At 63.1% G+C, this 56,566-nt stretch carries 50 protein-coding genes and 4 pseudogenes (1 of these 54 cut by a window edge); 32 read left to right on the forward strand and 22 right to left on the reverse strand.

Annotation, left to right across the window (positions count from 1 at the left end; translation table 11 throughout):
- Positions 1-26: 26 nt before the first annotated feature.
- The 5 genes from otnI to ltnD all read right to left on the reverse strand — a co-directional run bounded on the left by otnI (position 27) and on the right by ltnD (position 5,286).
- A complete protein-coding gene (gene otnI / locus LIY36_RS13920; RefSeq protein WP_226455991.1) occupies positions 27-800 on the reverse strand; it encodes a 2-oxo-tetronate isomerase in 774 nt (257 codons plus the stop codon).
- 15 nt (positions 801-815) lie between these two features.
- Positions 816-2,276 (reverse strand): GntT/GntP/DsdX family permease, encoded by a 1,461-nt coding sequence (locus LIY36_RS13925; protein ID WP_226455992.1) that lies wholly within the window; start codon positions 2,274-2,276, stop codon positions 816-818.
- A 91-nt stretch (positions 2,277-2,367) separates the two neighbouring features.
- The gene (gene otnC / locus LIY36_RS13930; RefSeq protein ID WP_226455993.1) at positions 2,368-3,012 is read right to left on the reverse strand and encodes a 3-oxo-tetronate 4-phosphate decarboxylase; all 645 of its coding nucleotides are present in this window, start codon (positions 3,010-3,012) and stop codon (positions 2,368-2,370) included.
- Positions 3,009-4,301, reverse strand: coding sequence for a 3-oxo-tetronate kinase (otnK, locus tag LIY36_RS13935; protein ID WP_192300890.1), 1,293 nt, complete (start codon positions 4,299-4,301; stop codon positions 3,009-3,011). The genes otnC and otnK overlap by 4 nt, the downstream gene beginning before the upstream one ends.
- Before the next feature lie 10 nt (positions 4,302-4,311).
- Positions 4,312-5,286: an L-threonate dehydrogenase gene (gene ltnD, locus LIY36_RS13940; protein ID WP_225595722.1), complete on the reverse strand. Its 975-nt coding sequence runs from the start codon at positions 5,284-5,286 to the stop codon at positions 4,312-4,314.
- A gap of 196 nt (positions 5,287-5,482) precedes the next feature.
- On the opposite strand from ltnD, the gene LIY36_RS13945 reads away from it, so the two are divergent.
- Positions 5,483-7,891 carry a glucose/quinate/shikimate family membrane-bound PQQ-dependent dehydrogenase gene (locus tag LIY36_RS13945; RefSeq protein WP_226455994.1) on the forward strand — a complete coding sequence of 803 codons (2,409 nt, stop codon included), beginning with the start codon at positions 5,483-5,485 and terminating at the stop codon, positions 7,889-7,891.
- A 56-nt stretch (positions 7,892-7,947) separates the two neighbouring features.
- Positions 7,948-9,213, forward strand: a complete 1,266-nt coding sequence (locus LIY36_RS13950; RefSeq protein ID WP_226455995.1) for a carbohydrate porin — start codon at positions 7,948-7,950, stop codon at positions 9,211-9,213.
- On the opposite strand, the gene LIY36_RS13955 is transcribed toward LIY36_RS13950, so the two are convergent.
- Both LIY36_RS13955 and LIY36_RS13960 read right to left on the reverse strand, forming a co-directional pair.
- A complete protein-coding gene (locus LIY36_RS13955) occupies positions 9,210-9,908 on the reverse strand; it encodes a lysophospholipid acyltransferase family protein (protein ID WP_192300886.1) in 699 nt (232 codons plus the stop codon). The genes LIY36_RS13950 and LIY36_RS13955 overlap by 4 nt on opposite strands.
- Positions 9,909-9,920: 12 nt before the next feature.
- Positions 9,921-10,505 carry an acyl-homoserine-lactone synthase gene (locus LIY36_RS13960; protein WP_226455996.1) on the reverse strand — a complete coding sequence of 195 codons (585 nt, stop codon included), beginning with the start codon at positions 10,503-10,505 and terminating at the stop codon, positions 9,921-9,923.
- Between the two features lie 175 nt (positions 10,506-10,680).
- Here LIY36_RS13960 and LIY36_RS13965 point away from each other — a divergent pair, with 175 nt between their 5' ends.
- Positions 10,681-11,394, forward strand: a complete 714-nt coding sequence (locus LIY36_RS13965) for an autoinducer binding domain-containing protein (protein WP_192300885.1) — start codon at positions 10,681-10,683, stop codon at positions 11,392-11,394.
- On the opposite strand, the gene LIY36_RS13970 is transcribed toward LIY36_RS13965, so the two are convergent.
- Positions 11,391-12,560: a XylR family transcriptional regulator gene (locus LIY36_RS13970; RefSeq protein WP_226455997.1), complete on the reverse strand. Its 1,170-nt coding sequence runs from the start codon at positions 12,558-12,560 to the stop codon at positions 11,391-11,393. The two genes, LIY36_RS13965 and LIY36_RS13970, sit on opposite strands and share 4 nt — an antisense overlap.
- A gap of 139 nt (positions 12,561-12,699) precedes the next feature.
- On the opposite strand from LIY36_RS13970, the gene xylA reads away from it, so the two are divergent.
- The 4 genes from xylA (at position 12,700) to LIY36_RS13990 (ending at position 17,888) form a co-directional block, all read left to right on the forward strand.
- Positions 12,700-14,016, forward strand: coding sequence for a xylose isomerase (gene xylA, locus LIY36_RS13975; protein ID WP_226455998.1), 1,317 nt, complete (start codon positions 12,700-12,702; stop codon positions 14,014-14,016).
- Positions 14,017-14,205: 189 nt separating this feature from the next.
- Positions 14,206-15,198: a D-xylose ABC transporter substrate-binding protein gene (gene xylF, locus LIY36_RS13980; RefSeq protein WP_192300882.1), complete on the forward strand. Its 993-nt coding sequence runs from the start codon at positions 14,206-14,208 to the stop codon at positions 15,196-15,198.
- A 5-nt stretch (positions 15,199-15,203) separates the two neighbouring features.
- Positions 15,204-16,751, forward strand: a complete 1,548-nt coding sequence (xylG, locus tag LIY36_RS13985) for a D-xylose ABC transporter ATP-binding protein (RefSeq protein ID WP_226455999.1) — start codon at positions 15,204-15,206, stop codon at positions 16,749-16,751.
- The gene (locus tag LIY36_RS13990) at positions 16,752-17,888 is read left to right on the forward strand and encodes a sugar ABC transporter permease (RefSeq protein WP_226456000.1); all 1,137 of its coding nucleotides are present in this window, start codon (positions 16,752-16,754) and stop codon (positions 17,886-17,888) included.
- Positions 17,889-17,893: 5 nt separating this feature from the next.
- On the opposite strand, the gene soxR is transcribed toward LIY36_RS13990, so the two are convergent.
- A complete protein-coding gene (soxR, locus tag LIY36_RS13995; RefSeq protein ID WP_226456001.1) occupies positions 17,894-18,346 on the reverse strand; it encodes a redox-sensitive transcriptional activator SoxR in 453 nt (150 codons plus the stop codon).
- A gap of 88 nt (positions 18,347-18,434) precedes the next feature.
- Here soxR and LIY36_RS14000 point away from each other — a divergent pair, with 88 nt between their 5' ends.
- Together LIY36_RS14000 and LIY36_RS14005 are read left to right on the forward strand one after the other, a co-directional pair.
- On the forward strand, positions 18,435-19,850 hold the full coding sequence (locus LIY36_RS14000) for an MFS transporter (RefSeq protein ID WP_226456002.1): 1,416 nt from the start codon (positions 18,435-18,437) through the stop codon (positions 19,848-19,850).
- Between the two features lie 468 nt (positions 19,851-20,318).
- On the forward strand, positions 20,319-20,615 hold the full coding sequence (locus LIY36_RS14005) for a DUF6124 family protein (protein WP_226456003.1): 297 nt from the start codon (positions 20,319-20,321) through the stop codon (positions 20,613-20,615).
- 130 nt (positions 20,616-20,745) lie between these two features.
- Here LIY36_RS14005 and LIY36_RS14010 read toward each other — a convergent pair whose 3' ends face one another.
- The 3 genes from LIY36_RS14010 to LIY36_RS14020 all read right to left on the reverse strand — a co-directional run bounded on the left by LIY36_RS14010 (position 20,746) and on the right by LIY36_RS14020 (position 23,577).
- Positions 20,746-21,078 (reverse strand): hypothetical protein, encoded by a 333-nt coding sequence (locus LIY36_RS14010; RefSeq protein ID WP_226456004.1) that lies wholly within the window; start codon positions 21,076-21,078, stop codon positions 20,746-20,748.
- Between the two features lie 101 nt (positions 21,079-21,179).
- Positions 21,180-21,845, reverse strand: coding sequence for a hypothetical protein (locus LIY36_RS14015; RefSeq protein WP_226456005.1), 666 nt, complete (start codon positions 21,843-21,845; stop codon positions 21,180-21,182).
- A gap of 232 nt (positions 21,846-22,077) precedes the next feature.
- On the reverse strand, positions 22,078-23,577 hold the full coding sequence (locus LIY36_RS14020) for a CoA-acylating methylmalonate-semialdehyde dehydrogenase (protein WP_226456006.1): 1,500 nt from the start codon (positions 23,575-23,577) through the stop codon (positions 22,078-22,080).
- A gap of 122 nt (positions 23,578-23,699) precedes the next feature.
- Between LIY36_RS14020 and LIY36_RS14025 the strand changes: the two genes are divergently transcribed.
- The 4 genes from LIY36_RS14025 to LIY36_RS14040 all read left to right on the forward strand — a co-directional run bounded on the left by LIY36_RS14025 (position 23,700) and on the right by LIY36_RS14040 (position 27,410).
- Positions 23,700-24,638 (forward strand): LysR family transcriptional regulator, encoded by a 939-nt coding sequence (locus tag LIY36_RS14025; RefSeq protein WP_226456007.1) that lies wholly within the window; start codon positions 23,700-23,702, stop codon positions 24,636-24,638.
- A gap of 68 nt (positions 24,639-24,706) precedes the next feature.
- Positions 24,707-25,651: an ornithine cyclodeaminase family protein gene (locus LIY36_RS14030; protein ID WP_226456008.1), complete on the forward strand. Its 945-nt coding sequence runs from the start codon at positions 24,707-24,709 to the stop codon at positions 25,649-25,651.
- A complete protein-coding gene (locus LIY36_RS14035; RefSeq protein WP_226456009.1) occupies positions 25,648-26,781 on the forward strand; it encodes an NAD(P)/FAD-dependent oxidoreductase in 1,134 nt (377 codons plus the stop codon). Before LIY36_RS14030 ends, LIY36_RS14035 begins: the two co-directional genes overlap by 4 nt.
- Entirely contained in the window at positions 26,781-27,410 is a 630-nt protein-coding gene (locus LIY36_RS14040) for a helix-turn-helix transcriptional regulator (protein ID WP_192300874.1), read from the forward strand. Before LIY36_RS14035 ends, LIY36_RS14040 begins: the two co-directional genes overlap by 1 nt.
- A 170-nt stretch (positions 27,411-27,580) precedes the next feature.
- Here LIY36_RS14040 and LIY36_RS14045 read toward each other — a convergent pair whose 3' ends face one another.
- Entirely contained in the window at positions 27,581-28,357 is a 777-nt protein-coding gene (locus tag LIY36_RS14045) for an ABC transporter substrate-binding protein (protein ID WP_226456010.1), read from the reverse strand.
- 104 nt (positions 28,358-28,461) lie between these two features.
- Positions 28,462-29,484, reverse strand: coding sequence for a LacI family DNA-binding transcriptional regulator (locus tag LIY36_RS14050; protein WP_226456011.1), 1,023 nt, complete (start codon positions 29,482-29,484; stop codon positions 28,462-28,464).
- Between the two features lie 188 nt (positions 29,485-29,672).
- Here LIY36_RS14050 and LIY36_RS14055 point away from each other — a divergent pair, with 188 nt between their 5' ends.
- From LIY36_RS14055 to LIY36_RS14060, 3 genes and pseudogenes are all read left to right on the forward strand, one after another.
- Complete coding sequence (locus LIY36_RS14055) at positions 29,673-30,632, forward strand: sugar phosphate isomerase/epimerase family protein (protein ID WP_226456012.1); 960 nt, start codon at positions 29,673-29,675, stop codon at positions 30,630-30,632.
- A gap of 26 nt (positions 30,633-30,658) precedes the next feature.
- A pseudogene (locus LIY36_RS27825) lies at positions 30,659-30,781 on the forward strand (LLM class flavin-dependent oxidoreductase); the annotation flags it as partial.
- A pseudogene (locus tag LIY36_RS14060) lies at positions 30,773-30,886 on the forward strand (LLM class flavin-dependent oxidoreductase); the annotation flags it as partial. The pseudogenes LIY36_RS27825 and LIY36_RS14060, both read left to right, overlap by 9 nt.
- A 44-nt stretch (positions 30,887-30,930) precedes the next feature.
- Here the strand turns inward: LIY36_RS14060 and LIY36_RS14065 are convergent.
- From LIY36_RS14065 to LIY36_RS14075, 3 genes and pseudogenes are all read right to left on the reverse strand, one after another.
- A complete protein-coding gene (locus tag LIY36_RS14065; RefSeq protein ID WP_226456013.1) occupies positions 30,931-31,572 on the reverse strand; it encodes a hypothetical protein in 642 nt (213 codons plus the stop codon).
- Positions 31,560-32,288: a hypothetical protein gene (locus LIY36_RS14070; protein ID WP_226456014.1), complete on the reverse strand. Its 729-nt coding sequence runs from the start codon at positions 32,286-32,288 to the stop codon at positions 31,560-31,562. The genes LIY36_RS14065 and LIY36_RS14070 overlap by 13 nt, the downstream gene beginning before the upstream one ends.
- 108 nt (positions 32,289-32,396) lie before the next feature.
- A pseudogene (locus tag LIY36_RS14075) lies at positions 32,397-32,717 on the reverse strand (energy transducer TonB); the annotation flags it as partial.
- Between the two features lie 179 nt (positions 32,718-32,896).
- Between LIY36_RS14075 and LIY36_RS14080 the strand changes: the two are divergent.
- The 7 genes from LIY36_RS14080 (at position 32,897) to hpaI (ending at position 38,909) form a co-directional block, all read left to right on the forward strand.
- Complete coding sequence (locus tag LIY36_RS14080) at positions 32,897-33,553, forward strand: fumarylacetoacetate hydrolase family protein (protein WP_226456015.1); 657 nt, start codon at positions 32,897-32,899, stop codon at positions 33,551-33,553.
- A 10-nt stretch (positions 33,554-33,563) separates the two neighbouring features.
- Positions 33,564-34,328, forward strand: a complete 765-nt coding sequence (locus LIY36_RS14085) for a fumarylacetoacetate hydrolase family protein (RefSeq protein ID WP_192300420.1) — start codon at positions 33,564-33,566, stop codon at positions 34,326-34,328.
- Between the two features lie 22 nt (positions 34,329-34,350).
- Complete coding sequence (gene hpaE / locus LIY36_RS14090) at positions 34,351-35,811, forward strand: 5-carboxymethyl-2-hydroxymuconate semialdehyde dehydrogenase (protein ID WP_226456016.1); 1,461 nt, start codon at positions 34,351-34,353, stop codon at positions 35,809-35,811.
- 118 nt (positions 35,812-35,929) lie between these two features.
- Entirely contained in the window at positions 35,930-36,853 is a 924-nt protein-coding gene (hpaD, locus tag LIY36_RS14095) for a 3,4-dihydroxyphenylacetate 2,3-dioxygenase (protein WP_226456017.1), read from the forward strand.
- Positions 36,854-36,867: 14 nt separating this feature from the next.
- On the forward strand, positions 36,868-37,272 hold the full coding sequence (locus LIY36_RS14100) for a 5-carboxymethyl-2-hydroxymuconate Delta-isomerase (protein ID WP_226456018.1): 405 nt from the start codon (positions 36,868-36,870) through the stop codon (positions 37,270-37,272).
- 25 nt (positions 37,273-37,297) lie between these two features.
- A complete protein-coding gene (gene hpaH / locus LIY36_RS14105) occupies positions 37,298-38,101 on the forward strand; it encodes a 2-oxo-hept-4-ene-1,7-dioate hydratase (protein ID WP_226456019.1) in 804 nt (267 codons plus the stop codon).
- A gap of 10 nt (positions 38,102-38,111) precedes the next feature.
- Positions 38,112-38,909, forward strand: a complete 798-nt coding sequence (gene hpaI / locus LIY36_RS14110) for a 4-hydroxy-2-oxoheptanedioate aldolase (RefSeq protein WP_226456020.1) — start codon at positions 38,112-38,114, stop codon at positions 38,907-38,909.
- Between the two features lie 369 nt (positions 38,910-39,278).
- Here the strand turns inward: hpaI and LIY36_RS14115 are convergent.
- From LIY36_RS14115 to LIY36_RS14135, 5 genes and pseudogenes are all read right to left on the reverse strand, one after another.
- Positions 39,279-39,776 (reverse strand): annotated as a pseudogene (locus tag LIY36_RS14115) (flavin reductase family protein); the annotation flags it as partial.
- 59 nt (positions 39,777-39,835) lie between these two features.
- A complete protein-coding gene (locus LIY36_RS14120) occupies positions 39,836-41,005 on the reverse strand; it encodes a p-hydroxyphenylacetate 3-hydroxylase oxygenase component (RefSeq protein ID WP_226456021.1) in 1,170 nt (389 codons plus the stop codon).
- Between the two features lie 118 nt (positions 41,006-41,123).
- Positions 41,124-42,197 (reverse strand): GlxA family transcriptional regulator, encoded by a 1,074-nt coding sequence (locus tag LIY36_RS14125; protein WP_226456022.1) that lies wholly within the window; start codon positions 42,195-42,197, stop codon positions 41,124-41,126.
- The gene (gene gabP / locus LIY36_RS14130) at positions 42,194-43,603 is read right to left on the reverse strand and encodes a GABA permease (protein WP_192300411.1); all 1,410 of its coding nucleotides are present in this window, start codon (positions 43,601-43,603) and stop codon (positions 42,194-42,196) included. The genes LIY36_RS14125 and gabP overlap by 4 nt, the downstream gene beginning before the upstream one ends.
- Before the next feature lie 164 nt (positions 43,604-43,767).
- A complete protein-coding gene (locus tag LIY36_RS14135) occupies positions 43,768-45,933 on the reverse strand; it encodes a TonB-dependent receptor (protein WP_192300410.1) in 2,166 nt (721 codons plus the stop codon).
- 107 nt (positions 45,934-46,040) lie between these two features.
- On the opposite strand from LIY36_RS14135, the gene LIY36_RS14140 reads away from it, so the two are divergent.
- The 9 genes from LIY36_RS14140 to LIY36_RS14180 all read left to right on the forward strand — a co-directional run.
- Positions 46,041-47,213 carry an MFS transporter gene (locus LIY36_RS14140; protein ID WP_226456023.1) on the forward strand — a complete coding sequence of 391 codons (1,173 nt, stop codon included), beginning with the start codon at positions 46,041-46,043 and terminating at the stop codon, positions 47,211-47,213.
- Between the two features lie 36 nt (positions 47,214-47,249).
- A complete protein-coding gene (locus tag LIY36_RS14145) occupies positions 47,250-47,765 on the forward strand; it encodes a sigma-70 family RNA polymerase sigma factor (protein WP_192300408.1) in 516 nt (171 codons plus the stop codon).
- 4 nt (positions 47,766-47,769) lie between these two features.
- The gene (locus LIY36_RS14150; RefSeq protein WP_226456024.1) at positions 47,770-48,738 is read left to right on the forward strand and encodes a FecR domain-containing protein; all 969 of its coding nucleotides are present in this window, start codon (positions 47,770-47,772) and stop codon (positions 48,736-48,738) included.
- A gap of 377 nt (positions 48,739-49,115) precedes the next feature.
- A complete protein-coding gene (locus tag LIY36_RS14155) occupies positions 49,116-51,470 on the forward strand; it encodes a TonB-dependent receptor (protein ID WP_226456025.1) in 2,355 nt (784 codons plus the stop codon).
- 20 nt (positions 51,471-51,490) lie between these two features.
- Positions 51,491-52,624, forward strand: a complete 1,134-nt coding sequence (locus LIY36_RS14160) for an ABC transporter substrate-binding protein (RefSeq protein WP_226456180.1) — start codon at positions 51,491-51,493, stop codon at positions 52,622-52,624.
- Positions 52,621-53,649 (forward strand): FecCD family ABC transporter permease, encoded by a 1,029-nt coding sequence (locus LIY36_RS14165; protein WP_226456026.1) that lies wholly within the window; start codon positions 52,621-52,623, stop codon positions 53,647-53,649. Before LIY36_RS14160 ends, LIY36_RS14165 begins: the two co-directional genes overlap by 4 nt.
- Positions 53,643-54,398, forward strand: coding sequence for an ABC transporter ATP-binding protein (locus LIY36_RS14170; RefSeq protein WP_226456027.1), 756 nt, complete (start codon positions 53,643-53,645; stop codon positions 54,396-54,398). The genes LIY36_RS14165 and LIY36_RS14170 overlap by 7 nt, the downstream gene beginning before the upstream one ends.
- A gap of 154 nt (positions 54,399-54,552) precedes the next feature.
- Complete coding sequence (locus LIY36_RS14175; RefSeq protein WP_226456028.1) at positions 54,553-55,008, forward strand: (2Fe-2S)-binding protein; 456 nt, start codon at positions 54,553-54,555, stop codon at positions 55,006-55,008.
- Positions 55,008-56,566, forward strand: the 5' portion of a protein-coding gene (locus LIY36_RS14180) for a xanthine dehydrogenase family protein molybdopterin-binding subunit (protein ID WP_226456029.1). 658 nt of this gene lie beyond the right edge of the window; only the first 1,559 of its 2,217 coding nucleotides appear in the window; its start codon is at positions 55,008-55,010; the stop codon falls past the right edge of the window. Before LIY36_RS14175 ends, LIY36_RS14180 begins: the two co-directional genes overlap by 1 nt.

Raw genomic sequence — 56,566 nt, forward strand, 5'->3', positions numbered from 1 at the left:
AAGCACGTTTGCCGAACGCGGGTCCGTTACAGATCACGCAACCATTGCAGGCCCGTCGAGGTGTCGCCCCTTGGCCGGTACTCGCAGCCAACCCAGCCGGTGTAGCCCAACTGGTCCATCAGGCCGAACAGGTAGCCGTAGTTCAACTCGCCCGAGTCCGGCTCATGGCGGTCCGGTACGCCGGCGATCTGGATATGGCCGATGCCGTTGAAATCACGACGCAGCTTGGTCGCCACATCCCCCTCGACAATCTGGCAGTGGTAGCAGTCGAACTGCACTTTGAGGTTGCTCGCCCCCACTTCACGGCAGATGGCCTGGGCCTGGTCCTGGCGGTTGAGGAAGAACCCCGGCATGTCGCGGGTGTTGATCGGCTCCAGCAACACCGTCACCCCGACCCGGGCCGCTGCGGCGCTGGCGTAGGCGAGGTTTTCCAGGTACACGGCGTGGTGGCGCTGGCGCAGGCTTTCCGACGGCAACAGGCCGGCCATCACGTGGATACGGTCGTTGCCGAGCACGGCGGCGTATTCCAGCGCGCGGTCGAAGCCCAGGCGAAACTCGGCCTCACGCCCCGGCAGCGTGGCGATGCCGCGCTCCCCCGCCGCCCAGTCACCCGGCGGTGCATTGAACAGGGCCTGGACCAAACCGTTGTCGCTCAGGCGCTGCTTGAGCTCGGCCGCGCTGTAGTCGTAGGGAAACAGGTATTCCACCGCATCAAACCCATCGGCTTTCGCCGCGGCGAACCGCTGGAGAAAGTCGTGTTGCGGATACAGCATGCTCAGGTTGGCAGCAAAGCGAGGCATGGGAACTCCTGGAAGTCAGACAAAAGGCCAGATCATTAGGGTAATCAAGAACCCCAAGGTGCCGAGCAAAGTGGTGATCACCGTCCACGTGCGCAGACCGTCCGCCACGTTGAGCCCGGCGAGCTTGGTGAAAATCCAGTAGCCGGCGTCGTTGATATGCGACATCGCCAGCCCGCCACCGCCCATGGCCAGGCACAGCAGCGCCAGGTGGTTGGGCGTGAGGTTGAGGGTGACGATCAACGGGCTGATGATCCCGGCCGTGGTCACCAGCGCCACGGTCGTGGAACCCTGCACCGCACGCAGCAGCATGGTCAACAAAAAGCCCAGGGCCAGCACCGGCAAGCCGGTGGTACGCAGCATGTCGGAGACTACCGCGCCGATGCCGGTGTCCACCAGCACCTTGCCGAACACACCACCGGCACCGGCAATGAGGATCACCATGGCCACGCCCGGCAACGCCGAACCAATCACATCCGATACCTGGCTGCGGCTCCAGCCACGGCGCGAGCCCAGTAGCCAGGCGCACAGCAAGGTGTCGATCAGCAGCGCGACCAGCGGCGCGCCGAGCACCGTCATCACTCCACGCAAGGTCGACTCGACCGGCAACAGCGAAGTCGCCAGGGTACCCAACAGGATCAACACAATCGGCAGCAGGATCAGGCTGACAATCAAGCCAAAACCCGGTGCAGGCGCCGCCGGCAGCTTGGCGGCGATGGCGCTGGTGGATTCTTCCAGGCCCATGTGGGACTCGGCCACGGCCGCTTGTTGTACGGCCTGCTGGCCGCCATTGTTCCAGGCCTGCAAGTCGGCGTTGGTCACGTGCGGGCCGTAGACTTCGGCGCGGATGTCGTCGGTCATCGGGTAGAAGCGGCGGGTCATGCGCCCCGCCACGCGATAACCGATGTAGCACAGCAATGCGGTCATCGGCAGGCCGAACATCAGCACCCGCCCCAGGTCCGCCCCCAGTTGGCTGGCGGCCGCCACGGCACCCGGATGGGGTGGCAGGAACGCATGCACGGTCAGCAACGCCGCACACATCGGCAGCGCAAAAATCAGCAGCGGTTTGCGGGCGCGGCGAGCCACGCCATAGGCCAGCGGCATCAGGATGATCACCCCGACTTCAAAGAACACCGGCACGCCGATGATGAACCCGGCAATGGTCAGCGCCAGCGGCGTGCGGCTGTTGCCGAAGCGCTCGATCAGCGATTTGGCCAGGGCCTCGGCGCCGCCGGAGAGTTCGATGATGCGCCCGATCATCGCGCCCAGGGCAATGATGATCGCGATATGGCCAAGGGTCTTGCCCATGCCGCCTTCGATGGTCGCGACCAGGTCGGCGGGTTTCACCCCGGCAACCAGGGCCACCACGATACTCACCAGCATCAGCGCGACAAACGGCTGGAATTTGTACTTGAGGACCAGAAACAGCAACAGCGCGATACCCGCACCGGCGGTCAACATCAAAATCAGTGGGCTCATTCGAAAATGTCCTGTTGTTATTGTTTTTTACGCAAGCCGGGGCCGTCGAGTCCCTGACCAGGGCCTCGGAGCAACGCGTGCAATGTTGGGGTTACCAGTGCGCGCCGAACGTCTCGCGCAGTTCATCCAGTGCAGCCTGGTCCAGCGGCGCGGGCCGTGGGTTGCTCATCAACCAGAGCCGCGCGGTTTCTTCCAGTTCTTCCAGGGCGTAGCTGGCCTTGGCCACCGAGCTTTCCCAGACCACCGGCCCGAGGCGTTCGAGCATCACGCCGCGCACGCTGTTGGCCAGTTGTGCAACTTGCTCGGCAACCATTGGGGAGCCGGGGCGCTGGTAGCCGATCAAGGGAATGTGCCCGACCTTCATCACCTGATACGGCGTGAGCGGCGGCAAGATGTCGTCCGCGCGCCACACCCCGGCCAGGGTCAGCGCCACCAGATGGGTCGAATGGGTATGCACCACGCCGCCCACCGAAGGGTTGCGGTCGTACACCTGGCGATGCAGGGCCAGGGTCTTGGACGGCTTTTCGCCGCTGACCCACTCGCCTTTCAGGTTGACCTTGGCGATGGCGGCCGGGGTCAGGCGCCCGAGGCAGATATCCGTCGGCGTAATCAGCCAGCCATCGTCGAGGCGCGCGCTGATATTGCCGGCACTGCCCACGGTGTAGCCGCGCTGATACAGGCTGCGGCCAACCTCGCAGATTTCGTCGCGCTGGGCCTGTTCGTCGATGCCGCTCATTGCGCACCTCCGGCCAGTTGCGCGAGGGCCTTGGCGAAGAAATCGCGCCCGCCGAAGTTGCCCGATTTCAACGCCAGCGCCAACGGCTCGGCACCACCGCTGAGGGTAGCCGGCACGCCCGGATCGATCTGCGCGCCGATCTGCAACAGGTTGACGCCCAGCGCCTTGACCACCGCGCCGGAGGTTTCGCCGCCGGCGATCACAAAGCGCCGCACGCCACTTGCGCGCAGGCCGCTGGCGATCTCGCCCAGCGCGTCCTCCACCAGGGCCCCGGCGCGTTCGACGCCCAATTGTTGTTGCACCGCCTTGACCTCGGCCGGGGTACTGGTGGCGTAGATCAACACGGTATGCGCGCTGTCGCGGGCAAACGCCAGGGCCTGGGCCACCACCGGTTCACCGGCCGCCAGGGCCAGCGGATCGATGCGCAACGCCGGGCGCCCGGCTTCCTGCCAGGCTGCCACCTGGCCCAGGGTCGCTACCGATGCACTGCCCGCCAACACCACTTCGCCGCCGCTGACCGAGGGCAACGTGGCGACATCGAAGTCACGCAATTTGCCGGCGCGGCGGAAATTGTCCGGCAGGCCCAATGCCAGGCCCGAGCCGCCGGTCAGCAACGGCAAGTCCGCGCAGGCACTGCCCAGGGTGTAGAGGTCGCGGTCCGACAGCGCATCGGCGATGGCGATGCCCACGCCTTGCGCACGCAGTTCGGCGATCTTGGCGCGGGTCGCCTCGACCCCGGCGCCAATCGCGTCGTAACGCAGGAGGCCGACCGGCAGCTGGGTCTGGCTTTGCAGCACACGCACCAGATTGGCGTCGCCCATCGGCGTCAACGGATGATGCTGCATGCCGGATTCGCTGAGCAGTTGGTCCTGCACAAACAAGTGGCCACGGAAAATCGTCCGACCGTTTTCCGGAAACGCCGGGCACGCCAGGGTGAAGTCGCTGCCCAGGGCCTTGAGCAAGGCCTCGCTGACCTGGCCGATATTGCCCGCGGCGGTGGAATCGAAGGTGGAACAGTACTTGAAGAAAATCTGCTCGCAGCCCTGTGCGCGCAGCCAGTCCAGTGCGGCCAGGGATTCAGCAACCGCCTCGGCTGCCGGGGTGGTGCGCGACTTTAGGGCGATGACAATTGCATCCGCATCCAGCCCGGCCGCGACTTCGCGACTGGGGATGCCGATACTCTGCACCGTGCGCATGCCACCGCGCACGAGCATGTTGGCAAGGTCGGTGGCGCCGGTGAAATCGTCGGCGATGCAGCCCAGCAATGGGCGCGCGTTGGCAGTCGTCATGACGCGTTCCTTAAACAGAGTCGGGCTTGGCGGTCGGAAGGTCGATGCCGGGGAAAATCTTGATCACCGCCGAGTCGTCCTCGCGGCCGAAACCGGCACTGGAGGCCTGCATGAACATCTGATGTGCGGTGGCCGACAGCGGCAGCGGGAATTTGCTTGCACGGGCGGTATCCAGCACCAGGCCAAGGTCCTTGACGAAAATATCCACCGCCGACAGCGGCGTGTAGTCCGCCTTCAGAATGTGCGGCACGCGGTTTTCAAACATCCACGAGTTGCCGGCGCTGTGGGTGATGACTTCATACAAGGCATCGGCGTCGACGCCTTCGCGCAGGCCCAGGGCCATGGCTTCGGCAGACGCAGCGATGTGCACGCCGGCGAGCAACTGGTTGATGATTTTGACTTTGGAACCCAGGCCATGGACATCGCCCAGGCGATAGACCTTGCCCGCCATGCCGGCCAGCACGGCCTCAGCCTTGGCGTAAGCAGCGTGCGGGCCGGAGGTCATCATGGTCATTTCACCGGCGGCAGCCTTGGCCGCACCGCCGGAGATCGGCGCATCGAGGTACAGCAGGCCCTGCTCCGCCAGGCGCTGACCGAGGTCAACCGCATAGGTCGGCGCCACGGTGGCGCAGCCGATCAGCAGGCTGCCCGGACGCAGTGCCGCCACCGCCCCGCCTTCACCGAACAACACGGTTTCGGTCTGCTCGGCGTTAACCACCACGGTGATGATCACATCGCAGGCTTCGGCCATCTGCGCCGCAGACGTGCAGGCCACCCCGCCTTCGCCTGCGAACTGCCGGGTGACGGCGTCACGCACGTCACAGGCATGCACATTGAAGCCGGCGCGCAGCAGCGAGCGGGCAATGCCCAGGCCCATCGCGCCCAGACCGACAACACCAACATTCTTATTATTCATGGGGTACTCCAGGGGAAAACGGCGGCTGAGGCCACACCGGCGAGCCGCGTTGGAATTGCTATCGATCATCCACCAATGAACAGATTATGTGAAGTATTTTTTCAATCTAACATTTTTTAACATCGCGTCTTTTCCGGCAAAGCGCCGCGCTCCCTGCTTGAATCATCACATCACCTGCTACTTACGTCTTATCGCAAGAATGTACTAACCAGTTACTTATCTTGCTAACATTCTCTCTTTGCCATTCACCTTGAGTGCTGTCGACATGAAACAAGCATCACGCGCCACGGGCGCCTCTAGATTTCTCCTGCTGGGATTGGGCGTCATCATCGCCCTGCTCGGCGTGGCGCTGGCCGTCGGCGGCGCCAGGCTGGTCAGCCTTGGAGGTTCCTGGTATTTCCTGATCGGCGGCCTGGCCATGGCGGTCTCCGGGCTGCTGATTGCGCGGCAGAAACCAGCCGGCGCGTGGCTGTTCGCCGCGTTCCTGGTCGGCACGGCGATCTGGGCCGTGGCGGATGTGGGGCTGGTGTTCTGGCCGCTGTTCTCGCGGCTGTTCATGTTCGCGGCCATCGGCATGGTGGTGGCACTGGTTTACCCGCTGCTGGCCGGCAAGCCGGCGCGTGGCGCGTATGGCGTCGCCGCCGTGTTGGCGGTCGGCGTGGCGGTGGCGGCGGGCAATATGTTTGTCGCCCACCCCAGCGTCGCGCCGACGGGTGCCGGTCCGGGCATCACCCCGGTGGCGGCGGCCGATGCGCAGAAAGATTGGGCGCACTACGGCAACACCGAAGGCGGCAGCCGTTTCGCCGCGCTGGACCAGATCAACCGTGACACCGTGAACAAACTCAAAGTGGCGTGGACCTACCACACAGGTGACGTCGCCCTCAGCGACGGCAACGGCGCCGAAGACCAACTGACGCCCTTGCAGATCGGCAACAAAGTCTTCATCTGCACCCCCCACAACAACCTGATCGCCCTCGACGCCGACACCGGCAAAGAGCTGTGGAAGAACGACGTCAACGCCAAGTCGGCGGTGTGGCAGCGTTGCCGTGGCATGGCTTACTTCGACGCCACCGCGCCGATTGCCCAGCCGACCCAACCAAACAGCTCGCCGATCATTGCTGCCAGTGTCGCCGCCGGTGCGCAGTGCCAGCGTCGCCTGCTGACCAATACCATCGATGCGCGCCTGATCGCCGTGGACGCCGACACCGGCAAGTTCTGCGAAGACTTCGGTAACCACGGCCAAGTGGATCTGAAAGCCGGCCTGGGCAACGTGCCGGACAGCTACTACCAACTGTCCTCGGCGCCATTGATCGCTGGCACCACCGTGGTGGTTGGCGGGCGCGTGGCGGACAACGTCCAGACCGACATGCCCGGCGGCGTGATCCGTGGCTTCGACGTGATCACCGGGCATATGCGCTGGGCCTTCGACCCCGGCAACCCACAGGACAAACAAGCCCCGGCCGAGGGCAGCACCTACGTGCGCAGCACGCCAAACAGCTGGGCGCCGATGTCCTATGACCCGCTGATGAACACCCTGTTCTTGCCGATGGGCAGCTCGTCCACCGACATCTACGGGGTTGAACGCACGCAGTTGAACCACAAATACGGCGCGTCGGTCCTCGCGCTGGACGCCTCCACCGGCGCCGAAAAGTGGGTGTACCAGACCGTCCACAATGACCTGTGGGACTTCGACCTGCCGATGCAGCCAAGCCTGATCGACTTCACTGCACCCGGCACCGACAAAGCCGTGCCTGCAGTCGTGATCGGCACCAAGGCCGGGCAGATCTACGTGCTCGACCGCGCCACCGGCAAGCCGCTGACCGAGGTTAAGGAAGTACCGGTCAAGGCCGCCAACATCCCCAACGAACCCTACTCGCCGACCCAGCCTAAATCTGTGGGTATGCCACAGATCGGCGCGCAAACCCTGACCGAGTCGGACATGTGGGGTGCCACCCCGTTCGACCAACTGCTGTGCCGCATCGACTTCAAGGGCATGCGCTACGACGGCCTGTACACCGCGCCGGGCACCGATAAATCCCTGAGTTTCCCGGGCTCCCTGGGCGGCATGAACTGGGGCAGCATTTCCACCGACCCGGTGCACGGTTTTATCTTCGTCAACGACATGCGCCTGGGCCTGTGGATCCAGATGATACCGTCGCAGAACAAGGCCCAGGCCGCGTCCGGCGGCGAAGCGCTGAACACCGGCATGGGCGCCGTGCCCCTCAAGGGCACGCCGTATGCCGTGAACAAAAACCGCTTCCTGTCGGTGGCCGGTATTCCGTGCCAGGCGCCGCCGTTCGGCACCTTGACCGCGATCGACATGAAGACCCAGAAGGTCGCGTGGCAAGTGCCAGTGGGCACCGTTGAAGACACCGGCCCCCTGGGCATCCGCATGCACTTGCCGATCAAGATCGGCCTGCCGACCCTCGGCGGCACGCTGTCGACCCAAGGCGGCCTGATCTTTATCGCCGGCACCCAGGACTTCTACCTGCGCGCCTTCAACAGCGCCAACGGTGATGAAATCTGGAAAGCCCGCCTGCCCGTCGGCAGCCAAGGCGGCCCGATGACCTACGTCTCGCCGAAAACCGGCAAGCAATACGTGGTGATCACCGCCGGCGGTGCACGCCAGTCCACTGACCGTGGCGACTACGTGATCGCCTACGCCCTGCCTTAACCCCTCGATCAAGCGCGGTGCCCTCTGCACCGCGCTTTCTGTCTGGAAGAACCCGCATGACCCTCACTTCTCACACGTCCCTGGGGCGCCTGCTGCTCGGCCTGGCCCTGGGCGCAGCCTTGCCCGTACAAGCCGATGACAGCACCCTGACCGGCGACTGGGGCGGCCTGCGCCGCGAGCTCGACGCACAAGGCATCCGCTTCACCGGCGACTACAGCGGCGAGACCGCCTACAACGCCCACGGCGGCATGCACCGCTCGGCGCGCTACTCGCAGAACCTCAAGCTCGGCGTGCAGTTCGACCTGGGCAAGCTCTACGGTTTCAACAACGGCGACCGCATCCAGCTGACCATCAACGACCGACGCGGCAACAGCGCCTCCGAAGACCTGGTGGGCAACCGCCTGCCGATCCAGGAAAACTACGGCGGCCTCTACACCCGCCTCACCGAGTTGAGCTATGAGCGCACGCTGTTCACCCCGGCGCTGAACGTCAAGCTTGGCTACATGGCCATGGGCAACGACCTCGGCGGCCTCGACAGCGGCGTTCTGTGCAACTTCATGAACGCCGGTTTCTGCGGGCACCCGCTGAACATGTCCGGCGGCAGCGGCTGGACCAACTACCCGAATGCGCGCCTCGGTGCACGGGTCAAATACGACCTCTCGCCAAACTGGCAACTGCGCGTGGCGGCATTCAACGTCGACCCGCAAAGCAACGGCAACTCCAGCCGCGCCTGGCATCTGACGCCCAAGCACACCACCGGCACCGTGGTGCCCATCGAGCTGATCTACAAGCACGCGGGCACCCTGCCGGGCGAATACAAGGTGGGTTATTACTACGACAGCTCCGACGTCAAACGCATCGGCAGCACCAAGGAAGTGAGTGGACGCAGCGGGCACTACCTGCTGATCGACCAGGCCGTGTGGGCCTCGGATACATCCGCCGGTCGCGTGCTGCATGCCTTTGGCCAATACTCGGCGGCCAGTGAAGCGGCCTCACCGTTCAGCAAGTGGTATGGCGCGGGCGTGGTGTTGTACAAACCGTTCGAAGGCCGCCCGCGTGACACCCTCGCCCTCGGTTACGGGCGTGCCGTGCCGAACCCGCGCAGCCGTGAGGTGCAGGAACTGGCGGCGTTCAACGCCGGTACCGATTACCCCAACCTGAACAACGCCGAGCAGTTGATCGAACTGAGCTACGGCTACCAGGCCACGCCGTGGCTGACCTTGCGTCCGGATGTGCAATACATCATCGAACCGGGGGCGTTTTCCGGGGACAAGATCGACGACGCGTTGGTCCTGGGATTGCAGGTCAAGGCGACCTTCTAAGCCACCGGCAGCGCGTTGTTGATAATCTCGCGTGCGTAGTTCGCCAGTTGCTTGGCGCTCATCGCCGCGACCTCATCCGCCTCGATGGGCGGATGGGCGACGATGCTGACCTGCGTCCTGCGCAAGGCGTTGTAAGCGATATGGTTCACCGCCGGGCTGATCGTCACCGGGACGATCCCCACCCCCATTTCCTTGGCCAGCCGAAAGGCACCGCTCTTGAACGCGAGCATCTTTTCGCCATGGGTGCGCGTGCCTTCCGGGAAGATCCACAGCGACGTGTTGTCGGCCACCACCCGCCTGGCCAGCTTGCGCAACCCCTCGATAGACGCCCGTGGGCTGCTTCGATCGATGAACAGGCTGCCGGTCAACCAATACAACTGCCCTAGCAGCGGCAACCATTTGAGTGAGTGCTTGGCCACAATCACCGTACCGGGGTTGAGCGCTTGCGCCACGATCAGCGCGTCATGGTTGCATTGGTGGTTGGCCACATAAATATAGGGTTGGGTGGTGGGCACGCGGTCAAAGCCGTGCACCTCGACACGCACCGCACAGATGCGATTGATCAGCGCGTAGACTCGGCAGGCCACGTACAGGTTTCGGTTCTTCGACGGGTTGATCAGCATGTAGAGGCATAAAAACGGAAAGCTCGACACGATCAACAACAGCACCAACAAGGCTCTGGCCAACGCAATCATAAATAACCCGCTTCAGGCCGCGAGGCACAAGGCGCGGGTGGTGGTGTCGTCGATGTCGATCCAGAATGGCACGATGCGTTGGTTGTCGATGAGGTGCGGCGCCGAGATCCGGCGCGTGGTAACGCCCATCCGCTTGAGCAGGCGCTCGTTGCCCACCGCGCTGAACGCAATCAGGCGAAAAGCGCCCTTGGAGCGTGCCACATCAATCACTTCGCGAACCAGCTTTACCGTGTTCTGCCACGATTGCTCGGCGCTCAACACCTGCCCCTTGGGCTGGCTGATGGCAAAGCGTGACAGCTCCCAAATATCCGCCGAGAACGGCGGCGGGCTTTCCCCCATCAGGTGCGGGAACACTTCGCCCAGCAGGTACGGGCCATTGGTGGGCAGCAGGCGGGCGCAACCGAAGATCTCGCGATCACGGTCACAGGCCAGAACGTAGACGGTATCCGGGCGATCAAACGCATCCAGCTCACGCCCCTCTTCGCACGGCAACGGCCAGCCCAGGGCTTTGACAAATACCTCATACCGATACTTCGCCAGGGCACTCGCCATGCCTGGCAATAGTTCACCCACTGTCCCTGTTACTGCCGTAAGCATGCCAACCACCCAACCAATATTATTGGCCGAGTACAGCAAACCGTTGATTTTGTGAGTAGCTGCCCGAATGGACAGGTGGACTACCCCCAGAAACTATGCATCCGCCGCCTGGAACAGCCTGTATAATTCGACTCCGCCCAGCTATGACGGGCGTCGAGCATGGAAGGAACTCTTGGTGAATGACTGGCGCGAAACGTTAGTCGAGGCAGTGTCGGGCTGCACGACCGAACATGAACTATTCAATAAATTGCATGCCATTACGTCCGGCTTGGGCTTTGAATTCTGCTCCTACGGTCTAAGAATTCCGCTGCCGCTGGGCGCACCGCACTATGTCCTGCTGTCGAACTACCCGAGCGCCTGGGAAAGCAAGTACGTCAGCGAGAACTACTTCGTCCAGGACCCTACCGTCGAACATGGCCTGACCCGTTCCATCCCCCTGCATTGGTCCGCCGCGCAACAGCACAAACAATTGGCCTTCTGGGAGGAGGCGCGGCACTACCAGCTGAACCATGGCTGGTGCCTGTCTTCCCAGCGGGGGCCCAACGCGATTGGCCTGCTCTCGGTTTCACGCTCCAGTGAATATATTTCTGCGCTGGAGCTGGAGAGCGTCGAAAACAAGCTGATCTGGCTGACGCAGTTGGCGCACGAGTCCATGACACGCTTTTTCTCTGACAAATACCTGCCTGAAATCGACCGCCCCCTGACCGTGCGCGAGAAAGAAACCTTGCGCTGGACGGCACTGGGCAAGACCTATTTCGAGATCAGCATGATCCTGACCATCGACATCCGTACGGTGAAGTTTCATCTGGTCAACGCCATGCGCAAACTCCAGGCCAGCAACAAGGCCGAGGCGGCCGTCAAGGCGGCCTTGCTGGGGCTGCTTTTTTAACCCTGGCGATACTCTCCTGGCGTGCAACCAAACTCACGACGAAAGACCGTGTGCAGGTACTGCGCCGACTTGAAGCCGCAACGCTGCGCAATGTCGGCAATCGCCAGGCCACGGTTTTCCAGGCCTTTGGCGGCCGCCGCCAGCTTGAAACGCAGGATCTCGTCATGCACGCTGCACCCGCGTTCGCGGCGAAAGTGCGCCTCGAGGGATGAACGCGATACCCCCACATACGCTGCCACCTGGGCGGTCTTGATGCCCTGGCAGGCGTACTGGCGGATAAACAGCAGCGCCTGCATCACATACGGATTGCCCAAGGGTTGATGCAGGCTGGAGGCTTGCACATTGATCGCCTCCGGCGGCACCAGGATCTGCTCGGCCTTGCACGGCTTGCCATGCAGCATCTGGTGCAACAGCGCCGCCGCCGTGCGGCCCATGGTTTCGGTGCCCTGAATCACCGAACTCAGCGGCACCCGCGTGAGCGTGCGGGTCAGTGGGTCGTTGTCGATGCCGATCAGCGCGACCTCCTCCGGCACGGCAATCCCGGCGGTCAGACAGGCTTGCAACAACTGCCGCGCACGGGCATCGGTGACGGCGATGATACCGATGGGTTTGGGCAAGCCCTGCAGCCAGGCGATCTGCTGCTCTACGGCGCTGTCCCACAGCGGTGCGCTGGTGCCCAGGCCGCGATAGATCTCGACGGGCAGGCCGTCGCGCTGCATCAGGCGGCGAAAGGCTTTTTCCCGCTCCTGGGCCCAGCGATTGGCCTGGGCCTCGGGCAGGCTGAAACAGGCAAAGCGCGTCAGGCCCGCTTCGATCAAGTGCTCATAGGCCAGCTTCATCAAGCTGTGGTTATCGGTGGCCACGTAGGGAATGCCCTTCGGATACGCCCGCGCATCCTCATAGGAACCACCCACCGCCACCACCGGCAGTCGGCTCCCGGCCAGCGCCTCGCCAATCAGCGGATCGTCGAAGTCGGCAATGATCCCATCGCCCTGCCAGCGTTCGATGCCCTTGAGGCGGCACAGAAAGTCCTCTTCAAGGAACAAGTCCCAGGAGGCGCGGGTGCTGCTCAGGTAATTGCCGATGCCGGCGATGATGCCGCGGTCGTAGATTTTGCTGCCGTTGAACAGCAAGGCAATGCGGTGCACGGGCGGTAGGGTTTTCATTGTTTTTGTCCTGAGGCCGGTCGGGACAGACTAGCCCCCACCACTCAAAATCGCACCATCCCTTGGTGATTTTCATAATCGCCAGCCCCAACACCGTTGCTAGTATCGAGACACCGCCAAGAATAATAAGGAAAACGCCATGCCGTACTTCCCAGGTGTCGAGAAGGTTCGCTTCGAAGGCCCAAACAGCGACGCTCCCCTCGCCTTTCGCCACTACGACGCAAACAAACTGATCCTCGGCAAACCCATGCGTGAACACCTGCGCATGGCCGCCTGTTATTGGCACACCTTTGTCTGGCCGGGGGCGGACATGTTTGGCGTGGGCACCTTCCAGCGCCCGTGGCAGCGCAGCGGCGAGCCAATGGCCGTGGCCATCGGCAAGGCCGAGGCGGCGTTTGAGTTTTTCTCCAAGCTGGGCATCGATTACTACAGCTTTCACGACACGGATGTCGCCCCCGAAGGCCACTCGTTGAAGGAGTACCGCCACCACTTCGCACAGATGGTCGATCACCTGGAACGGCATCAGGAACAGACCGGCATCAAACTGCTGTGGGGCACCGCCAACTGCTTCAGCAACCCACGCTTTGCCGCCGGCGCCGCGAGCAATCCAGACCCCGAGGTGTTTGCCGTGGCGGCCGCCCAGGTGTTCAGCGCGATGAACGCCACGCACCGGCTCAACGGGGCCAACTATGTGCTGTGGGGCGGCCGCGAAGGCTACGAAACCCTGCTCAATACCGACCTCAAGCGCGAACGCGAACAGCTCGGGCGCTTTATGCGCATGGTGGTGGAGCACAAGCACAAGATCGGCTTCAAGGGCGACCTGCTGATCGAGCCCAAGCCCCAGGAGCCGACCAAGCACCAATACGATTACGACAGCGCCACGGTGTTCGGCTTCCTGCATGAATACGGCCTGGAACATGAGATCAAGGTGAACATCGAAGCCAACCACGCGACATTGGCCGGGCACAGTTTTCATCACGAAATTGCCACCGCCGTGTCCCTGGGGATTTTCGGCAGCATCGACGCCAACCGCGGTGACCCGCAGAACGGCTGGGACACCGACCAATTCCCCAACAGCGTCGAGGAAATGACCCTCGCCACCTATGAAATCCTCAAGGCTGGCGGTTTCAAGAATGGCGGCTATAACTTCGACTCCAAGGTGCGCCGCCAGAGCCTGGACGAAGTGGACCTGTTCCACGGGCATGTGGCGGCCATGGATGTGTTGGCCCTGGCGCTGGAACGCGCAGCCGCGATGGTGCAGAACGATCGGCTGCAACAGTTCAAGGACCAGCGTTACGCCGGTTGGCAGCAACCGTTGGGCCAGGCGGTGCTGGCGGGTGAATTCAGCCTGGCGTCGCTGGCCGAGCATGCGTTTGCCAATGAGTTGAACCCGCAGGCGGTAAGCGGCCGCCAGGAAATGCTCGAAGGCATCGTCAACCGCTTCATCTACCGCTGAACGCGTTGTGAGCGGGCTTGCCCCGCGCCGGGTGGCGAAGCCGCCCTAAACCCGGACGCCGCGGTGTATCAGAAAGACCGAGGCGTCTGGATTTGGGGCGGCTTCGCCACCCGGCGCGGGGCAAGCCCGCTCACTACAAAAACCCGTTTCACCTGAGTCTTTCCAACAACAATAAAAGGACGCACACCCATGAAACGCACACTTATCGCCACCGCCCTGGCCCTGCTCGCCCTGCCCGTCATGGCCGACCCAGCCCACCCGAAAATCGGTTTTTCCATCGACGACCTGCGCCTGGAACGCTGGTCACGCGACCGTGACTACTTCGTCGCCGCCGCCGAAAAACTCGACGCCAAGGTCTTCGTGCAATCGGCCGACGCCAACGAGCAAAAGCAGATTTCCCAGATCGAAAACCTGATCTCCCGGGGCGTCGACGTGATCGTCATTGTGCCGTTCAACGCCACCGTCCTCACCAACGCCGTGGCCGAAGCCAAGAAGGCCGGGATCAAGGTGGTGTCTTATGACCGCCTGATCCTCAACGCCGACATCGACGCCTACATCTCCTTCGATAACGAAAAAGTCGGCGAGATGCAAGCCAGTGGCGTGTTGCAAGCGGCGCCCAAGGGCAACTACTTCCTGCTCGGCGGCGCGCCCACCGACAACAACGCCAAGGTGCTGCGCGAAGGCCAGATGAAGGTGCTGCAACCGGCCATCGACAAGGGCGACATCAAGGTGGTGGGCCAACAGTGGGTCAAGGAATGGAACCCCACCGAGGCCCTGAGCATCGTCGAGAACGCGCTGACCCGCAACGACAACAAGATCGACGCCATCGTCGCCTCCAACGACGCCACCGCCGGTGGCGCGATCCAGGCCCTGGCCGCGCAGCAACTCGCGGGCAAGGTGCCGATCTCCGGCCAGGACGCCGACCTCGCCGCCGTCAAGCGCGTGATCGACGGCACTCAGACCATGACCGTGTACAAACCGCTCAAGCTGATCGCCACCGAAGCGGCCAAGCTTTCGGTGCAGTTGGCGCGCAATGAAAAACCGGCCTACGGCTCGCAATACGACAACGGCAGCAAAAAGGTCGACACCATCCTGCTGACCCCGACCCCGCTGACCAAGGCCAATATCGACCTGTTGGAGAAAGACGGGTTCTACACCAAAGAGCAGATTGCCGGGCAGTGACCGCCATGGCCGACTACCTGCTGCAAATGAACGGCATCGTCAAACGCTTTGGCGGTGTCAACGCCCTCAACGGCATCGACCTCAAGGTGCGGCCGGGGGAATGCATCGGCCTGTGCGGCGAGAACGGTGCCGGTAAATCCACTTTGATGAAGGTGCTGTCGGCGGTCTACCCCCACGGCACCTGGGACGGTGAAATCCTCTGGCACGGGCAACCGCTCAAGGCCCAATCCATCAGCGAAACCGAGGCCGCCGGCATCGTGATCATCCACCAGGAACTGACCCTGGTGCCCGACCTGTCGGTGGCCGAGAACATCTTCATGGGCCATGAGCTGACCCTGCCGGGCGGGCGCATGAACTACCCGGCGATGATCCATCGCGCCGAAGCCCTGATGCGCGAGCTCAAGGTGCCGGACATGAACGTGTCGCTGCCGGTGTCGCAGTACGGCGGCGGCTACCAGCAGCTGGTGGAAATCGCCAAGGCCCTCAATAAACGCGCGCGCCTGTTGATCCTTGACGAGCCCTCCTCGGCCCTGACGCGCTCGGAAATCGAGGTGTTGCTGGACATCATCCGCGACCTGAAAGCCAAGGGCGTGGCCTGCGTATACATCTCCCACAAGCTCGATGAAGTGGCGGCGGTGTGCGACACCATCGCGGTGATCCGCGACGGCAAGCACATCGCGACCACCGCCATGGCCGACATGGACATCGCCACGATCATCACGCAGATGGTCGGCCGCGAGATGAGCAACCTCTACCCCACCGAGCCGCACGACATCGGCGAGGTGATTTTCGAGGCGCGCAACGTCACCTGTTATGACGTCGACAACCCCAAGCGCAAGCGCGTCGACGACATTTCCTTTGCCCTCAAGCGCGGCGAAATCCTCGGTATTGCAGGCTTGGTGGGCGCCGGGCGCACGGAACTGGTCTCGGCGTTGTTCGGCGCCTACCCCGGTCGCTACAGCTGCGATGTGTGGCTGGACGGTGAGGTGATCGACACCCGCACACCGCTCAAATCGATCCGCGCCGGGCTGTGCATGGTGCCCGAAGACCGCAAGCGCCAAGGCATCATCCCCGATCTTGGCGTGGGCCAGAACATCACCCTGGCGGTGCTCGACACCTACGCCCACCTGACGCGCATCGACGCCGAAGCCGAACTGGGCAGCATCGACCAGCAAATCGCGCGCATGCACCTGAAGACCTCCAGCCCGTTCCTGCCGATCACCAGCCTGTCCGGTGGCAACCAGCAAAAGGCCGTGCTGGCGAAGATGCTGATGGCCAAGCCGCGGGTGCTGATCCTCGATGAGCCCACGCGCGGCGTGGACGTGGGCGCCAAGTACGAGATCTACAAACTGATGGGCGCGCTGGCGGCTGCGGGCGTGGCGATCATCATGGTCTCGTCGGAACTGGCCGAAGTGCTGGGCGTATCGGACCGCGTGCTGGTGATCGGCGAAGGCCAGCTGCGCGGCGACTTCCTCAACGCCGGGCTCACCCAGGAGCAGGTACTCGCCGCCGCGCTCAGCCACAACAATAATAATGATCGGAAGACCGCGTAGATGAATCAGGTCAAACAACTGTTCAGCCGCTACAAAATGCTCGCCCTGGTGATTGCCGTGGCGGTGATCTGGGTATTTTTCAGCTGGCAGACCGAGGGCGGGTTCCTCACGCCGCGCAACCTGTCCAACCTGCTGCGGCAGATGTCGATCACCGGGATTCTGGCGTGCGGCATGGTGCTGGTGATCATCAGCGGCGAGATCGATTTGTCGGTGGGCTCGCTGCTGGGATTGCTGGGTGGGTTGGCGGCGATTCTGGATGTGGTTTATCACATACCGTTGCTGGCCAATTTGAGTCTGGTGGCGCTGTGCGGGCTGATGATTGGCCTGGCCAATGGGTATATGACGGCCTATCTGCGCATCCCGTCGTTTATCGTCGGTTTGGGCGGGATGCTGGCGTTTCGCGGGATTCTGCTGGGGATTACCGGGGGCACGACCATTGCGCCGGTGTCGCCGTCGCTGGTGTATGTGGGCCAGGGGTATTTGCCGCATTCGGTGGGCATTGGGCTCGGGGTGTTGCTCTTTGCGCTGACGGTGTTCCTGACCTGGAAACAGCGGCGCAACCGCGCCTTGCATGGCCTGGCGGCGCACGCGCTGGCGCGGGATCTGCTGCGTATAGCGGTGATCGGCGCCGTGCTCGCCGGGTTCGTCACCACCCTCAACAGCTACGACGGCATTCCCGTGCCGGTGCTGTTGTTGCTGGTGTTGCTCGGCGTATTCAGCTACGTCACCAGCCAGACCGTGTTTGGCCGCCGCGTGTATGCAGTGGGCAGCAACATGGAAGCCACGCGGCTGTCGGGCATCAACGTGCAGGCGGTGAAGTTGTGGATTTTCGGCATCATGGGCGTGATGTGTGCCCTCGCCGGGCTGGTCAACACCGCACGCCTCGCGGCCGGTTCGCCGTCGGCGGGGAATATGGGCGAACTGGATGCCATCGCCGCGTGTTTTATCGGCGGCACCTCGATGCGCGGCGGCTCGGGCACGGTGTATGGCGCGTTGCTCGGGGCGTTGGTGATTACCAGCCTGGACAACGGCATGTCGATGCTGGACGTGGACAGTTACTGGCAGATGATCGTGAAGGGCAGCATTCTGGTGTTGGCGGTGTGGGTGGATGTGAGTACGCGCACCGGCCGGCGCTGAGGGCTTTATTGTCCCAATAACACCGCCCCGTCGCCCTCCTGCCCCAACCGATCCCCCGGATTGCGCAGCGGGCAGTCAGCCAGCGACAGGCACCCGCAGCCGATGCACCCGTCGAGCTGGTCGCGCAGTTGGGTGAGGCTGTTGATGCGCTCATTCAACAGGTCGCGCCAACGCGTGGACAGCTGCGTCCAGTCCTTGGCCGTCAGCGGTCGCCCCAACGGCAGTTCTTCCAGCGCCGCCTTGATGGTTGCCAATGGAATCCCCGCGCGCTGCGCCACCTTGATCACCGCAATGCGGCGCAGCACGTCACGGTGGTAGCGCCGCTGATTGCCTGGGCTGCGTTGGCCGTGGATCAAACCCTTGGCTTCGTAAAAATGCACGGTCGCCACGGTCACCCCGCTACGCCGCGCCACTTCGCCGACCCCGAGGGGGATGTGCACATCGATTTTCGCTGCCATGGGCGCCTTGACCTCATCTACACATGAGGTCTTATAAAGAGTGTCGGCTTGCCCTGGCAAGCCTTCATTCCTTTGACATGGAGTCTCCATGAACACAGCGCGAACCTCTCCCTCCAACTGGGCCGCCTTGCTGTCCGGTGCAAACGGCGTACGCTCACTGGCCCTGGCAGGCGGCGTGGTGCTGCATGCGATCAACGTCTACATCGCCACCACCATTTTGCCGTCAGTGGTGCAGGACATCGGCGGCATCGACTATTACGCCTGGAACACCACGCTGTTTGTCGCCGCCTCGATCCTCGGGTCGGCGTTGTCTGCGCGCCTGCTTGGCCGCCTGGGGCCGCGCGGGGCTTACCTGTTTGCCAGCCTGGTGTTCGCCGGCGGCGCATTGGCCTGCGCGTTTGCGCCTTCCATGCCGGTGATGCTGGTCGGACGGCTGGTCCAGGGCCTGGGCGGCGGGTTCTTGTTTGCGCTGTCCTACGCGATGATTCGCCTGGTCTTCGATGAACGCTTGTGGCCACGGGCGATGGCGTTGGTCTCGGGGATGTGGGGCGTCGCAACGCTGGTCGGGCCCGCGGTGGGCGGCGTGTTCGCCGAAATGGGCATCTGGCGGGCGGCGTTCTGGTCCTTGATTCCAGTGGCCGGGTTGTTCGCCGTGCTGGCCGCCGCCGTACTGCCTGGGCGCAGTACAGAGCGCGTTGAGCCAACACCGTTGCCGATCACGCAGTTGGGGTGGCTGACGGCGGCGGTACTGGCGGTGTCGGCCGGCAGTGTCTCTGCCACCCTGCCCCCAAACCTGCTGGGGCTCGCAGCGGCCGCCCTGTTCACTGGCCTGCTGATCATCACGGAAAGCCGCGCCCGCCATCGACTGTTGCCCGCCGGCGCCTTTCGGCTGACCACTGCACTTGGCGCGCTGTACGCCACGATGGCGTTGTTGGCGGTTGCCGTCACCAGTGGCGAAATCTTTGTACCGCTGTTTCTTCAAGTCCTGCACCACCAGTCGCCACTGCTGGCCGGTTACCTTGCCGCACTGATGGCGGCCGGCTGGACGCTGGGCTCAATCGCCAGCGCAGGCATAACGGGCGCGAATGTTCGCCGGGCAATCCTCGCCGGACCGATCCTGGGTGTGGTGGGCATGCTGGCGCTGGCGCTGCTGATGCCTGGCGAAAGCCACGGCGATGCTCAGACGCTTGTGCCGATCTGCGTGGCCCTGATCCTGATCGGCCTGGGGGTGGGCCTGGCATGGCCGCACTTGTTGACCCGGGTGTTCCAAGTGGCGCCCGCCGGCGAACAGGACCTGGCCTCTGCGTCCATTACCACGGTGCAACTGTTCGCCACCGCGTTTGGCGCAGCACTGGCGGGCATGGTCGCGAACATCGCGGGGCTCACCGACCCCGGCGGAATCGAAGGCACGGCAAGCGCAGCGGTGTGGTTGTTTGGGCTGTTTGCGCTGGCACCGGTGGTGGGTGTGCTGATTGCCAGGCCGGTGGTTCGACTGATCGGTTAGTGGCTGCTGATGCTTGTGTGGGCGCTGGCTTGTGTGGGAGCTGGCTTGCCTGCGATAGCGACTTATCAGTGCCAAACCGGCTGACTGACACGCCCTCATCGCGGGCAAGCCCGCTCCCACATTTTTTGACCGTGTTCCAATTGGGGTTACTGGCGTTTTGTCATGGTTCGTAAAGGGCCAGCAAGTCGTGTCGCTTTAAATTGCGGGACGTTTCCGAGACAATCCCCGCCGCCTTGTGCCTGCTGGAATCGGTGGCTAGTCTGCGGTCCGTCACTGCCAATTCAGTGACCGGGTTTAGCAGCCTGACTTCAATAGGCACACGGTTCACATCTGCATTTATGGTGGCTGTGCGCGGGGCACCTTCGGGTGCGCTGGTTTTCCTATTGACCGGTCTGCTAACCCGCGTACAGCTACCACCCACGTTTAGCAGCGTTGACGGTAGCTCCATTGCCCAATAGGAGTTACACCATGAACAAAGCCCTACCCGACCCACCCATCGACCCCGCCAAAGACCGCGCCGCCTTCAACCGCGCCATCGACCATTACCTGCCAGCCCAAGGCTTCCACTCGGTCAACGAAGACCTGAGTTTCGAAGACGCCCTGCTCTACACCGCCAGTTTGCTGGACAGTGCTTCGGCGACAGCGCTGGATTGTGGCGAACAGTTGGAGAGCCCCGAACGGGCGAAGATTCTGGCGGTGTGGCACCTGCTGGAGATTGCCCGCACCACGGTGGATCGCTCCATCAACTGCCTGAAACTCGTTTAAACATGTGGGAGCTGGCTTGCCTGCGATAGCGGTCTATCAGTGCCAAACAGGCTAACTGACACTCCCTCATCGCGGGCAAGCCCGCTCCCACAGTGTGACCGCGTACAGGCTTTGGTTATTTGGGGAACGATCAAAAAATGTAACAGCTGCTACGGTTTTCATTCTCATAGCGCCACGACTGGATAACGCCCTCACCCGATACGAGCACAGAGTATCGACAGTCGCGGATCCAGGTCACGAAGTAGCGCTGGCCATCGCCCTCCTTCACAACCTGGTCATAGACTTTGTTCTTGTTGACCGGGGACCAATAGGAGTCGCCACAGCCGCGTCTGCAGTCGTCATAGAGGTGGGCATCGAAGCGCGTGCCGACAAACGCGTTCCTGACGCCCGTCCATGCCGAGTGAGACGGCGCACAGCCCGCCAGCAACGAGCCCAACAAGGCGATACCCATGATTGCTTTCAACGCATTCTCCAGTGGACGGGGATAGTCATTTATCGTGACGCCGGGCTGGTTTCATCTTCTTTATAAGTTGAAACCAGCATGTAGAGGGCGACCAGCAACGCCTAAACCAGCGTCAACATAGACAACCAGAAAACCCCATATCGGGCCATATACGCGTCGAGGCCAATGACCTCCTCAGAGACTCGAACCTGTGCCACGCCATCGCTGTAGCCGATGTGCACGTCTTTCTCCATGAGCGTTTTCAGATCACCCTGAAAATAAATCCAGATCCGGTAGACGCCGTTTTGCACAATCGCCGGAATCTCCACGCTGCTCAGCAAATCCGGTTTGAGGGTATCGATACGTGATTCGTCGCGGATCTGAACGACGCCTTTCTCAGGTAGCTTGATGTGCACTTCCTTGATCACCTTGCTGCCGGTGTTCCTGAGGGTGATCAACAGCCTGACGGGGTAGTTGTCAGGTCCCCTTTCGAACGGCGCGTCGAACACGGCCAGATAGGGGGCCTGGCTCAGGTCAACAATTTTGTTGATCTGTTCGTGGCTGAGGGCACCGTTGCCGGCATGCTTGATGTCGTCATACAGGCGCGTGTAATCGAGGTGTTCCTTAACCGTGTCCAAGCGCTCGGTGAAGAGACGTGGCGCACTGTCGTATTGGTAGGAAAGATCGGCCTCGAGTTTGTTGTCGTCCTTGAGCACCATGTACATGCTCAGGACTGACAGCAGCGCGCCCGGCAAGGCCAGCAATACTCCGAATTTTACCCAGCTCAACGTGGCATTTCCCTATTGATTGACTTAACTGTGTTCGCTCGCTGGGTGAGCGTGCCAAGTTCCTTCAAGTAGAGCAAGAGAAGCCAAGACCTGCGCGCCGTTCCAGGCGCAGAAAAAAGTGTGGGAGCTGGCTTGCCTGCGATAGCGGTGCATCAGTGCCAAACTGGCTGGCTGACACACCCCTATCGCGGGCAAGCCCGCTCCCACATGTTGAACCGCGTACAGGCTTCAGTTATTTGGAGACCGGCATGGCGAACTCGGCGCCTTGCTCGATGCTCTCCGACCAGCGCTGCATGATCGACTTCTGCTTGGTGTAGAACCGCACACCCTCAGTGCCGTAGGCATGCATGTCGCCAAACAGGCTTTTCTTCCAGCCGCCAAAACCATGCCACGCCATCGGCACCGGGATCGGCACGTTGATGCCGACCATGCCCACTTCAATGCGCCGGGCAAACTCGCGGGCGATGTTGCCGTCGCGGGTAAAGCAGCTCACGCCGTTGCCAAATTCGTGTTCGTTGACCAGTTTCACCGCTTCGCCGAAGTCGCTCACGCGCACGCAGGCCAGCACCGGGCCGAAGATTTCTTCGCGGTAGATGCTCATTTCCTGGGTCACGTGGTCGAACAGCGTCGCGCCCAGCCAGAAGCCATTTTCCAGGCCGGCTTCGGTCGGCACGTAATCACGGCCATCTAGCAGCAATTGTGCGCCGGCCTGCACGCCTTGTTCGATATAGCCGCTGATGCGTTCCAGGGCCGCGCGGGACACGATCGGGCCCATCTCGGCTTTCAAATCGCGGCCATCGGTGATGCGCAGTTGCTTGGCGCGCTCGGTCAGGGCGGCGATGACTTTGTCACCCACATCGCCCACCAACACTGCCACGGAGATCGCCATGCAGCGTTCGCCGGCACTGCCGTAGGCCGCGCCCATCAAGGCATCCACAGTTTTTTCGATATCGGCGTCGGGCATCACCACCATGTGGTTTTTCGCGCCACCCAGGCCTTGCACGCGCTTGCCGTGGCGGGCGCCGGTTTCGTAGATGTATTGCGCAATCGGCGTCGAGCCGACAAAGCTCACTGCCTTGACGTCCGGGTGTTCGATCAAGGCGTCGACCGATTCCTTGTCGCCCTGCACCACGTTGAACACGCCTTTTGGCAGCCCGGCTTCATGCAGCAACTCGGCCATGAACAACGACGCGCTTGGGTCAGTCGGGCTTGGCTTGAGGATGAAGGTGTTACCCGCCGCGATGGCAATCGGGTACATCCACATCGGCACCATCACCGGGAAGTTGAACGGCGTCACGCCCGCTACAACGCCCAGCGGCTGGCGCATGGTCCAGTTGTCCATGCCACGGGAAACCTGGTCGGAATACTCGCCCTTGAGCAGGTTCGGAATACCGCAGGCGAACTCCAGAATGTCGATACCACGGTCCACTTCGCCCTGGGCGTCGGTGAACACCTTGCCGTGTTCGGCAACGATGATGCGCGCCAGGTCGTCCTTGCGTTCACGCAGCAGGTGCAGGTACTCGAACAGCACGCGGGCGCGGCGGATCGGCGGGGTGTCGGCCCAACCGGCGAAGGCGGCCTGGGCAGCGGCAACGGCTTCGGCCACGGTCTGGCGGCTGGCCAGGGCGACGCGGCCGGTCTTTTCACCGGTGGCCGGGTTGAAGACGTCCTGATAACGATCATCGCGGGACACGCGCTGGTCGTTGATGTAGTGCTCGATTGTAGTTGTCATGGCAGTAGATCCCAGGTGGGTAGCATGCAGGTCAGTAAGTCAGACACACGATAGGCTTTCGCTTTGTTCCTAACCAGAGCAGAATCCTGAACTTATTGTCCACATACGCGAACAATCCCATCATGGAAAAGGCTGAGATCGAAGGGCTGTGGACCCATATCCACTGGCTGTCAGTACTGGAAGAGCAAGGCACCTACACTGCCGCCGCCGCCCGCCTGGGTGTGAGCAAGTCCGCTGTGAGCCAGCGCATTTCCGACCTGGAAAAAGCCACCGGCACCCGCCTGGTCACCCGCACGACACGCAGCGTGCGCCTGACAGACGCGGGGTTGTCGCTGACCCGCGAAGTACGCAGCGCCTACGCACAAATCGCGCGCAGCTTCTCGTCGGTGCGCGACTCGGTCGGAGAGATTCGCGGGCTGGTGCGCCTGACCGCGCCGGTGGCCTTCGCTCGTCAGCAACTGGTGCCGCATCTGTCGGACTTTTTGCAGCAGTACCCGCAGGTGCGTATCCAGCTGGACGTATCCGACGCCCTGAGTTCACTCGCTGCCGAAGGCTACGACCTGGCGGTGCGCCATGGTTTCCAGGTGCCGGAAACCCATGTGGCGTGGAAGCTGTGCGACACCACTTCGGTGTTGGTCGCGACCCAAGACTACCTGCAACGCCACGGTGAACCCCGCGAGCCGGGCGAGTTGTCCGCGCATAACTGCCTGTTCTACCCACGCGGCACCGACCAGCCCGCCTGGACCTTCGAGCGCGGCACAAAACACCTCGAACGCCTCACGGTGCCGATCTCCGGCAGTTTCGCCACCAATAACAGCGAAGCCCTGCGAGACTCGGCCCTCAATCACCTGGGCATCGCCCTGCTCCCGGATTTCAGCGCGCATGCCGCGCTGGCCAGCGGCAAGTTGGTGCAGGTGCTCAAGGACTGGACGCTCAAGGGCGCGTTTGCCGATGAGATTTACCTGATCCGGCCGTATTCGCCCCATGTGCCGAAGTCAGTGAGTGTGTTGGTCGGGTATTTGAAGGACAAACTGTCGGGCGGATTCAGGTTCACAGGCTGAGGTTTAGCGCTTGCCGGATAGAACCAATAGTCCATAATGGACAAATTAGTTTAATCACGGAGCATCCCATGCCCAGCACGCCTCAAGTGATCAACCAAACCCAGGCCCGCGAGCTGCTCGCCCAAGTCGATGTACCGCAGATCCTGCACAAGCTGTTCCGCGACCTGGCCGCCGGGCAGGCGGTGCAGCCGGCGCAACAGTTAGTCGAATTTCCACAGGGTGCCGGCGACTTCATCAACTACCTGGGCGTGCTGGCCGAGGAAGGCGTTTATGGCGTCAAGACCTCACCGTATATCGTGCGTGAACAGGGGCCACTGGTGACGGCGTGGACGCTGTTGATGTCGATGCACACCGGCCAACCCCTGCTGCTGTGCGATGCCGCCGAGTTGACCACCGCCCGCACGGCCGCAACGACCGCGTTGGCGGTGGAGGCGTTGGCGCCTCTGTCGGCACGGCGCTTGGCGATAATCGGCAGTGGCAAGGTGGCCCAGGCGCATCTGCATTACGTGAAAAACCTCCGGGACTGGCAAAGCATCCGCGCATTTTCGCCAAGCCTGGGCGCAGCTGCACCGCAGGCCATCGCCCACCTCAACAGCCTGGACCCACGGCTGACCATCGCGCCTACGTGCGATGCGGCTGTGGACGACGCCGACGTGATCCTGCTGTGCACCTCATCCGCCGGGCCGGTGATCGATCCAAGCCGCCTGGGCAAGCCGGCGTTGATCACCTCCATCAGCACCAACGCCCCGCGCGCCCACGAAGTACCACCCGAATCCCTGAACGGCATGCAGGTATTTTGCGACTATCGCCAGACCACCCCAGGCTCGGCCGGGGAAATGCTCATCGCCGCCGAACAGCACGGCTGGGACAAACGCCACATCGTCGGCGACCTGCCCGAACTGCTCAGCGAACACGTACCGCGCCCGTCCTACGACCGTCACGTATTCTTCCGCTCCATCGGCCTGGGCCTGGAAGACATCGCATTGGCCAATGCACTCTGGAGACACTTATGAGCCACGCAGATTTCATCATCATCGGCGGCGGCATTGCCGGCGCGTCCACGGGTTTCTGGTTGTCGCCGCACGGCAAGGTGCTGGTGCTGGAGCGTGAAAGCCATCCGGGTTATCACTCCACCGGGCGTTCGGCGGCGCTCTACACTGCCGCCTATGGCACCGCGCAAGTGCGCGCGTTGACCCTGGCCAGCCGCGCGTTTTTCGACAACCCGCCGCCGGGTTTCTGCGAACACCCGCTGCTGACGCCACGGGGCGAAATCACCGTCGACTTTATCGGCGACGCGGCCGAATTGAACGCCCAGTACCTGAGCGCCAAGGCGACCGTGGCACAGGTTGAACTGCTCAGCGCCGACGAAGCCTGCGCGAAAATGCCGATTCTGCGCCGCGAAAAAGTCCACGGCGCGCTGTACGACCCGACCGCCAGCGACATCGACACCGACGCGCTGCACCAGGGCTACCTGCGTGGCATCCGCCGCAACGGCGGCGAGGTGCGCACCGACAGCCACGTCATCGGCTTGAGCCGTGACGCCGCCGGCCTCTGGCAGGTGCAAACCGGCGATACCACCTACAGCGCGCCCGTCATCATCAACGCCGCCGGTGCCTGGGCCGACAGGCTCGGTGCGCTGGCCGGCGCCGCGCCTATCGGCCTGCAACCCAAGCGCCGCTCGGCCTTCATCTTTGCCGGCCCCGAAGGCGTCGACAGCCACCACTGGCCGATGCTGGTGGCGCTGGACGAATCCTTCTACATGAAACCCGACGCCGGCATGTTCCTCGGCTCGCCGGCCAACGCCGACCCGGTCGAACCCCAGGACATCCAGCCCGAAGAGCTGGACATCGCCATGGGCATCTACCAGATCGAAGAAGCCACCACCCTGACCATCCGCCGCCCGACGCGTACCTGGGCCGGGCTGCGCAGCTTTGTGCAGGATGGCGATTTGCTTGCAGGTTTCGATACCGTGGTGCCCGGCCTGTTCTGGGTGGCAGCACAAGGCGGGTATGGCATCCAGACTTCCCCGGCCATGGGCCAGGCCAGCGCGGCGCTGGTGCGCGGGGCGCCATTGCCGGAGCCACTGACGCGGTTCGGCCTCGACGCTGGTATGCTCTCCCCCGCACGCCTGGAGCCCCATTGATGAACAGCGCCGAACAAGAACAGATCATGCAGAACTTCCGGGCGATGGCCGACGCCATCGCCACGCTGTTTTTTCCCCACGCCGAAGCAGTGCTGCACGATTTGCGCTCGCAAAAGGTCGACTACATCGCCAACAACCTGTCGAAACGGGCAATTGGCGACGACTCGGCGCTGGAGGACATGCTCAGTGACGACATCAGCGACGTCAATATCGGCCCGTACGAAAAGCTCAATTGGGATGGTCAGAAAATTCGCAGCCTGAGCACCGTGCTGCACGACCACACAGGTCGGCGCCTGGCGGTGCTGTGCATCAACCTGAATATTTCACTGTTTGAAAACGCCAAGGCGGCGCTGGACCTGTTTCTCTCGCCGAGCAAACTGATCCCACAGCCGGACTCGCTGTTTCGCGATGATTGGCAAGAGCGCATCAACACGTTTTTGCATGCCTGGATGCGCGAGCGGCAACTGAGCCTCAACCTGCTGACCCGCGACCACAAGCGCGAACTGGTGCTGGCGCTGCATGCCGAGGGCGCGTTCAAAGGCAAGAGCGCCTCGAACTACGTGGCCAACGTGCTGGGCATGGGGCGGGCGACGGTCTACAAACACCTCAAGGAATTGAAAGGCCATTGAGGCACCTCGGTCGTAGTGAGCGGGCTTGCCCCGCGCTGGGCGGCGCAGCCGCCCCAAACGATCCACCGCGGTGTTTCAGGAAGACCGAGGAGCCTGGATTTGGGGCGGCTGCGCCGCCCAGCGCGGGCAAGCCCGCTCACTACAATAGGGGGTGCCGGGTTGTGTAGGCATCAATCGCCGTAGATGTCGGACTTGAAGTACTGCTGCGAAATCTTCTGGTACTCACCGCTCGCCCGAATCCCGTCAATCGCCGCGTTCAACTGCGTGACCAACGCCTCATTGCCCTTGCGCACCGCGATCCCCGCGCCCTCGCCCACGTATTTCGGGTCCTTCAGCTCGGGCCCGACAAACGCATAGCCCTTGCCCCGAGGCATCTGCAGGAAGTCATTCAGCGGGATGGTGTCGGCAAAGATCGCATCCAGCCGACCGGCCGCCAGGTCCATGTAGATTTCTTCGTTATTGCTGTAGCGCTTGACGGTGATGCCCTTGGGTTCAAATACCTCGGTGGCATAACGGTCGGTGGTGGTCGCACGCTGCACGCCGATGGTCTTGCCCTTGAGGCTGGCGTAGCCGTCATCCACCACCGCGCCGTCCTTCATCACCAGCCGCGACGAGGTGAAATAGTACTTGTGGGTGAAGTCCACCGACTTCTTGCGGTCTTCATTGATGGTCATGGACGACAAGGCCATGTCGATTTTCTTCACCTTGAGGGACGGAATCAGACCATCGAACTCACCTTCGATCCACACACACTTGACCTTCATCTGCGCGCACAGGGCGTTGCCAATGTCGTAGTCAAAACCGACGATCTCGCCTTTTTCCGTCTTGGAGGCAAACGGTGGGTACGCCGCTTCAATGCCGATGCGCAGGGTTTTCTCGGCTGCCATCAACGGGCAGGACGCAAGCAGGCCCAAGGCCAGGGCGGTGATGAGGGGGAGTTTCTTCATGATGAGGTTCTCGCGGGTTGTTGTTGGTTTGGCAAGAGAGAAGAAAGCGCTGCTGCAACTGTTTTGTACTTATAATTCCATACTGGACTTTTACGTCTTCATCGTCAATCGCAGTTGTAGCGCGTGTGTACCAACACCCGGGTAAACGCCGGCGCGGCCCGCGCCCCTTCCCGCGCACCGCGAATCCAACGCACCGCCGCCGCCAGTTCGCCGACGAAATCATGGGACACCACGTAGTCCATCACCCCGGATTCGAGCATCGCCCGCGTATGCCCGGTCAACTCGTGGCCGACGAATACCGGGCGCTGCTCGGCGGGAATCGTGCCGATGGCCTGGGCCACGCCACGGTTGGCGCCGGCCACGTTGTAGATTGCCGCCGGGTAGTCGTGCTTGGAGAAATAGCGCAGCAACTGCTCGGCGGTGGTCTGCGGGCTGTCGTCGGACATCATTCGCTCGTCGATTTTCAAGTGCGGGAACTCCGCGCGCAGCACCCGTCGAAAGCCCATCTCCCGCTCCTGTTGGCAGCGAAACGCCATGCTCGTGACCAGCAGGATCTTGGCCCTCTGCCGCGCCAGTCGATTGCCGATCAACAGTCCGGCGACGCTACCGGCCGCATATTGATCGTTGCCCACATAGGCACTGCGCCCCGAGTTGGGCAGGTCCGTGGTCAGGCAGACCACGGGGATCGCCTGGCGACACAAGGCGCGGATGGCACGATTGATCGCCGGGTGTTCGCGGCACACCACTATCACACCGTCGGCCGTGGCGCCGTCGGCCTGCACCTGGTCGGCCAATGCCGCAGGATCGACCTGATTGCTCGGCACGTAGCTGCCGTGCACCACCACGCCGGGGGTCGAACTGTTGATCTCCTCCTGCGCACTGGCCAGCGTGGCGTTGAAGGTTTCCCCCGACTCACAGAACAGTTTGATATGCAGGGTGGCCGTGCCGTTGGCCAGGTCCTGCTTGAGCTTGTCCAACGCCGCCAGCACCTTGAGCCGGGTATTTTCGCGCACCCCGGCGCGGTTATTGAGTACGCGGTCCACGGTAGCGACGCCGACCCTGGCAACCCTGGCGATCTGCTCCACGGTAGGGCCCTTCCAGAGTTGCGTGGAGCTTTGCTGAGGCATGGCGGCGCATCCTGAATGATGTAAATACCCTCCGTTATAAACCGCAAACCTCTATTTATGCAGTTTTTTAAGCGTCCCTATTTGATGGTTTTCACATCAGACTTTGCCCTTGCTCAGCCTTGAACACGGCGTGGTCGCTGCGAATAATCGCCTCACAACAACCACAACACTCCGTCAGGAATCGCGCTATGAAACTGGGATTTGTCACCGACACCCTGGGCAACCTGCCCTTGGGCGATGTGCTCAAGCACGCCGAACGCATGGGCCTGTCCGGCCTGGAAGTGAACACCGGCGGCTGGTCCACCGCGCCACACTTGAACCTCAAGCACATGCTCGACAGCAACGCCGCCCGCCGCGATTTCACCCGCAGTTTCGAGCAGCACAACCTGGAAATCATCGCGCTGAACGCCAACGGCAACCCGCTGCATCCGACCCAGCCGGAGCAGGCGCAGTGCCTCAAGGACACGATTCGCCTGGCCGGTGAGCTGGGGATCAAGACCGTGTGCACCATGTCCGGCCTGCCCGAAGGCCAGGCCGGCGACCGCATGCCCAATTGGGTCGTAGCCTCGTGGCCGCCAGAGACGCAAACCATCCTGCGCTACCAATGGGAAGAGCGCCTGCTGCCGTTCTGGAGCGAGATCGCCGACCTGGCCAAGGCCCACGGCGTGGAGCGCATCGCCCTCGAATTGCACGGCAGCCAGTGCGTGTTCAACGTGCGCTCGCTGCTCAAGCTGCGCAACGCCATCGGCCCGGTGATCGGCGCCAACCTCGACCCGTCGCACCTGTTCTGGATGGGTGCCGACCCACTGGCCGCCGCCGATGCCCTGGGCGATGCGCTGTACCACGTGCACGCCAAGGACACCCTGCTCAACACGCCGGTGCAGGCGGTGGATTCGCTGCTGGAAAACGGCTCGCTGATGGACGTGTCGGCACGCAGTTGGTCCTACATTACCCTCGGTTTCGGCCATGGCGAGCAGTGGTGGCGGCAGTTCTGCTATCGCCTGAAAATGGCCGGCTACGACGGTTGGCTGTCCATCGAACACGAGGATGTGCTGCTCAACAGCCTCGAAGGCCTGGAGAAATCTGTGGCGCTGCTGCAAGGGGTGATGCCGGTGGCGGCCAGCGATTTCAAACCTCAGGCGATCTGAGCCCCCTCACTGCCGTTTGGCGATAATGCGCGTTGCTCGATGTGACCAGCAACAGCCGCATGGAAGTCGGCCTGGCGCGTGGCGCCTATCAGGTCGAGTTCGACCGCATGGCCGGCGGCAGGCCGGCCTCATCCGGTGGCCAGGAGCTGGGGGTGGATGAGTTCAGTTTCTGGTGCGACAACAGCTTGCCCCATGCCGAGAAGAAAAAGTCGCTGGAGCGGTTTATCAAGCATGTGGTGCCGGCGTTTCGTTGAGCGGCAGTGAGTGCAACGGCCCGCGCAACGGGGGCCGTTTCGGCTCAGTCGGCCATGACGACGAGATTGCCGTTGCCCCGGTCGCTGTAGCGCACCGCCCTCGCCTGCTGCAAGGCCTGCGCTACGTCACCGTTGGTTAATTGGGCGACGACAGGACAAGTCACACATCTGTGGACATCGGGGGGGCTGTTCAACGATGTGAGTAGCACGCTGAAGGTCCACTCATCTTCATATCCTTCGAAGTCGTCACAGTGCCAGCGGATCAGACGGCCGTGGTCGACAATCACAGCCAGGCCCTCCACCTCGACCGGAAAATAGAACCCGTAATTTGGCAGCACCAAAGGCGTTGCCCAGAAGCCAACGTGAACCAACGGCTCAACGTTACCCGGCACATCAGTCCCGAAACCACTCAGGCTGATCTGCAACACCAGATAGCCGTAAATGTCATTGCTGCCTTTGCGGTATATCGGCATCGAGTAGCCCATTTCCTGCCGTACCCACTTCTCGGCATCGTAGATGCCGGACTGCGAAGACCAGGTTGCAGGCGTCCAAAAATCCGCTGCCAGCTCCTGATGCAACGCACGACTCAGCTCAGCCTTGATCGCCGTCGCCAGCCGCGTGCATTCCTCGCCGACCTCAATGAGAAAGATCTGTGCCTTGCGGATCGATTGGCCTATTTCAGACATGGGTAGTGCTCCAGATTCGGCGGCGTCAGATGATCAAAACCGGAAAAGCCCGCCCAGAAAAACGGCTGGCCAGGCAAGGCTTCAGGGAGCTCGGGCGCGGCAAGCTTCGAGAAACCGCTGAAGGGCGCAATGTGCAGCAGTTTCAGAAATGCGCAGGCTTGTCGGGCCCACTTTTGCAGCGGGCCGTCCAGTGCGTTCAACAGGTCCGCGACCTGATGCCAGGGCCGCAGCATGAGCCTGCCGTTCCATACGTCATTGCTCAGCGCACTCTCCCCGGCACTGACGTCCGGCGCGATGAACAGGTGATAGGCCGACGCGCGCTCAGCCGCGCTCAGGTACTGCGTCCACTGCTGCTGGAGCTGATCAGGCGGGCTCAGCGGCGAGCGCCATTTCAGTTCCACGATCAACGTTCGCGACGCTCCGCACGGCCAGTGCAAACGCACCACCAGGTCCGGCTCAATCCCATCCTTGAGCCAGAAATCCATGCTGGCGGTACTCACCACACCATCCGGAAATGGCAGTGGCAGCGCCTTCTCGCGATACTCAACCAACGCCCGCCAGAATTCACCAATGGCCACATCCGGCAAAAACGCCAGTGGCGAAAAAATCAATGAAGTGATTTCGTCTTCGGCGGCGATGCGTTTTTCTTCGCCGTCACGAATCCCGCGATAGCGTTGATACAAGCGGCTTTTGTTCTGCGTGAAGGCGTGCAGCATCGTGGATGATCAACCTCGGACAACTGAGAAGTGCCGGCGATGGTAACACCCTCATCGGGGGCAAGCCCCCGATGACGTTAGACCAGCCAACACATCTGCCAACCCCACTTACAGGTCGTAACGCACCGCCACCCCAAACGTACGCGGCGCACCCGCGTCGATAATGTCGCCGCCACGGTTGTTGGTCACGTATTCCTTGTCGAAAGCATTTTTCACAAAGCCCGACACCGCCACATTCCTGGTGACCTTGTACTCACCGCTGAAGTTGGCCAGCACAGAGTTGTCGCTGCGCCGCTCGCCCGTCACCTTGCCTGCCGTGTCGAACTCATACTCCGACGGCGCCGTGCTCTGGTACGTAACGTCGGTGTTCAAGATCAAATGCTCGTTGAAGCGGTAGATGCCGCCCACCGAGACTTTGTACTTGGGCGAATCTTTCGTTACCAGCCTGGCTATACACACCGGGCGTGCGGGCAAACACGTCGACCAGGCTGCGATTGATCTTTTCGCCGCTGACTTGACCTGCTGAAAAAAATCCCACCCAGGCATTGTTAACATCTTAATCATAAGATTAACATGTTAACCAACACAGCCAGACTCAGGAGATCCGCATGCCCCGCGCCGCCAGCGAAATCGCCACAGGCACCTTGTTCGGCGTTGCCTTGAACTACACCGGTCTGCTGCAAAGCCGACTGGCCGAATTCAACCAACCGCCCTACCAGCAGCCACCGCAAAAACCGGTCCTGTTCATCAAGACCCCCAACACCCGCACCACCGACGGCCAAGCCGTGACCGCCCCCGCCGGCGAGCGCCTGCAACCCGGCCCGGCGCTGGGCGTGGTAATCGGCAAGACCGCCAGCCGCGTCGCCGAGCAGGACGCCCTGGCCCACGTCGCTGGCTACCTGATCGTCAACGAATTCAGCCTGCCCGAAGACAGCTACTACCGCCCCGCCGTCAAAGCCAAGTGCCGCGATGGCTTCTGTGCACTCAGCAGCGAGGTGATCCCCACCCGCGATGTTCCGCACACCCACAACCTGATACTCAAGCTGCTGGTCAACGGCGAAGTGCGCCAGGAAAACAGCACTGCCAATTTCGTGCGCAGCATTCCCCGGCTGATTGCCGAACTCAGCGAATTCATGACCCTGCATGAAGGCGACGTGCTGATCACCGGCACCCCGGAAGGCCGCGTCGATGTAGTGCCCGGCGATGACGTCGTGGTGGAAATCAGCGGCCTCGGTCGCCTGCGCAACTCAATCGTGGCCGAGTGAGGAATCACCGATGAAACACGCACGCATCCGTTATCAGAACCAGATCCACACCGTCACCGTAGAAGCCGACAACGCCGTGCGCCTCGCCGATGGCCGCCTGCTCGCCGAACATCAGGTGCAATGGCTGCCGCCTGCCGAGGGCAGCATGTTCGCCCTGGGCCTGAACTACGCCGACCATGCCGCCGAACTGGCCTTCAACGCGCCCACCGAACCGCTGGCATTCATCAAGTCGCCGGGCACTTACACCGGCCACAACCAAGTGACCTGGCGCCCCGACAACGTCAAGTACATGCACTACGAGTGCGAGTTGGTGGCGGTGATCGGCAAACCGGCACGCAACGTCAAGCGGGCGGACGCGCTGGACTATTTGGCCGGCTACACGGTGTGCAACGACTATGCAATCCGCGACTACCTGGAAAACTACTACCGCCCCAACCTGCGCGTGAAGAACCGCGACTGCACCACCCCAGTCGGCCCGTGGATCGTCGACGCCGCCGACGTGCCCGATCCGTCGCGACTGACCCTGCGCACCTGGATCAATGGCGAGTTGAAGCAGCAAGGCAGCACTGCCGACATGATCTTCGACATCCCCTACCTGATCGAATACTTCTCCAGCTTCATGACCCTGCAACCCGGCGACATGATCGCCACCGGCACGCCCGAAGGCCTGGCCGATGTGGTGCCGGGGGATGAAGTGGTGGTGGAAGTCGAAGGCGTTGGCCGCCTGGTCAATCGCATCGTCAGCGAATCCGAATTCTTTGCCGCGCGCGGCTGAACACAACAACAGAGAGCACAGCATGATCAAGCACTGGATCAACGGCCGCGAAGTCGAGAGCCGCGACACCTTCACCAACTACAACCCGGCCACCGGCGAAGCCCTGGGTGAAGTCGCCAGCGGCGGTGCCGAGGAGATCAACCTGGCCGTCGCGGCGGCCAAGCAGGCCTTCCCCAAGTGGGCCAACACCCCGGCCAAGGAGCGCGCGCGGCTGATGCGCAAGCTCGGCGAGTTGATCGAGCAGAACGTGCCGAACCTGGCCGAACTGGAAACCCTCGACACCGGCCTGCCGATCCACCAGACCAGGAACGTGCTGATCCCGCGTGCCTCGCATAACTTCGATTTCTTCGCCGAAGTCTGCACGCGCATGGACGGCCACAGCTACCCGGTCGACGACCAGATGCTCAACTACACCCTGCGCCAGCCGGTGGGGGTCTGCGCGCTGGTGTCGCCGTGGAACGTACCGTTTATGACCGCCACCTGGAAGACCGCGCCCGCGCTGGCCCTGGGTAACACAGCGGTGCTGAAGATGAGCGAACTGTCGCCGCTGACCGCCAATGAACTCGGGCGCCTGGCACTGGAAGCCGGCATCCCGCCCGGCGTGCTCAACGTCGTTCAGGGTTACGGCGCAACGGCCGGCGATGCGCTGGTACGCCACCCCGATGTGCGCGCGATTTCCTTCACCGGCGGCACTGCCACCGGGCGGCGGATCATGCAGACCGCAGGCTTGAAAAAGTACTCGATGGAACTGGGCGGCAAGAGCCCGGTGCTGATTTTTGACGATGCCGACCTTGATCGCGCCTTGGACGCAGCGCTGTTCACTATCTTCTCGCTGAACGGTGAACGCTGCACCGCCGGCAGCCGCATCTTTATCCAGGAAACCGTCTACGACAGCTTTGTCGCCGAGTTCGCCGCACGCGCCAAGCGCCTGATCGTCGGCGATCCGCAAGACCCGAAGACCCAGGTCGGCTCGATGATCACCCAGGCCCATTACGACAAGGTCACCGGCTATATCAAGATCGGCATCGAAGAAGGCGCCAACCTGCTGGCCGGCGGCCTGGAACGCCCGGCCAATCTGCCGGCGCACTTGTCCAAGGGCCAGTTCATCCAGCCCACCGTGTTTGCCGACGTGGACAACCGCATGCGCATCGCCCAGGAAGAAATCTTCGGCCCGGTGGTGTGCCTGATCAAGTTCAAGGACGAGGCCGAAGCCCTGCGCCTGGCCAACGACACCGAGTACGGCCTGGCCTCCTACATCTGGACCCAGGACATCGGCAAGGCCCATCGCCTGGCCTACGGCATCGAAGCCGGCATGGTGTTCATCAACAGTCAGAACGTGCGCGATTTGCGCCAGCCGTTCGGCGGCGTCAAGGGCTCGGGCACCGGGCGTGAAGGCGGCGAATACAGCTTCGAGGTGTTTACCGAAGCCAAGAACATCTGCATCTCCATGGGCAGCCATCACATTCCGCGCTGGGGGGTGTGAGGATCGACTCGCTATCGTGAGCCTGCCGGGTTTATAAACCGGCAAGGGTCACCGGCCACCTTCGCGCAGACCAATCACAAGAATCCGGGCCCTCGAGGGCCCCGCCAGGAGAACCGTCATGGGCAAGCTTGCTCTAGCCGCCAAGATCACTCACGTGCCGTCGATGTACCTATCGGAACTGCCCGGCCCACGCCAGGGCTTTCGCCAGGCCGCCATCGACGGGCATCGCGAAATCGGCCGACGCTGCCGGGAACTGGGAGTCGATACGCTGGTGGTGTTCGACACCCACTGGCTGGTCAACGCCAACTACCACATCAATTGCGGGCCGCATTTCAAGGGCCTGTACACCAGCAACGAACTGCCGCACTTCATCAGTAACATGGAGTACGAGTTCCCCGGCAACCCGGAGCTGGGCAAAATCCTCGCCGATGAATGCAACCGCCTTGGCGTGGAAACCATGGCCCACCACGCCACCACCCTGGCGCCGGAATACGGCACGCTGGTGCCGATGCGCTACATGAACGCCGACCAGCATTTCAAGGTGATCTCGGTGTCGGCGCTGTGCACCTCGCACTACCTCAACGACAGCGCCCGCCTCGGCTGGGCCATGCGCAAGGCTGTGCAAGAGCACTACGACGGTACCGTGGCGTTCCTTGCCAGCGGTTCACTGTCACACCGTTTTGCCCAGAACGGCCAGGCCCCGGAATTCGCCACCCGGATCTGGAGCCCGTTCCTCGAAACCCTCGACCAGCGTGTGGTGCAGATGTGGCAGGACGCCGAGTGGCCGGAGTTCTGCGGCATGCTCCCGGAGTACGCGGCCAAGGGGCACGGCGAAGGTTTCATGCATGACACCGCGATGCTGTTGGGGGCCATGGGCTGGTCGAACTACGACGCCAAAGTCGAAGTACTGACGCCCTACTTCGCCGCCTCCGGTACCGGCCAGATCAACGCGATTTTCCCGGTGACGCCACAGGACGGCTCGGCCACGCCGCCGGCCAGCGCGTCCAACCCCACTGCCGTGGCCTCCACCAGCCGCCTCTGACAGAGAGACCTGACATGCCCCACTTAGTCCTGCTCTACACCGCCGACCTGGAGCCCTGCGCCGACATCCCGGGCCTGTGCCGGGCACTTGCCGACACCATGCTCGAGCAACACGACGCAAGCGGCAAAGCGGTCTTCCCCAAGGGCGGCACCCGCGTGCTGGCCTACCCCGCCGCCCACAGCGCCGTGGCCGACGGCAACGGCGACTACGGCTTTCTCTACGCCAACCTGCGCATGGGCGCCGGGCGCAGTGCAGCGGTGCACCAACAGGTCGGCGACCAATTGCTGGCGGTGTTGAACGCACACCTGGGCCACCTGCTGCTGCAGCGACCGATCGGCATCACCCTGCAGATCGACGAAAGCCCGGGCCAGGTCTACGACGGCAAACACAGCAGCCTGCACCCGCTGTTCAACCGCTGAATCCTTTTTTGCAGAGAGACCCGTCATGCTCGATTCAACCTTGATCCAACTCGCGGCCGAGCGCCTCGACACGGCCGAACGCACGCGCCAGCAAGTCGCGCAGTTTTCCCTCAGCTACCCCGACATCACCCTCGACGACGCCTACGCCATCCAACGCGCATGGGTAGCACGCAAGATCAGGGACGGGCGCAAGCTGGTCGGCCACAAGATCGGCCTGACCTCCCGCGCCATGCAGGTCTCGTCGAACATCACCGAACCCGACTTCGGCGCCCTGCTCGACGACATGTTCTTCGACGAAGGCACCGACATCCCTTTCGAACGCTTCATCGTGCCGCGGGTGGAAGTCGAACTGGCGTTCATCCTCGGCAAACCCCTCAAGGGCCCGAACGTCACGGTATTCGACGTACTCGATGCCACCGAATGGGTGATCCCGGCGCTGGAAATCATCGACGCGCGCATCCAGCAGGTCGATCCGCAGACCGGCGCCACCCGCAAGGTGTTCGACACCATTTCCGATAACGCCGCCAACGCCGGCGTGGTGATGGGCGGCCGCCCGGTACGCCCCACCGACGTCGACCTGCGGCGGATTCCGGCGGTGCTGTACCGCAACGGCGTGATCGAGGAATCCGGGGTCAGCGCCGCCGTGCTCAATCACCCGGCCAAGGGCGTGGCATGGCTGGCCAACAAGCTCGCGGCCTACGACGTGAGCCTGGAACCGGGGCAGATCATCCTCGGCGGCTCGTTCACGCGGCCGGTGACGGCCAGTCCGGGCGACACCTTCCATGTCGACTACGACCAACTGGGCAGCATTGCCTGCCGCTTTGTCTGAGGGTGTAGTGATGCTGAAAAACACGTTCAAGGCCCGCCTCAAGGCGGGTGAACCGCAGATCGGCCTGTGGCTGGGCCTGGCGGATGCGTACTGCGCGGAACTGGCCGCCAACGCCGGGTTCGACTGGCTGCTGATCGACGGCGAACACGCGCCCAACGACCTGCGCAGCCTGCTCGGCCAGTTGCAGGCAATTGCGCCCTACCCGTCGCAGCCGATCATCCGCCCGGTGCAGGGCGACACAGCATTGATCAAACAAGTGCTGGATATTGGTGTGCAGACCCTGCTGGTGCCGATGGTTGAAAGCGCCGCCCAGGCGCGCGAGCTGGTGCGCGCCATCACCTACCCGCCCCAGGGCATTCGGGGCGTCGGCAGCGCGTTGGCGCGGGCGTCGCGCTGGAACAGCGTGCCGGATTACCTGGACAAGGCCGACGCAGAAATGTGCCTGCTGGTGCAGATCGAAAACACCAAGGGCCTGGCCAACCTCGATGCCATCGCCGCGGTCGACGGCGTAGACGGCGTGTTCATCGGTCCAGCGGACTTGTCGGCAGCCATGGGCCATCGGGGCAACCCTGGCCACCCGGACGTACAAGCGGCGATCGAAGAGGCGATTGCGCGGGTGTGCAAAGCAGGCAAGGCGGTTGGCATTCTGAGTGCCGATGAAAAACTGGCGCGCCGCTACCTGGAATTGGGCGCTACTTTTGTCGCCGTCGGCGTGGATACCACCGTATTGATGCGCGGGCTGCAAACCCTAGCGGGTCGCTTCAAGCAGATTGCTCCCCCTGGACCCGCAGCAGGTGGGGTGTACTGATCCCAGAACACAGGGATCGGCGGGGTCCTCGTTTGCCGAGGTTGGCGCACATCCAACTGTGGGAGCTGGCTTGCCTGCGATAGCGGTGGGTCAGCCAACATTTGTGTCGACTGACACGCCGCCTTCGCGGGCAAGCCCGCTCCCACAGGGGATTGGTGGTGTCCTCGTTTGCCGAGTTGGGCGCACGTCCAAGTGTGGGAGCTGGCTTGCCTGCGATAGCGGTGGGTCAGCCAACATTTGTATCGACTGACACGCCGCCTTCGCGGGCAAGCCCGCTCCCAAAGGGGTATGGTGCACATCCAACTGTGGGAGCTGGCTTGCCTGCGATAGCGGTGGGTCAGTCAGCATTTGTGTCGACTAACAGGCCGCCTTCGCCAGTTGCGGATGCGGCAACACCATCGAATACACGCCTTGGTGATACAGCAGCGGCGCCCGGCCAAAGTCGTCGAAGCGCACGACCTTGCCGATCATGATCCAGTGGTCCCCGCCATCCACCTGCTGGTACTTCTCACAATGAAAGTGCGCGGCACAATCGGCGAACACCGGCGCCCCTCCTTCACCGCGTTCATGGTCAACCCCGGCAAACCGGTCTTCCCGGGGCCGCGCAAAATTGTTCGACAGGTCGATCTGGTTGGCCGCCAGGATGTTCACCGCAAAATGGCTCGCCTGCTCGAACACCGCGTGGCTGCTGGAACGTTTGTCGATGCTCCACAACACCAGCGGCGGGTCCAGCGATACCGAGTTGAAACTGTTGGCCGTGACCCCGACCTGCTGGCCGTTCTCAGTCGCGGCGGTGACCACCGTGACACCCGTGGCAAAGTTGCCCAGGGCGCGGCGAAAGGCGCGTGAATCGAATTCAGTAGACATGCAAGACTCCTCGCGCCGCAGCCGTGCCGCAGCGCTGATTATTATGATTGAACGCCGGCTCAGACCATCGTGGGATCGGGCTCAAGCCCCATCAGCTCGCGCCCGAGAATCTGCGCGCACACGTCGTAGTCGGTGTAGGCATGCGCCCCGGTCATATGGGCGTCGCGCCACAACCGTTGCAGCTCGTTGCTCTCCATCCACGCCCCGCCGCCGGCGGCTTCAAACAAGCGGTCCACGGCCTGGATGCACATCTTCACGGCGTACGCCTGGTTGGTGCGCCAGAACGCCAGGGTTTGTTTCGACGGGTACGCATGGCGGGCGCCATGCTCGGCGTGTTCCTGCCAGGTTTTTTCCAGGAATGCGCGAGCGGCGGCGACCTGGTGGGTCGACTCGGCCAGGCGCATCAGCGCCGGGGTGGCCGCGCCGACCTGGGCGCCGGTGTAGGCGCGCACGCGGTGGCGCGTCTTGTCGCGAAAGGCTTCGAGCATCCGCTCGGCAACGCCAAGGCTCACCGTCGAGAAACCACTGGCGAAATACGGCCGATAGGGCGTGAAGTAAATCTCGCTGTCGGGGTACAAGCCAAACCCGGCGGATTTGCCTTCCATCATGTCCTTGGCTTTCTGGATGCGGTAGTTGGGCACAAACACCTTATCGACGCTCAAGGTCTTGGTGCCGCTGCCGCGCATGCCCACGGCGAACCAGTCGTCGAGGATCTGATAATCACTGCGCGGCAACACCGCAAAGCAATAATCCTGGCCGCCCTCAGGGTTGTGTCGGCGACAGCCCAGGATCGCCCACTCGGCGTGATCACTGCCGCTGCTCCAGCCCATCTGCCCACTGAAGAGCACACCACCGTCGACCTCCTCGACCTGGCCGAACGGCGCAATACTGCTGCTGGCCGTCGCATCGGGGTTCTCCCGCCACAGCTCGTCCTGCAACTGCTTGGAAAACATCGCCAGTTGATGACTATGGGTGCACAGCAGACTCATCGCCCACGCCGTGCTCGCACACGCGCCGGCCAACAGCGCAATGCAGTCGCAGAACGCCGGCAATGACATTTCCAGGCCGCCGTAGGCCTTGGGTTGAAACGCACGGTGCAGGCCAAGGCTTTTAAGCAAGGCGATATTGGCCGCTGGCACTTTCCGTTCGGTTTCGGCCTGGGCGGCATTCGCGGCAATGCTCGGCAGGATCGCCTTGAGGTCTTCCAGCAGGGAGTTGGAGGGTTGCATCGGGACACCTGTTTTTATTGGAGTTGGTGGCCAGTATTGCGAGCGCGGGCGTGGGGCGAAATGGACGTTTCGCGGGGACTGTTGCACTTTTCATAGGCCCGCTACGCCAGCATCGGCGTCACTTCAGATTTTTGACACTGGCAAACGTCGACTCCCCTCGCGCCTGCTCCAACACATTCATCGGTGCCGGTGCGGGGCGCAGTTGAATCATCGGTTTCAACACCTGCGAGCGCTCACCGTCGGTGACCGAGCGCTCATCACTGGGCGGCACGCCAAAGTACTCGCGGTAGCATTTGGAGAAGTGCGGGGTGGACACAAAGCCACAGAGCACCGCCAACTCGACAATGGAAATGGGCGTCTGCTTGAGCAACTGCCGCGCACGGATCAGCCGCAGCCGCAGGTAATAGCGCGACGGCGAACAATGCAGGTACTTCTGGAACATCCGCTCAAGCTGGCGACGCGACAGCGCGACGTAAGCGGCCAGCTCATCGAGGTTGATCGGCTCTTCGAGGTTGGCTTCCATCAGCGCGACAATTTCCTGCAACTTCGGTTGCTGGGTGCCGAGCATGTGCTTGAGTGGCACGCGCTGGTGGTCCTGCTCGTTGCGGATGCGTTCGTACACGAACATGTCCGAAATCGCCGCCGACAACTCATGCCCGTGATCGCGGCCGATCAGGTGCAACATCATGTCCAGGGGCGCCGTCCCCCCCGAGCTGGTGAGACGCTCACGGTCGAGGGTGAACAGGCTGGAACTGACGCTCACCCGTGGAAACGCTTCCTGCATGGCCGCCAACCATTCCCAGTGCACGCTGCATTCGTGCCCATCGAGCAAGCCGGCCCGCGCCAGCACCCAACTGCCGGTGCAGATGCCGCCCAGGCGCTTGGAATAGCGTGCCTGGCCGCGCAGCCATTTGAGCAGTTCGCCGGTCACGGTGCCTTGGATACCAATGCCGCCGCATACGATCACGCTGTCAGCGGAAGGCACGCTGACAATCGAGCCGTCCGGGGTGACGGGCACGCCGTCGCTGGCCCAGACCGGGTGGCCGTCGAGGCTCGCGGTGTGCCAGCGGTACAGCTCCTTTCCCGCCAATTGGTTGGCCATGCGCAACGGTTCCAAGGCGGACGCCAGCGAGATCAGCGTGAACTGGTCCAGCAGCAAGAACACAATGCTGTTGACCGCCCGGGTGGTCATGGTTGGGTGGCTGCGGCTACGGGCAATTGCGCGGGTCCGGGATGTCGTGCGGTGATCAGGCCGATGAATGAAATCAACAACGCCAGGCCGAGGGTCGACGACACCTCGAAGCGGTGCTCCGGCGTCACCAGCATCACCGTCAACGCGCCGCAAATGAACGCAATCACCAGCCACGTCAGCCAGGGAAACAGCCACATCTTGAACGTCAGCGGCACGTTACGCCGCTGCAGGATCTTGCGCATGCGCAGTTGCGAAATCGCGATCACCAAGTACACCAGCAAGGCAATGGCGCCCGAACTCGCCAGCAAAAACTGGAACAACCCGGCCGGCATGAAATAGCTGAGCAGCGTCACCCCCGCGCCCAGCACAGTACTGGCCAGCACCGCGGCCCGGGGCACGCTGGCCGCCGAGGTCTTTTTCATCAGCGCGGGAGCATCGCCGCGCTTGCCCAGGGAAAACAGCATGCGCGACGCAATGTAGATCGATGAGTTCATGCAACTGGCCACGGCGATCAGTACCACCACATCCACCAGCAGCTTGGCGTGGGGAATGTTCATCAGTTCCAGTGCGCGCTGGTAGGAGCCGACCGACGCCAGCAACGGGTCATCCCAGGGCACCACGGAGATCACCACAAAAATCGATAACACATAGAACACACCGATACGCCACATCACCGAACGGGTCGCGCGGGCGATGTTCTGCGCCGGGTTGCTGGACTCCGCGGCCGCGATGGTCACCGCTTCGGTGCCGATGAAGCTGAACATGATGGTAATGAACGCGCCGACCACCGCCGACAGTCCATTCGGCGCGAACCCACCGTGTTCCTCCATCAAGCGGCCGAGCCCGCTGGCCTCGCGCTCGGGGATCCAGCCCATCAGCACGGCAAACCCCAGGCCAATAAAGCCGATGATCGCCACCACCTTGGCCATGGCGAACCAGAACTCGAATTCGCCGTACTTGGACACGCTGAACAGATTGGTGACCACCAACAAAAAGATCGACAGCAAGGCAAAGAGCCAAGCGTCGATCTGCGGGAACCATTGGTTGAGGATATGCCCGGCGGCCAGGGCTTCGATGGGGATCACCAGCACCCAGAACCACCAGTACAGCCAGCCGATGGTGAAGCCGGCCCAGCGCCCGATGGCCTGGTCCGCATAGGTCGAGAACGAACCGGTGTCTGGGTTGGCCACCGCCATCTCGCCAAGCATGCGCATGACCAGCACCACCAGCAACCCGGAAAACAGATAGGCCAGCATCACGGCCGGGCCCGCCGCTGCAATCGCGTGCCCGGAGCCGACAAACAGCCCTGCGCCGATAATCCCTGCGATAGACAACATGGTGACATGGCGCGGCTTGAAGCCTTGCGCCAATTGACCGTTCAAATCCTTGGAACTCAGGCTATTCATCGTTGTTTTTATTCTCGGTGATCGACGTTGAGGCGTACTGACTGATCAGTCAGGCGATCATCATCTCTTAATGATGAGTCACCTTACGCGGGCCGGCTTGCGCGAAAATAGCCTGAGGGCGGCACGAATGTGCCTGATATCGACATTCGTGGTTGACGCTGGCCTCAAAAATCCACGCTGGCCGACAGCTGCAACGTGCGCGGATAACCCGGCGAGAAAGCGCCGTACGACGCCACCCCCGACCAGTATTCACGATCAAACACGTTCTGCACCGTGGCGCGGAAGGTGGTAGGCCGCCCTTCGATCTTGGTCGCGTAGCGCGCGCCCATGTCGATGCGCGTCCACGCATCCAACTGCTGGGTATTGGCCTGGTCGACGTACTGGCGGTCGGTATAGATCGCGCCGCCGGTAAGGGTGAAACCTTCCAGCCCCGGCGTGTCCCACTCAGCCCAGAGGTTGGCCTGGATGTCCGGCACGCCCACGGGTTTGTTGCCACGGTTGGCGGCGGTGGCGGATTTGGTCAGCTCGCCATCGAGGAAGGTCACACCGCCCATCAGGCGCGTGCCGGGCGCCACTTCGCCATACAGGCTCAGTTCGACACCACGGTTGCGCTGCTCGGCCTGTACCGAAAACACATTGCCGGCACCGACTTCGCCGCTGGGCTTTTCAATCTGGAACAACGCCACGCTGGTCATGAAGCTGCCGTGTTCATACTTCACGCCCAGTTCGTGTTGCTTGGACTCGTAGGGCGCAAAGGTCTCGCCGGCATTGCTCGCCGTACCGGGTGCGGCATCGCCTTTGCTCAGGCCTTCGACGTAGTTGTAGTAGAGCGACACGTCATCCCAGGGCTTGACCACCACGCCGAGCAGCGGCGTATTGGCGCTGGCGTCATACCGCGCACTGACCCCGCCGGTGCTGTTGTAGTTGCGCGATTCGATGGCTTGGTGACGCATGCCCAGGGTCAGTTGGAGGCGGTCTTCGAACAGGCCCAGGGTGTCGGTCAACGCCACGCCGGACAGCTCGGTTTCGGAAATACGCAGCACCTTCGGCGTGTTGATGTACTGCTGGGGCGTGTCCACCGGGTGATAGATGTTGGAGTAAATGTCCTTGCCGTTGATGATGCCCCGCGACAGCTCATCCCTATAACGGCTCGCCATCAGTGTGGTGGTATGCGTCACCGGGCCGGTGGCAAAGAGGCTGCGCAGGCCGATGTCGGCCGTCGAACGGTCGACGTTGAATTTGTAATAGCCCGGCGTGTTTTTGGTGTCACCGGCGTCATTGAGGATGCGCGGCACCTGGTCGGACAGGCGCTTCACATCCGAACGCCCGCCACCGGCGTGGGCGAACACCGTCAGGTTGTCGTTCAGGTCATATTCGCCGCCGAGCAGCAACGATTGCTCCTTGGTGTCCGACCAGCCCCACTTCTGCGGCAGGCTGGTGCGGCCATTCGGCGCGGACGGCACCTGCACGCCCGGTTGAATGGTGAACGGACGCGAGGCGCCCTCCCAGCTTTCCTTCTGGCTCAGGTAGTCGAGGTTCAGGCGCAGGCGCTCGCCGCGATAATCCAAGGCAATCGCGCCGATGCCCACGTCGCGATGCTGGTTGTCCACGGCCGTGTCGCCGCCTTGCAGGCTGCCGTTGAAGCGCACGCCAAACTGGTTTTCAGCGCCGAAACGGCGGCTCAGGTCGAGGTGGCCGCCAACCTGGCTGTCCGACGCATAACTGCCGGTAAAGCGCGTCAGGTCCTCGTCCAGCGGACGTTTGGGCACGATATTGATCACCCCGCCGACGCCGCTGTTGGGCGAGATGCCGTACACCAGCGCCCCCGGCCCCTTGAGCACTTCGATGCGCTCGGCGTACTCGGTAAATGCGCGGTAGTTGGGCGCTACGCCGTAGACGCCGTCATAGGCCAGCTCGCCGAGGTTGCCCTCGCCAATCGCGAAACCACGGATGAAAAACGAGTCGACGATGCCGCCGTTCTGCCCGGTGGAACGCACCGAAGGGTCGCGCTCCAGTGCGTCGGCGACGGTCACGGTTTGCAGGTCGGCAAGGGTCTTGGCGGTGTAGCTGGTGACGCTGAACGGGGCGTCCATCACGTCCTTGTTGCCCAGCATGCCCAGGCGCGCGCCCCGCGCCACCTGGCCGCCGGCGAGCACCTCGGGCAAGGCGCTGGGGCCGTTGTACACGGCGTTGACGTTCGTCGCGTCAAGGGTCAGGCTCTGCGCGCTGTCGTCGCTCGGCTCGGCGGTGGCGGCCCAGGCGTTGCTGCTGGCGGCGGCCAACAACAGGGCGGTACGAATGGCGAATGTTAACCGGCTGGCAACGGGCATGACGGTGGGGTCCTTGCATCGAGAGAAGATGAGAATTACTCCTGATGCCAGCCAACCGACGAAAAAGTATCAGCCCCCCGCCGTTTTTTTTACAACGAGATTGATCCATGCCACCGACCCGCATCCTGATTTCCCTGCTGTTCGCGATCCAGCTCGTGTCGATGGGCGCGATGGAAATGAGCGGCCCGTTCTGGCCAGTGCACTTGCGTGGGCTGACCGACTCCGATGCGTTGTTCAGCTTCGCCAGCATCGCCGTGTATGTCGGGCCGATGCTCGGCATCCTGCTGACCAGCGCGTTCTGGGGGCGCGTCGGTGATCGTCATGGCCACAAGCTGATGATGATCCGCGCCCTGATCGGCCTGACCCTGACCCAACTGGCGCTGGCCTTGATCAGCGACATCTGGGCGATCCTGCTGCTGCGCTTTGTGCAGGGCGCGTGCGCCGGGTATATCGCCCCGGCCCAGGCGTATGGCGTAAGTATCGAGGCGCCGGCCCGGCGCGCGCGGTTGTTTGCGCTGTTGCAGATCTCCACCAACGTCGGCTCGCTGCTCGGTGCGGTGGTCGGCGGCTTGATCCTCGATCACGCGACGTTTTTCTGGATCAACCTCAGCGCCTCGGCACTCTGCGCGGTGTGCACGCTGGTTGCGGCGCTGAGCCTGCCGGACGTGCCGCCGCAGAAGAAACCCGTGAGCGCGTCGAGCGCCGTGGTATGGCGCGGTTCGGCGCTGCTGCCGCTGCTGGTGGTGATGGGCATTCTGCTGCTGGCGCGGATGCTGCCGCAGACCTCGTTCGCGCTGTATGTGAGCAGCACATTCAACGTCAGCAACGCCTGGGTCGGCCTGTGCTACGGCCTGCTGGCATTGGGTTTCATCCTGAGCGCAACGACATGGGCGCGGCATTTCGAAGGGCGTGACCAAGGCGAATCCCTGCGGCGCATTGCCTGGGTGGTACTCGCGTGCATTGCGCTCACCGGCATCGCCGGCATCACCCGCAACCCGCTGGTGTTCGCCCTCGGTTACCTGGTGTGGGGCGTGTTGCTCGGGGCGACCACGCCGGTGCTGATGGCGTTGATTTCAAAGAGCGCCGACAGCTCAAGCCAGGGCCACGTGCTGGGGATCGCCCAGGGCACTGCGCAATTCGCCTCGATTGCCGGTATCGCCATCGGTGGCCTGCTCAGCCAGGTGTATGGCCTGGCGTATACCTACCTGTTCGTCTGCGCGGCGTATGGGCTGGCACTGCTTGCTATTCTCGCGTTGCGTTCACGCCGGGTTGTCCCTTAGCATTGGGAATACTTCTCAATTGCACGGATGTGCGCCATGAGCGAAATCCTCGACGCCGATCACAACCACCACCTGCGCGCAATCGAGGCGCTGTACAGCGGGCATCACGGCTGGCTGTACGCCACGCTCAAACGCAAACTCGGCAACGCCATGGATGCGGCCGACCTGGCCCAGGACACCTTCACCCGGATCCTCGCCTCCCAGGTCACGGTGATCGACCAGCCACGTGCCTACCTGACCTGCGTGGCCAGGGGCATCCTGGTCAATTGGTATCAGCGCAAGGCGTTGGAACGGGCTTATCTGGAAGCCCTCGCCAGCGCGCCGCTACAGCAAGCACCGTCGGCGGAAACCCACTTCATGGTGCTGGAAACCCTGCACGAAATCGACGCGATGCTCGACGCGCTGCCGCCACTGGTCAAGCGCGCGTTCCTGCTGTCGCAGCTCAGCGGCCTCAAGTACGACGCGATTGCCGAGCAACTGGGCGTGTCGCTGATCACCGTCAAACGCTACATGAAACAGGCGTTTGTGCAGTGCCTGATGCTGGTGGAATAAGCCCATGCTCAGCCTGCGCAAACAGCCACCGCTCGCCGCCGATGTCCTCGAAGAGGCCGCCGAATGGCTGATGCGCCTGAGCGAAAACGACCTCAGCGCCAGCGAACGCGCCGAGTGGGAACGCTGGAAAACCAGCAGCCCCGAACGTGATCGCGCCTGGGCCCGGGCGCAGTTGCTGCAAAGCAAGCTCGGCGGGCTGCCGCCGGCCCTGGCGATGTCGGCGCTGGATCGTCCAAGCCACCCGGAACGCCGCGCGGCGCTGGGCAAGCTCGCGTTGTTGCTGGCGGTGATGCCGGTCGGCTGGGGCAGTTGGAAACTTGCGCAATCCCAGCAATGGACCGCCGACTACCGCACCCACGTCGGCGAACGCCGTGAACTGGTGCTGGCCGATGGTTCGCGTATCACGCTCAACACCGATACGGCCATCGATGTGCGTTTTGACAGCCAGCAGCGTCTGGTGCACTTGCGCGAGGGTGAGATGCTGGTGCAGACCGCTGCGGATACCTCGCGCCCATTCCTGGTCAGCACCCGCCAGGGCCGCATGCAGGCCCTGGGCACGCGCTTCACCGTGCGCGAACTGAGCCCGCTCACCCACCTGGCGGTGCTCGAAGGCGCGGTCAAGGTGATGCTGGCCGAGAACAACCAGAGCACACCGCTGATCGTCAACGCCGGGCAGCGCATGGACTTTTCTGCGCAGACCTTTGGTGGGGTGGCGGCTACCGACCGTAATGTGGGGGCCTGGACCCAGGGCATGTTGATGGCTGACAGGATGCGCCTGGCGGATTTCGTTGCCGAACTGGCGCGTTATCGGCGTGGTTTTGTGCGTTGTGATCCTGCGATTGCTGATTTGCGTATCTCTGGGGCGTTTCCCATCAGTGATACACAGCGCACGTTGAACATGCTGGTGCAGACATATCCGGTGGTTGTCAGTGGGCATTTGAGTGGGTATTGGCTCACGTTGTCGGCGGCTTAGGGTTCCGCTCTTACAGCGGGTCACTTTTGGAAAGAGCCCGAAAGTAACCAACAGGTCCTCGCCCCAACACTCGGCGCCTCGCCTGGGCTCGGTGTGCCTAAGATCAAAAGCCAGAGCAAGAGCAAACCACAGTTCCATCTGATACATGGCGATCCAAATGTGGGAGCGGGCTTGCTCGCGAATGCGGTGGATCAGCCGATGAATGAGTTGGCGGACACGCCGCATTCGCGAGCAAGCCCGCTCCCACAGTTTTGACCCCGTTCAACCCGCCCGAATGGATACGTACACCAAAAATAAACCCCTGCCACCCTGATACTTTTCCCAATCTCAACTGGCAAACACATCAAACCCCACTCCAACCCACAGGCCCCCCATCCATGCTCGTGATCCGCAGCGCACTGCTCAGCCTGGCCCTCACCAGCGCCGCCATGGCTGCGCAGTTGGATGGGGTGACAATGCGTGCCTACCAGATCACCCCCGGCCCCCTCGGCGCCACACTGTCGAACTTCGCCGTGGACGCCGGCATCGCGCTGTCGTTCCTGCCGGCGCTCACCGACGGACTGACCAGCCCCGGCCTGTCCGGCACCTATTCGACCGAGGAGGCCGTCACCCGCCTGCTCGCCGGCAGCGGCCTGGAAATGGTCTTGCGCGCAGACGGCAGCTACACCCTGGCACTACGCCGGGTCACCCTGTCGGAAACCACCGTCAGCGGCACGGCACAACGCAGCGACAGCCTGCCGCCAGCCTATTCCGGCGGCCAGGTCGCGGTCGGCGGGCGCCTGGGCATGCTCGGCAACCGCGACGTAATGGACGCGCCCTTCAGCGTCAGCACCTACACCGCGTCGCTGATCAAGGACCAGCAGGCCACCACCGTCGGCGATCTGCTGGAACGCGACTCTTCGGTGCGCTCCACCGGGCAGACCGGCGGCATTGTCGATTCGTTTTTCATCCGCGGCTTCCCGGTGGGCGAAGGCAACCTCGGCGAACTGGCCTTCGACGGCGTCTACGGCGTGGCCTCCAACTATCGCGTGTTTACCGAGTACGCCGAGCGCATCGAAGTGGTCAAGGGCCCCGGCGCCCTGCTCTACGGCATGTCGCCCAACAGTGCGGTGGGCGGCGTGATCAATGTGGTGCCCAAGCGCTCCCTCGACGAAGACCTGACCCGCTACACCGCCAGCTACACGCAGGACGCCCACATCGGCAACCGCATCGACATCAGCCGCCGCTTCGGTGACGAGCGCCGCTTCGGCCTGCGCCTGAACGGCGGCGTGCAGCAGGGCAACACGGTGATCGACGCGCAATCACGCGAAGTCGGCATCGGTGCGCTGTCCCTGGATTACCAGGGCGAGCGCCTGCGCGGCAGCCTGGACCTGATCTCCCAGGAAGAAGAGTTCGACGCCGCTTCCCGACCGTTCCTGATCACCCCCGGCGTGAACATTCCCAACGCGGCCAACGGCCGCACCAATGTCAGCCAGGACTGGGGCTGGTCCCGCACCCGCGACAAATCCGCGTTGCTCAGCGGCGAATATGACCTCAACGATGCCCTCACTCTGTTCGCCCACGCCGGCGGCGGCAAATCCGCCGTGGCGCGTATGTCCGACCAGACGCCGAAGATCATCAACGCCGCCGGCGACACCGATTCCACACCCGGTTACTACCGCTTCGAAGTCCAGCGCTACACCGTGGACGCCGGTGCCCGCGTACGCTTCGACACCGGGCCGGTCAGCCACACCAGCGTGGTGCAGGCCAGCCGTTATCGCGACGAGCTGTCACGCGGGATCATTTCCGGCGCCTCGGTGCTGTCGAATATCTATCACCCCACCGACCGCCCCAAGCCGTCGATCCCCAAGCCGGACGCGCCGAAAGTCTCGGCCACCGAGCTGACCGGCGTGGCCATCGCCGACACCTTGTCGATATTGGACCAGCGCGTGCAGGTCACCGTCGGCCTGCGCCAACAGCGCATCCAATCGAACAACTACAACACCGCGGGCGCAGTCACCAGCGCCTACGACGATGGCAAGACCACGCCGCTGTTCGGCGCCGTGCTCAAGCCGTGGGATCACGTGGCGTTCTACTACAACTACCTCGAAGGCCTGAGCAAGGGCGATGTGGCGCCGTCCAACGCGGCGAACGCCGGTGAGATCTTTGCGCCTTACGTGTCCACGCAGCATGAGGTCGGGGTCAAGCTCGACTACGGCACCTTCATGTCGACCCTGGCGCTGTTCCAGATCGACAAACCCAGCGGCGAACTGGCCGCCGGGCGCTTTTCGGTGCAGGGCGAACAGCGCAACCGTGGCCTGGAATTGAGCGTGTTTGGCGAAGTCGCCCAGGGCGCGCGCCTGCTCGGTGGCGTGACCCTGCTGGACGCGCAATTGACCCGCAGCGGCATCGCCGCCAACCGTGGCAATACCCCGGTCGGCGTGCCCGAGGTGCAGGCCAACCTGTGGGCCGAATGGGACACGCCGACAGTCGAGGGGCTGACGTTGACCGGCGGCGCGATCTACACCGCCAGCCAGTACGTCGACCAGGCCAACACCCAGCGCCTCGATCCCTGGACCCGCATCGATGTCGGCGTACGCTACAGCACGCGCATCGCCGAGCGACCGACCACATTCCGCGCCACGCTGCAGAACCTGTTCGACCGCCAGTACTGGTCCGGCGTGGCCTCCTACGGCGCGTTCTCCCAGGCCTCGCCACGCACCCTCCTCCTCTCGGCCACGGTCGATTTCTGATACCTGCAAGGGCTTACATGATGCTTTCGATTGTGCGATGCGGCCACGTCCTGGCGGCGCTGTTGTTCACCGGGTTGCTGGGCATGCCGGCGTTTGCCACCCCCACCACGGTCACCGATCTGCTCGGCCGCCAGGTCAAGGTCAACCTGCCGGTGCAGCGGGTGATTCTCGGCGAAGGCCGCCAGCTGTACCTGGTGGCCGCACTGGACACGCAAAACCCCATCGAACGCATCGTCGGCTGGCGCAAGGACCTGATCCAGTCCGACCCGGACACCTACAACGCCTACCTGCGCAAATTCCCCGCCATCGCCAAGATCCCCACCTTCGGCGGCTTTGAAGACGGCACCTTCGACATCGAACAAGCCATCTCCCAGCGCCCCGACGTGATCATCCTCAACATCGAGGCGCAGCACGCCACCGAAGATGCGCGCTACATCGAGAAACTCGACGCCCTGGGCATCCCGGTGGTGTACGTGGACTTTCGCAACCAGCCCATGACCAACACCGAGCCGACCATGCGCCTGTTTGGCCAGTTGTTCGGCAAAGAGCAGCAGGCCGAAGCATTTATCGCGTTTCGCAACAAGCAGATCCGCCGCGTCACCGACGTCATCGCCGCGCAGCAGCCCCCGCGCCCGGCGGTATTTATCGAGCGTATCGGCGGCTACACCGACGATTGCTGCCTGAGTTTCGGCAATGAAAACTTCGGCCTGTTCGTCGAGCTGGCCGGCGGCAACAACATCGCCAAAGGCATTATTCCCAGCACCTTCGGCCAGTTGAATCCCGAGCAGGTGATCGTCGCCAACCCGGCCCAGGTGGTCGTCACCAGCGCCAACTGGGAGGCGTTCGCGCCGGGTGGGCACTGGGTCGGCGTCGGCCCCGCGGCCGACATGGCCGAGGCCCGGCGCAAACTGGCGTGGTACACCGGCCGCCCGGCCTATGCCGGGATCAAGGCCCAGGAGCAGCAAGCGTTCCACGCGATCTGGCACCAGTTCTACAACAGCCCTTACCAGTTCGTGGCGATCCAGCAGTTGGCCAAGTGGTTTCACCCGACGCTGTTTGCCGACCTCGATCCCGAGGCCGCCTTTCGCGAGTTGCACGAGCGCTTCCTGCCGGTGCCCTACGAGCCGGGCTACTTCGTGAGCCTCAAGCCATGAGCGCCTACCGCCAGCTGGTGCTGCGCAAACGCCTGATCCTCTGCGCCCTGGCCGTGCTGTTGTTGGGCAGTGTGTTGCTCGACCTGGCCCTGGGGCCGGCGCGCTACAGCCTCAGTGAAGTGCTCGGCGCACTGTTTGCCCCGGACACCGCCGCGCCGCAAGTGCGCGTGGTGATGTGGGACATCCGCCTGCCCGTCGCGCTGATGGCGGTGGCCGTGGGCGCCGCGCTGTCCCTGGCTGGCGCGCAGATGCAGACCATCCTCAACAACCCGCTGGCCAGCCCGTTCACCCTGGGCCTGTCCGCCGCCGCCAGTTTCGGCGCCGCCATGGGCCTGGCGTTTGGTGTGGCGCTGTTCCCGCTGGCGGCGCAGTACATGGTGCCGCTTAACGCGTTCATCATGGCCATGCTCTGCGCGCTGCTGATCCACTTCCTCAGCCTGCGCCGTGGCGTGAGCGCCGAAACCATCGTGCTGCTGGGCATTGCGCTGGTGTTCACGTTCAATGCGCTGCTGGCGCTGGTGCAATTTTTTGCCACCGAACAAGCGGTGGCCGCCGTGGTGTTCTGGACCATGGGCAGCCTGACCAAGGCCACCTGGCCCAAGTTGGGGGTGATCTGCCTGGTGATCCTGATCACCCTGCCGATTTTCGCCAAGCGCGCCTGGGCCCTTACCGCGTTGCGCCTGGGCGACGACAAGGCCGCCAGCTTCGGCATCAACGTGCGCAGCCTGCGCTTGCAGACGCTGATCATGGTCAGCCTGCTCGCCGCGTTCCCGGTGGCGTTTGTCGGCACCATCGGCTTTATCGGGCTGGTCGGTCCGCACATCGCGCGCATGCTGATCGGCGAAGACCAGCGCTTCTTCCTGCCCGCCTCGCTGCTGACCGGCGCACTGATCCTGTCGGCCAGCTCGGTGGTGAGCAAGACCCTGATCCCCGGCGCGATTTTCCCGATTGGCGTGGTCACCTCGTTGATCGGCGTGCCGTTCTTTATCTCCCTGATCCTCGGCGGGAAGAAAAACTCATGGTAAGTATTCAGCTGGACGACTTGGGCGCCTGCTACGGACCACGCACCATCATCAGCGGCGTCAGTACCGCACGCTTTGTCGGCGGTCAGGTGGTCGCCGTGGTCGGCCCCAACGCTGCCGGTAAATCCACCCTGTTCAAGCGCATCGCCGGGCTGCTCGACGGGCCGGGTGAGGTGATCCTGCAAGGTTCGACCAAGGGTGTGCAGGGCATCAGCTACATGCCCCAGGGCCTCAATGCCAGCGCCCGGTTGACGGTGTACGAATCGGTGCTGCTGGCGCGCAAGCAACTCGCGCCGGGCTGGACGGTGCACGATGACGAACTGCGGCTCGTGGATGAGATGCTTGACGCCCTGGGCATCCGCGACCTGGCCTTTCGCAACCTCGGTGAACTCAGCGGCGGCCAACAGCAACTGGTCTCCATCGCCCAGACCCTGGTGCGCGAACCCGAAGTGCTGCTGATGGACGAGCCCACCAGCGCCCTCGACATGCATCGCCAGGTGCAGGTGCTGGGCTTTATGCGCGCCCTCGCCCGCCAGCGCCAGGTAATCGTGTTTATCGCCATGCACGACCTCAACCAGGCGCTGCGCTTCGCCGACCAGGTGCTGGTGATCGCCGACGGCACGGCCCAGGCCAGCGGGCCGAGTCATGAGGTGATCAATGAAGCCATGCTACGCACGGTGTACAAGATTCAGGCGCGCATCGAACGCTGTAGCCGGGGGCAGCACCATATCCTGATTGACGACATCGTCTAACTGGCACAATCCTCGCGAATGCTTGCCTGATCCTCTGGATTTGACGACGGCCGGGCACATGCCCCTTGCGTGGTGGTCTAGAGTTCGACACTAAGCGGCCAGCGCATTCCCGATCCTATAAAGGCCGCACCTACCGTCGACGTGCAGGTGAGCCATGGAATTACGAATCAACCAGACGACCTATCAGGTCGATGCGGATGCCGATACCCCGTTGCTGTGGGTAATCCGCGATGACCTCGGCCTGACCGGCACCAAGTACGGCTGCGGCCTGGCCCAGTGCGGCGCCTGTTCGGTGCTGGTGGACGGCAACGTGGTGCGCAGTTGCGTGACCCCGGTGGCCGGGGTGGTCGGGCGTGACATCACTACCATCGAGGCGATTGAAGCCGATGCCGTGGGCAAGCGCGTGGTTGCGGCCTGGGTCGAGCATCAGGTGGCGCAGTGCGGGTATTGCCAGTCCGGGCAGGTGATGGCGGCCACCGCGCTGCTCAAGCACACGCCCAAGCCAAGCACTGCGCAGATCGACGCGGCGATGGTCAACCTGTGCCGGTGCGGCACCTACAACGCGATTCATGCGGCGGTCGACGACCTGGCCAAGCAGGAGCACGCCTGATGAATACGCGCGACGAACTATTCGATGGCCCGGTGAACCTGTCGCGCCGGCGCTTTCTGGCGAGTACGGCGGTGGGTGCGTTGGTGATCGGTTTCGGCTTGCCCCTGGGTACGTCCAGGGTGCAGGCCGCGACGGCGGAACGCGGTACCCAGGTGCCGGCGTTCCTGGAGATTCGCCCGGACGGTAGCGTGCGATTGCTCAGCCCCTTCATGGAAGGCGGGCAAGGCACGCACACGGCGATGGCGCAGATTGTCGGAGAGGAACTGGACGCTGACCCCGCGACCTTCATCGTCGAGGCCGCACCACCGGGCGAGGCCTACGTGGTGATGGAAAACGGCATGCGCATCACCGGCGGCAGCATGTCGGTGCGTATGAGCTACCCCACCATGCGCCGCCTGGGCGCGCTGGCCCGGGCCATGTTGTTGCAGGCTGGCGCCGAGCAGTTGGGCGTGCCTCTGACCGAACTGAGCACCCAACCCGGTCGCGTGGTACACGCGGCGTCCGGGCGTTCCCTGGGCTACGGCGAGTTGGCCGGACGCGCCCTGGACATGCCGGTGCCCGACCTGGCAGGCATCAAGCTACGCGACCCGAGCCAGTTCCGTTGGATCGGCAAGCCGGTACGTCGCGTCGATGCCTACGACAAATCCACCGGCAAGGCGCAATACAGCATCGACCTCAAGGTCGACGGCATGCTCCACGCCGCGGTGCAACACGCACCGCGCCTGGGCATGACGGTGGGCAGCCTGCGCAATCAGGCGCAGGTCGAAGCGATGAAGGGCGTGCACTCGGTGCATCAACTGCCCGGCGCCGTCGCCGTGGTGGCCGAACGTTGGTGGCATGCCAAGCGTGCGGTGGAGGCGCTCCAGGTTGAGTGGCAAGAGGCTGGTGCAGACGCGACCGTTCGGGTGATGCCCGCGGACTTTTCCAGCGATGGCTGGCGCGATGTGCTTGCGGCCCAGCAAGGCCCGGGGCGTGACGATGAAAACGAAGGCGATGTCGCCGCCGCGCTGAAAGGCGCCAAAACCAGCGTCGAAGCCACCTACCATAACCAGTACGTCAACCACGCCCAGCTGGAACCGCCCTCTGCCCTCGCCCGCTTCAACCCCGACGGCACCCTGGACATCTGGCTGCCCAACCAGGCGCCGGACATGTTCCGCGCCGACATCGCCAAGCGCGCGGGTCTCGATCCGGCGCAGGTCAACCTGCACTCGCCGTTGCTGGGCGGTTTTTTTGGCCGGCATTTCTTGTATGACTCGGCCAGCCCGTATCCCCAGGCCATCGCGCTGGCCAAGGCGGTCGGCCGCCCGATCAAGCTGATCTGGAGCCGCGAGGAAGAGTTCCTGCGCGACGTGCTGCGCCCGGTGGCGGTGGTCAAGTTCCGTGCCGCGCTGGATGACAAAGGCTTTCCCGTGGCCATCGAGGCGGTCAGCGCCACCGAAGGCCCAACGGAAGCGATCGCCGGTAAACAGGGGGCCAAACTCGACCCCACGGCCCTGGAAGGATTGTCGGGAAAATCCTATGCGATCCCCAATAAACGCATCGCGCAGATCTACGTCAA

The sequence above is a fragment of the Pseudomonas sp. AF03-9 genome, assembly GCF_020515815.1.
Classification (GTDB): Bacteria; Pseudomonadota; Gammaproteobacteria; order Pseudomonadales; family Pseudomonadaceae; genus Aquipseudomonas.

What these genes read in the sequence shown, in the direction of transcription:
- gabP (WP_192300411.1), bottom strand. Translation starts at nt 43,603, where the DNA reads ATGAATAGCCTGAGTTCCAAGGATTTGAACGGTCAATTGGCGCAAGGC.
- LIY36_RS14125 (WP_226456022.1), bottom strand. Translation starts at nt 42,197, where the DNA reads ATGACCACCCGGGCGGTCAACAGCATTGTGTTCTTGCTGCTGGACCAG.
- LIY36_RS14145 (WP_192300408.1), top strand. Translation starts at nt 47,250, where the DNA reads ATGAGCGAAATCCTCGACGCCGATCACAACCACCACCTGCGCGCAATC.
- LIY36_RS14175 (WP_226456028.1), top strand. Translation starts at nt 54,553, where the DNA reads ATGGAATTACGAATCAACCAGACGACCTATCAGGTCGATGCGGATGCC.
- LIY36_RS14020 (WP_226456006.1), bottom strand. Translation starts at nt 23,577, where the DNA reads ATGACAACTACAATCGAGCACTACATCAACGACCAGCGCGTGTCCCGC.
- LIY36_RS14035 (WP_226456009.1), top strand. Translation starts at nt 25,648, where the DNA reads ATGAGCCACGCAGATTTCATCATCATCGGCGGCGGCATTGCCGGCGCG.
- soxR (WP_226456001.1), bottom strand. Translation starts at nt 18,346, where the DNA reads ATGGCAGCGAAAATCGATGTGCACATCCCCCTCGGGGTCGGCGAAGTG.
- LIY36_RS14155 (WP_226456025.1), top strand. Translation starts at nt 49,116, where the DNA reads ATGCTCGTGATCCGCAGCGCACTGCTCAGCCTGGCCCTCACCAGCGCC.
- LIY36_RS14005 (WP_226456003.1), top strand. Translation starts at nt 20,319, where the DNA reads ATGAACAAAGCCCTACCCGACCCACCCATCGACCCCGCCAAAGACCGC.
- LIY36_RS14120 (WP_226456021.1), bottom strand. Translation starts at nt 41,005, where the DNA reads ATGCAACCCTCCAACTCCCTGCTGGAAGACCTCAAGGCGATCCTGCCG.
- hpaH (WP_226456019.1), top strand. Translation starts at nt 37,298, where the DNA reads ATGCTCGATTCAACCTTGATCCAACTCGCGGCCGAGCGCCTCGACACG.
- LIY36_RS14160 (WP_226456180.1), top strand. Translation starts at nt 51,491, where the DNA reads ATGCTTTCGATTGTGCGATGCGGCCACGTCCTGGCGGCGCTGTTGTTC.
- LIY36_RS13925 (WP_226455992.1), bottom strand. Translation starts at nt 2,276, where the DNA reads ATGAGCCCACTGATTTTGATGTTGACCGCCGGTGCGGGTATCGCGCTG.
- LIY36_RS13970 (WP_226455997.1), bottom strand. Translation starts at nt 12,560, where the DNA reads ATGAAAACCCTACCGCCCGTGCACCGCATTGCCTTGCTGTTCAACGGC.
- LIY36_RS14100 (WP_226456018.1), top strand. Translation starts at nt 36,868, where the DNA reads ATGCCCCACTTAGTCCTGCTCTACACCGCCGACCTGGAGCCCTGCGCC.
- LIY36_RS13945 (WP_226455994.1), top strand. Translation starts at nt 5,483, where the DNA reads ATGAAACAAGCATCACGCGCCACGGGCGCCTCTAGATTTCTCCTGCTG.
- xylA (WP_226455998.1), top strand. Translation starts at nt 12,700, where the DNA reads ATGCCGTACTTCCCAGGTGTCGAGAAGGTTCGCTTCGAAGGCCCAAAC.
- hpaI (WP_226456020.1), top strand. Translation starts at nt 38,112, where the DNA reads ATGCTGAAAAACACGTTCAAGGCCCGCCTCAAGGCGGGTGAACCGCAG.
- LIY36_RS14050 (WP_226456011.1), bottom strand. Translation starts at nt 29,484, where the DNA reads ATGCCTCAGCAAAGCTCCACGCAACTCTGGAAGGGCCCTACCGTGGAG.
- otnC (WP_226455993.1), bottom strand. Translation starts at nt 3,012, where the DNA reads ATGAGCGGCATCGACGAACAGGCCCAGCGCGACGAAATCTGCGAGGTT.
- LIY36_RS14135 (WP_192300410.1), bottom strand. Translation starts at nt 45,933, where the DNA reads ATGCCCGTTGCCAGCCGGTTAACATTCGCCATTCGTACCGCCCTGTTG.
- LIY36_RS13960 (WP_226455996.1), bottom strand. Translation starts at nt 10,505, where the DNA reads ATGCTTACGGCAGTAACAGGGACAGTGGGTGAACTATTGCCAGGCATG.
- LIY36_RS14150 (WP_226456024.1), top strand. Translation starts at nt 47,770, where the DNA reads ATGCTCAGCCTGCGCAAACAGCCACCGCTCGCCGCCGATGTCCTCGAA.
- LIY36_RS14140 (WP_226456023.1), top strand. Translation starts at nt 46,041, where the DNA reads ATGCCACCGACCCGCATCCTGATTTCCCTGCTGTTCGCGATCCAGCTC.
- hpaE (WP_226456016.1), top strand. Translation starts at nt 34,351, where the DNA reads ATGATCAAGCACTGGATCAACGGCCGCGAAGTCGAGAGCCGCGACACC.
- xylF (WP_192300882.1), top strand. Translation starts at nt 14,206, where the DNA reads ATGAAACGCACACTTATCGCCACCGCCCTGGCCCTGCTCGCCCTGCCC.
- LIY36_RS13990 (WP_226456000.1), top strand. Translation starts at nt 16,752, where the DNA reads ATGAATCAGGTCAAACAACTGTTCAGCCGCTACAAAATGCTCGCCCTG.
- hpaD (WP_226456017.1), top strand. Translation starts at nt 35,930, where the DNA reads ATGGGCAAGCTTGCTCTAGCCGCCAAGATCACTCACGTGCCGTCGATG.
- xylG (WP_226455999.1), top strand. Translation starts at nt 15,204, where the DNA reads ATGGCCGACTACCTGCTGCAAATGAACGGCATCGTCAAACGCTTTGGC.
- otnI (WP_226455991.1), bottom strand. Translation starts at nt 800, where the DNA reads ATGCCTCGCTTTGCTGCCAACCTGAGCATGCTGTATCCGCAACACGAC.
- LIY36_RS14065 (WP_226456013.1), bottom strand. Translation starts at nt 31,572, where the DNA reads ATGTCTGAAATAGGCCAATCGATCCGCAAGGCACAGATCTTTCTCATT.
- LIY36_RS14080 (WP_226456015.1), top strand. Translation starts at nt 32,897, where the DNA reads ATGCCCCGCGCCGCCAGCGAAATCGCCACAGGCACCTTGTTCGGCGTT.
- LIY36_RS14030 (WP_226456008.1), top strand. Translation starts at nt 24,707, where the DNA reads ATGCCCAGCACGCCTCAAGTGATCAACCAAACCCAGGCCCGCGAGCTG.
- LIY36_RS13955 (WP_192300886.1), bottom strand. Translation starts at nt 9,908, where the DNA reads ATGATTGCGTTGGCCAGAGCCTTGTTGGTGCTGTTGTTGATCGTGTCG.
- otnK (WP_192300890.1), bottom strand. Translation starts at nt 4,301, where the DNA reads ATGACGACTGCCAACGCGCGCCCATTGCTGGGCTGCATCGCCGACGAT.
- LIY36_RS14025 (WP_226456007.1), top strand. Translation starts at nt 23,700, where the DNA reads ATGGAAAAGGCTGAGATCGAAGGGCTGTGGACCCATATCCACTGGCTG.
- LIY36_RS14000 (WP_226456002.1), top strand. Translation starts at nt 18,435, where the DNA reads ATGAACACAGCGCGAACCTCTCCCTCCAACTGGGCCGCCTTGCTGTCC.
- LIY36_RS14040 (WP_192300874.1), top strand. Translation starts at nt 26,781, where the DNA reads ATGAACAGCGCCGAACAAGAACAGATCATGCAGAACTTCCGGGCGATG.
- LIY36_RS14085 (WP_192300420.1), top strand. Translation starts at nt 33,564, where the DNA reads ATGAAACACGCACGCATCCGTTATCAGAACCAGATCCACACCGTCACC.
- LIY36_RS13950 (WP_226455995.1), top strand. Translation starts at nt 7,948, where the DNA reads ATGACCCTCACTTCTCACACGTCCCTGGGGCGCCTGCTGCTCGGCCTG.
- LIY36_RS14045 (WP_226456010.1), bottom strand. Translation starts at nt 28,357, where the DNA reads ATGAAGAAACTCCCCCTCATCACCGCCCTGGCCTTGGGCCTGCTTGCG.
- ltnD (WP_225595722.1), bottom strand. Translation starts at nt 5,286, where the DNA reads ATGATCGATAGCAATTCCAACGCGGCTCGCCGGTGTGGCCTCAGCCGC.
- LIY36_RS14165 (WP_226456026.1), top strand. Translation starts at nt 52,621, where the DNA reads ATGAGCGCCTACCGCCAGCTGGTGCTGCGCAAACGCCTGATCCTCTGC.
- LIY36_RS14055 (WP_226456012.1), top strand. Translation starts at nt 29,673, where the DNA reads ATGAAACTGGGATTTGTCACCGACACCCTGGGCAACCTGCCCTTGGGC.
- LIY36_RS14170 (WP_226456027.1), top strand. Translation starts at nt 53,643, where the DNA reads ATGGTAAGTATTCAGCTGGACGACTTGGGCGCCTGCTACGGACCACGC.
- LIY36_RS14070 (WP_226456014.1), bottom strand. Translation starts at nt 32,288, where the DNA reads ATGCTGCACGCCTTCACGCAGAACAAAAGCCGCTTGTATCAACGCTAT.